The sequence below is a fragment of the Actinoplanes missouriensis 431 genome (genome assembly GCF_000284295.1).
Classification (GTDB): Bacteria; Actinomycetota; Actinomycetes; order Mycobacteriales; family Micromonosporaceae; genus Actinoplanes; species Actinoplanes missouriensis.
On record NC_017093.1, the window covers coordinates 570,959 to 627,521 of the forward strand.

53 protein-coding genes (2 of these 53 cut by a window edge) are annotated in these 56,563 nt (G+C 71.5%); 34 read left to right on the forward strand and 19 right to left on the reverse strand.

What is annotated here, in order from left to right:
• The 5 genes from AMIS_RS02660 to AMIS_RS02680 form a co-directional block, all read left to right on the forward strand.
• Positions 1-254, forward strand: the 3' end of a protein-coding gene (locus AMIS_RS02660; RefSeq protein ID WP_014440643.1) for a coiled-coil domain-containing protein. The gene continues 724 nt to the left of window position 1, outside the view; the window shows 254 of its 978 coding nt (coding positions 725-978); its start codon lies off the left edge, out of view; the stop codon is at positions 252-254.
• 96 nt (positions 255-350) lie between these two features.
• Positions 351-806 carry a deaminase gene (locus AMIS_RS02665; protein ID WP_014440644.1) on the forward strand — a complete coding sequence of 152 codons (456 nt, stop codon included), beginning with the start codon at positions 351-353 and terminating at the stop codon, positions 804-806.
• Positions 807-848: 42 nt separating this feature from the next.
• Positions 849-2,336 carry a fused MFS/spermidine synthase gene (locus AMIS_RS02670; RefSeq protein ID WP_014440645.1) on the forward strand — a complete coding sequence of 496 codons (1,488 nt, stop codon included), beginning with the start codon at positions 849-851 and terminating at the stop codon, positions 2,334-2,336.
• A gap of 67 nt (positions 2,337-2,403) precedes the next feature.
• Positions 2,404-4,218 (forward strand): serine/threonine-protein kinase, encoded by a 1,815-nt coding sequence (locus AMIS_RS02675; protein WP_014440646.1) that lies wholly within the window; start codon positions 2,404-2,406, stop codon positions 4,216-4,218.
• A gap of 10 nt (positions 4,219-4,228) precedes the next feature.
• Positions 4,229-4,954, forward strand: a complete 726-nt coding sequence (locus AMIS_RS02680) for an SDR family NAD(P)-dependent oxidoreductase (RefSeq protein ID WP_014440647.1) — start codon at positions 4,229-4,231, stop codon at positions 4,952-4,954.
• On the opposite strand, the gene AMIS_RS02685 is transcribed toward AMIS_RS02680, so the two are convergent.
• The gene (locus tag AMIS_RS02685) at positions 4,951-5,313 is read right to left on the reverse strand and encodes a hypothetical protein (RefSeq protein WP_014440648.1); all 363 of its coding nucleotides are present in this window, start codon (positions 5,311-5,313) and stop codon (positions 4,951-4,953) included. The genes AMIS_RS02680 and AMIS_RS02685 overlap by 4 nt on opposite strands.
• A gap of 1,195 nt (positions 5,314-6,508) precedes the next feature.
• Between AMIS_RS02685 and AMIS_RS02690 the strand changes: the two genes are divergently transcribed.
• A complete protein-coding gene (locus tag AMIS_RS02690; protein WP_014440649.1) occupies positions 6,509-7,270 on the forward strand; it encodes a helix-turn-helix domain-containing protein in 762 nt (253 codons plus the stop codon).
• Positions 7,271-7,506: 236 nt separating this feature from the next.
• Positions 7,507-9,639, forward strand: a complete 2,133-nt coding sequence (locus AMIS_RS02695) for a RecQ family ATP-dependent DNA helicase (RefSeq protein WP_014440650.1) — start codon at positions 7,507-7,509, stop codon at positions 9,637-9,639.
• Here AMIS_RS02695 and AMIS_RS02700 read toward each other — a convergent pair.
• Entirely contained in the window at positions 9,583-10,119 is a 537-nt protein-coding gene (locus AMIS_RS02700) for a GNAT family N-acetyltransferase (protein WP_014440651.1), read from the reverse strand. The genes AMIS_RS02695 and AMIS_RS02700 overlap by 57 nt on opposite strands.
• A gap of 163 nt (positions 10,120-10,282) precedes the next feature.
• Between AMIS_RS02700 and AMIS_RS02705 the strand changes: the two genes are divergently transcribed.
• Together AMIS_RS02705 and AMIS_RS02710 are read left to right on the forward strand one after the other, a co-directional pair.
• Entirely contained in the window at positions 10,283-10,495 is a 213-nt protein-coding gene (locus tag AMIS_RS02705) for a heavy-metal-associated domain-containing protein (protein ID WP_014440652.1), read from the forward strand.
• Positions 10,488-11,687, forward strand: coding sequence for a hypothetical protein (locus AMIS_RS02710; RefSeq protein WP_014440653.1), 1,200 nt, complete (start codon positions 10,488-10,490; stop codon positions 11,685-11,687). Before AMIS_RS02705 ends, AMIS_RS02710 begins: the two co-directional genes overlap by 8 nt.
• Here AMIS_RS02710 and AMIS_RS02715 read toward each other — a convergent pair.
• Positions 11,680-12,831 (reverse strand): class I SAM-dependent methyltransferase, encoded by a 1,152-nt coding sequence (locus AMIS_RS02715; RefSeq protein WP_041829526.1) that lies wholly within the window; start codon positions 12,829-12,831, stop codon positions 11,680-11,682. The two genes, AMIS_RS02710 and AMIS_RS02715, sit on opposite strands and share 8 nt — an antisense overlap.
• Positions 12,832-12,907: 76 nt before the next feature.
• Between AMIS_RS02715 and AMIS_RS02720 the strand changes: the two genes are divergently transcribed.
• Entirely contained in the window at positions 12,908-13,549 is a 642-nt protein-coding gene (locus tag AMIS_RS02720) for a biliverdin-producing heme oxygenase (RefSeq protein WP_014440655.1), read from the forward strand.
• Between the two features lie 45 nt (positions 13,550-13,594).
• Here the strand turns inward: AMIS_RS02720 and AMIS_RS02725 are convergent, their stop codons facing one another.
• From AMIS_RS02725 to AMIS_RS02735, 3 genes are all read right to left on the reverse strand, one after another.
• Positions 13,595-15,463: a DEAD/DEAH box helicase gene (locus tag AMIS_RS02725; RefSeq protein ID WP_014440656.1), complete on the reverse strand. Its 1,869-nt coding sequence runs from the start codon at positions 15,461-15,463 to the stop codon at positions 13,595-13,597.
• 270 nt (positions 15,464-15,733) lie between these two features.
• A complete protein-coding gene (locus tag AMIS_RS02730; protein WP_014440657.1) occupies positions 15,734-15,958 on the reverse strand; it encodes a DUF3107 domain-containing protein in 225 nt (74 codons plus the stop codon).
• A gap of 37 nt (positions 15,959-15,995) precedes the next feature.
• Positions 15,996-16,655: a TetR/AcrR family transcriptional regulator gene (locus AMIS_RS02735; RefSeq protein ID WP_014440658.1), complete on the reverse strand. Its 660-nt coding sequence runs from the start codon at positions 16,653-16,655 to the stop codon at positions 15,996-15,998.
• 420 nt (positions 16,656-17,075) lie between these two features.
• On the opposite strand from AMIS_RS02735, the gene AMIS_RS02740 reads away from it, so the two are divergent.
• The 6 genes from AMIS_RS02740 to AMIS_RS02770 all read left to right on the forward strand — a co-directional run bounded on the left by AMIS_RS02740 (position 17,076) and on the right by AMIS_RS02770 (position 25,919).
• The gene (locus tag AMIS_RS02740) at positions 17,076-18,794 is read left to right on the forward strand and encodes a hypothetical protein (protein WP_014440659.1); all 1,719 of its coding nucleotides are present in this window, start codon (positions 17,076-17,078) and stop codon (positions 18,792-18,794) included.
• Entirely contained in the window at positions 18,794-19,753 is a 960-nt protein-coding gene (locus tag AMIS_RS02745) for an alpha/beta fold hydrolase (protein ID WP_014440660.1), read from the forward strand. Before AMIS_RS02740 ends, AMIS_RS02745 begins: the two co-directional genes overlap by 1 nt.
• A 93-nt stretch (positions 19,754-19,846) precedes the next feature.
• Positions 19,847-20,815, forward strand: a complete 969-nt coding sequence (locus tag AMIS_RS02750) for a DUF3152 domain-containing protein (RefSeq protein WP_014440661.1) — start codon at positions 19,847-19,849, stop codon at positions 20,813-20,815.
• A 361-nt stretch (positions 20,816-21,176) separates the two neighbouring features.
• Positions 21,177-23,717 carry a DUF3152 domain-containing protein gene (locus AMIS_RS43870; protein ID WP_231859220.1) on the forward strand — a complete coding sequence of 847 codons (2,541 nt, stop codon included), beginning with the start codon at positions 21,177-21,179 and terminating at the stop codon, positions 23,715-23,717.
• Between the two features lie 119 nt (positions 23,718-23,836).
• Positions 23,837-25,018, forward strand: coding sequence for an adenylyltransferase/sulfurtransferase MoeZ (moeZ, locus tag AMIS_RS02765; protein ID WP_014440665.1), 1,182 nt, complete (start codon positions 23,837-23,839; stop codon positions 25,016-25,018).
• 97 nt (positions 25,019-25,115) lie between these two features.
• Positions 25,116-25,919, forward strand: a complete 804-nt coding sequence (locus AMIS_RS02770) for a prenyltransferase/squalene oxidase repeat-containing protein (RefSeq protein WP_014440666.1) — start codon at positions 25,116-25,118, stop codon at positions 25,917-25,919.
• 96 nt (positions 25,920-26,015) lie between these two features.
• On the opposite strand, the gene AMIS_RS02775 is transcribed toward AMIS_RS02770, so the two are convergent.
• Both AMIS_RS02775 and proB read right to left on the reverse strand, forming a co-directional pair.
• The gene (locus tag AMIS_RS02775) at positions 26,016-27,257 is read right to left on the reverse strand and encodes a glutamate-5-semialdehyde dehydrogenase (RefSeq protein WP_014440667.1); all 1,242 of its coding nucleotides are present in this window, start codon (positions 27,255-27,257) and stop codon (positions 26,016-26,018) included.
• A 44-nt stretch (positions 27,258-27,301) separates the two neighbouring features.
• The gene (gene proB, locus AMIS_RS02780; RefSeq protein ID WP_172666561.1) at positions 27,302-28,414 is read right to left on the reverse strand and encodes a glutamate 5-kinase; all 1,113 of its coding nucleotides are present in this window, start codon (positions 28,412-28,414) and stop codon (positions 27,302-27,304) included.
• A 62-nt stretch (positions 28,415-28,476) separates the two neighbouring features.
• Between proB and AMIS_RS02785 the strand changes: the two genes are divergently transcribed.
• Together AMIS_RS02785 and AMIS_RS02790 are read left to right on the forward strand one after the other, a co-directional pair.
• Positions 28,477-28,779 (forward strand): MGMT family protein, encoded by a 303-nt coding sequence (locus tag AMIS_RS02785; RefSeq protein ID WP_014440669.1) that lies wholly within the window; start codon positions 28,477-28,479, stop codon positions 28,777-28,779.
• Positions 28,780-28,824: 45 nt separating this feature from the next.
• Positions 28,825-29,688: a class I SAM-dependent methyltransferase gene (locus tag AMIS_RS02790; RefSeq protein WP_014440670.1), complete on the forward strand. Its 864-nt coding sequence runs from the start codon at positions 28,825-28,827 to the stop codon at positions 29,686-29,688.
• Here AMIS_RS02790 and AMIS_RS02795 read toward each other — a convergent pair.
• Entirely contained in the window at positions 29,649-30,329 is a 681-nt protein-coding gene (locus AMIS_RS02795; protein WP_014440671.1) for a TetR/AcrR family transcriptional regulator, read from the reverse strand. The genes AMIS_RS02790 and AMIS_RS02795 overlap by 40 nt on opposite strands.
• A gap of 101 nt (positions 30,330-30,430) precedes the next feature.
• Here AMIS_RS02795 and AMIS_RS02800 point away from each other — a divergent pair, with 101 nt between their 5' ends.
• On the forward strand, positions 30,431-31,360 hold the full coding sequence (locus AMIS_RS02800; protein ID WP_014440672.1) for an NAD-dependent epimerase/dehydratase family protein: 930 nt from the start codon (positions 30,431-30,433) through the stop codon (positions 31,358-31,360).
• Positions 31,361-31,381: 21 nt separating this feature from the next.
• On the opposite strand, the gene AMIS_RS02805 is transcribed toward AMIS_RS02800, so the two are convergent.
• Complete coding sequence (locus AMIS_RS02805; RefSeq protein ID WP_014440673.1) at positions 31,382-32,773, reverse strand: gamma-glutamyltransferase; 1,392 nt, start codon at positions 32,771-32,773, stop codon at positions 31,382-31,384.
• Between the two features lie 48 nt (positions 32,774-32,821).
• Between AMIS_RS02805 and AMIS_RS02810 the strand changes: the two genes are divergently transcribed.
• From AMIS_RS02810 to AMIS_RS02825, 4 genes are read left to right on the forward strand one after another with little or no spacing between them, the layout of a single operon-like run.
• Entirely contained in the window at positions 32,822-34,165 is a 1,344-nt protein-coding gene (locus AMIS_RS02810; protein ID WP_051041804.1) for an MFS transporter, read from the forward strand.
• Entirely contained in the window at positions 34,162-35,580 is a 1,419-nt protein-coding gene (locus AMIS_RS02815; RefSeq protein WP_014440675.1) for a pyridoxal phosphate-dependent decarboxylase family protein, read from the forward strand. Before AMIS_RS02810 ends, AMIS_RS02815 begins: the two co-directional genes overlap by 4 nt.
• A 29-nt stretch (positions 35,581-35,609) precedes the next feature.
• The gene (locus AMIS_RS02820) at positions 35,610-36,749 is read left to right on the forward strand and encodes a Fic family protein (protein WP_014440676.1); all 1,140 of its coding nucleotides are present in this window, start codon (positions 35,610-35,612) and stop codon (positions 36,747-36,749) included.
• 4 nt (positions 36,750-36,753) lie between these two features.
• Positions 36,754-37,284, forward strand: coding sequence for an NADH-quinone oxidoreductase subunit B (locus tag AMIS_RS02825; protein ID WP_014440677.1), 531 nt, complete (start codon positions 36,754-36,756; stop codon positions 37,282-37,284).
• 140 nt (positions 37,285-37,424) lie between these two features.
• Here AMIS_RS02825 and hemC read toward each other — a convergent pair whose 3' ends face one another.
• On the reverse strand, positions 37,425-38,354 hold the full coding sequence (gene hemC / locus AMIS_RS02830) for a hydroxymethylbilane synthase (RefSeq protein WP_014440678.1): 930 nt from the start codon (positions 38,352-38,354) through the stop codon (positions 37,425-37,427).
• A gap of 72 nt (positions 38,355-38,426) precedes the next feature.
• Between hemC and AMIS_RS02835 the strand changes: the two genes are divergently transcribed.
• On the forward strand, positions 38,427-39,728 hold the full coding sequence (locus AMIS_RS02835) for a DUF2252 domain-containing protein (RefSeq protein ID WP_014440679.1): 1,302 nt from the start codon (positions 38,427-38,429) through the stop codon (positions 39,726-39,728).
• A 3-nt stretch (positions 39,729-39,731) separates the two neighbouring features.
• On the opposite strand, the gene AMIS_RS02840 is transcribed toward AMIS_RS02835, so the two are convergent.
• Together AMIS_RS02840 and AMIS_RS02845 are read right to left on the reverse strand one after the other, a co-directional pair.
• Positions 39,732-40,658, reverse strand: coding sequence for a hypothetical protein (locus tag AMIS_RS02840; RefSeq protein WP_014440680.1), 927 nt, complete (start codon positions 40,656-40,658; stop codon positions 39,732-39,734).
• Positions 40,658-41,158 (reverse strand): RNA polymerase sigma factor, encoded by a 501-nt coding sequence (locus AMIS_RS02845; protein ID WP_331428999.1) that lies wholly within the window; start codon positions 41,156-41,158, stop codon positions 40,658-40,660. Before AMIS_RS02845 ends, AMIS_RS02840 begins: the two co-directional genes overlap by 1 nt.
• 333 nt (positions 41,159-41,491) lie before the next feature.
• On the opposite strand from AMIS_RS02845, the gene AMIS_RS02850 reads away from it, so the two are divergent.
• From AMIS_RS02850 to AMIS_RS02885, 8 genes are read left to right on the forward strand one after another with little or no spacing between them, the layout of a single operon-like run.
• Positions 41,492-42,112 (forward strand): NADH-quinone oxidoreductase subunit C, encoded by a 621-nt coding sequence (locus AMIS_RS02850; RefSeq protein ID WP_041829529.1) that lies wholly within the window; start codon positions 41,492-41,494, stop codon positions 42,110-42,112.
• Complete coding sequence (locus AMIS_RS02855; RefSeq protein WP_014440683.1) at positions 42,112-43,071, forward strand: complex I subunit 1/NuoH family protein; 960 nt, start codon at positions 42,112-42,114, stop codon at positions 43,069-43,071. Before AMIS_RS02850 ends, AMIS_RS02855 begins: the two co-directional genes overlap by 1 nt.
• A 60-nt stretch (positions 43,072-43,131) precedes the next feature.
• Positions 43,132-43,779 carry a NuoI/complex I 23 kDa subunit family protein gene (locus AMIS_RS02860; protein ID WP_014440684.1) on the forward strand — a complete coding sequence of 216 codons (648 nt, stop codon included), beginning with the start codon at positions 43,132-43,134 and terminating at the stop codon, positions 43,777-43,779.
• The gene (locus tag AMIS_RS02865) at positions 43,776-44,336 is read left to right on the forward strand and encodes an NADH-quinone oxidoreductase subunit J family protein (protein WP_014440685.1); all 561 of its coding nucleotides are present in this window, start codon (positions 43,776-43,778) and stop codon (positions 44,334-44,336) included. Before AMIS_RS02860 ends, AMIS_RS02865 begins: the two co-directional genes overlap by 4 nt.
• A complete protein-coding gene (gene nuoK / locus AMIS_RS02870) occupies positions 44,336-44,740 on the forward strand; it encodes an NADH-quinone oxidoreductase subunit NuoK (RefSeq protein WP_014440686.1) in 405 nt (134 codons plus the stop codon). The genes AMIS_RS02865 and nuoK overlap by 1 nt, the downstream gene beginning before the upstream one ends.
• The gene (locus AMIS_RS02875) at positions 44,737-46,647 is read left to right on the forward strand and encodes an NADH-quinone oxidoreductase subunit 5 family protein (protein WP_014440687.1); all 1,911 of its coding nucleotides are present in this window, start codon (positions 44,737-44,739) and stop codon (positions 46,645-46,647) included. The genes nuoK and AMIS_RS02875 overlap by 4 nt, the downstream gene beginning before the upstream one ends.
• Entirely contained in the window at positions 46,644-48,152 is a 1,509-nt protein-coding gene (locus AMIS_RS02880; RefSeq protein ID WP_014440688.1) for a complex I subunit 4 family protein, read from the forward strand. Before AMIS_RS02875 ends, AMIS_RS02880 begins: the two co-directional genes overlap by 4 nt.
• A 52-nt stretch (positions 48,153-48,204) precedes the next feature.
• Positions 48,205-49,662 (forward strand): NADH-quinone oxidoreductase subunit N, encoded by a 1,458-nt coding sequence (locus AMIS_RS02885; RefSeq protein ID WP_014440689.1) that lies wholly within the window; start codon positions 48,205-48,207, stop codon positions 49,660-49,662.
• 378 nt (positions 49,663-50,040) lie between these two features.
• Here AMIS_RS02885 and AMIS_RS02890 read toward each other — a convergent pair whose 3' ends face one another.
• From AMIS_RS02890 to htpX, 3 genes are all read right to left on the reverse strand, one after another.
• Positions 50,041-50,280, reverse strand: coding sequence for a hypothetical protein (locus tag AMIS_RS02890; protein ID WP_014440690.1), 240 nt, complete (start codon positions 50,278-50,280; stop codon positions 50,041-50,043).
• Between the two features lie 127 nt (positions 50,281-50,407).
• Positions 50,408-51,658 carry an MFS transporter gene (locus AMIS_RS02895; protein ID WP_014440691.1) on the reverse strand — a complete coding sequence of 417 codons (1,251 nt, stop codon included), beginning with the start codon at positions 51,656-51,658 and terminating at the stop codon, positions 50,408-50,410.
• A 98-nt stretch (positions 51,659-51,756) separates the two neighbouring features.
• Positions 51,757-52,623, reverse strand: a complete 867-nt coding sequence (htpX, locus tag AMIS_RS02900) for a zinc metalloprotease HtpX (RefSeq protein ID WP_014440692.1) — start codon at positions 52,621-52,623, stop codon at positions 51,757-51,759.
• Positions 52,624-52,746: 123 nt separating this feature from the next.
• Between htpX and AMIS_RS02905 the strand changes: the two genes are divergently transcribed.
• Positions 52,747-53,760, forward strand: coding sequence for an LLM class flavin-dependent oxidoreductase (locus AMIS_RS02905; RefSeq protein WP_014440693.1), 1,014 nt, complete (start codon positions 52,747-52,749; stop codon positions 53,758-53,760).
• A gap of 10 nt (positions 53,761-53,770) precedes the next feature.
• Positions 53,771-54,445 carry an MOSC domain-containing protein gene (locus tag AMIS_RS02910; protein WP_014440694.1) on the forward strand — a complete coding sequence of 225 codons (675 nt, stop codon included), beginning with the start codon at positions 53,771-53,773 and terminating at the stop codon, positions 54,443-54,445.
• Here the strand turns inward: AMIS_RS02910 and AMIS_RS02915 are convergent.
• From AMIS_RS02915 to AMIS_RS02925, 3 genes are all read right to left on the reverse strand, one after another.
• Positions 54,426-55,646 (reverse strand): hypothetical protein, encoded by a 1,221-nt coding sequence (locus tag AMIS_RS02915; protein WP_014440695.1) that lies wholly within the window; start codon positions 55,644-55,646, stop codon positions 54,426-54,428. The genes AMIS_RS02910 and AMIS_RS02915 overlap by 20 nt on opposite strands.
• Complete coding sequence (locus tag AMIS_RS02920) at positions 55,643-56,143, reverse strand: SigE family RNA polymerase sigma factor (RefSeq protein ID WP_014440696.1); 501 nt, start codon at positions 56,141-56,143, stop codon at positions 55,643-55,645. Before AMIS_RS02920 ends, AMIS_RS02915 begins: the two co-directional genes overlap by 4 nt.
• A gap of 349 nt (positions 56,144-56,492) precedes the next feature.
• A protein-coding gene (locus AMIS_RS02925) for a barstar family protein (protein WP_386934276.1) crosses the window boundary here: on the reverse strand, positions 56,493-56,563 show its end. The gene runs 322 nt beyond the window's last position; 71 of the gene's 393 nt are visible here — the last part of the coding sequence; the start codon falls outside the window, past its right edge; it ends in the stop codon at positions 56,493-56,495.

Sequence of the window (56,563 nt, forward strand, 5' to 3'; positions counted from 1 at the left end):
AGCACCCGAAGGGCCGGGCCTGCGACTTCTCCGCGGCGGCGAGCGGCTTCAAGAACGTGGCGGCCACCGGCGGGGACAAGAGCTACGGTGACCGGCTGGCCGCGTACTACGTGAAGAACGCGAGCAAGCTCGGGGTGATGTACGTGATCTGGTACCGGCAGATCTGGATGCCGAGCACCGGCTGGCGGGCGTACAGCGCGAGCGGCGGACCGGCCGCGGTGCACACCAACCACGTGCACCTGAGCATGCTCTGAGGTTTTCTTCGAGCCGGTTGTGCCAGGATTCGAAAGTGCGGCGCTAGCGTTCCGATGAGGTACGGGCCGTGACCCGTGACCGCAGACTGGAGCCGCATGGACCACCACCGGTGGATGAGCCGCGCTGTCGACCTGGCGCACCGCTGCCCCCGCTCGGAGACCGCGTTCGCGGTCGAGGCGGTCATCGTCGACGCGTCCGGCCGGGAGATCGCCTCGGGGTTCTCCCGGGACGACGACCCACGGGTGCACGCCGAGGAGTCGGCGCTGCTCAAGGCCGCCGGTGACGCGCGCCTGCGGGAGGCCACCATCTACAGCACGCTGGAGCCCTGCTCGGAGCGGGCCAGCCGGCCGCACGCCACCTGCACCAGCCTGATCATCGCGGCCGGCATCCCGCGCGTGGTGATCGCCTGGCGGGAGCCGGACGTCTTCGTGCACTGCGAGGGTGTGGCGCTGCTGCGCGCCGCCGGCGTGGAGGTGCTGGAGCTGCCGTCGTTCGCAGCCGGCGCCCAGGAGCCCAACCTGCACCTCGGAGTGTTGGCGGCCCGCCGATAGAGATCCAGGAGATTCGCAGCGGCCGCCGGTAGCATCCGCGCGGTGGAGACCCCGCCGCGCGCCCTGCCCTCCGCCCTCGCCTCGGCTCTCGCCTTCGGGTCCAGTGGCGCCGTCCTGGTCCTGGAGATCGTGGCGCTGCGCCTCGTCGGGCCGTATGTCGGCGTCACCCTCCAGGTGAGCAGCTCGGTGATCGGCGTCGCGCTCGCCGCCATCGCCTACGGCGCCTGGCTCGGCGGCCGGCTCGCCGACCGGTTCGACCCCCGCGCCCTGCTCGCCCCGGCCCTGATCCTCGGCGCGATCGGCACCGCGCTCACCCTGCCGCTGGTCCGCTGGGGCGGTGAGCTGCTCCGCGGCGGCGCCGCCCCAGCCGTGCTGATGCTCGCCGCGCTGGCGATCTTCCTGCCCGCGTTCGTGCTGTCCACGATCGCGCCGATGGTGGTGAAACTCCAGCTCGGCGACCTGCGGCGGGCCGGCAGCGTGGTCGGGCGGCTCTCCAGCATCGGCACCCTCGGGGCGATCACCGCGACCCTGGTGACCGGTTTCGTCTTCGTCGCCGCGATGCCCAGCAGCGCGATCGTGCTCAGCCTCGCCGTGCTGCTCGCCGTCAGCGGCCTGGTCCTCGGCTGGTGGCTTCGGCGCGACATGCCCGGATCACCCCGGATGCGCGCCGCCCTCGCCGCCGTCGGGCTGGTCGGCGCGGGGCTCGGCGCCACCTCGCCGACACCGTGCGACCTGGAGACCGCCTACCACTGCGCGCGGGTCGACGAGGATCCCGCACGGGACGGCGGGCGGACGCTGATCCTCAACTCGGCACGCCACTCGTACGTCGATCTGAACGATCCGCGGCACCTGGAATTCGAGTACGTCCAGTGGATCGGCGCGGTGCTCGACGACCTGCGGCCCGGGCCCGTGGACGCCCTGCACATCGGGGGCGGGGGATTCACCGTACCCAACTATCTGCGCACCACCAGGCCCGGCAGCGACCAGCTCGTGCTGGAGCTCGACGGCGGCCTGGTCGACCTCGACGAACAGAAGCTCGGCCTGGTCACCGGGCCCGACCTGCGGGTTCGGGTGGGGGACGCGCGGGTCGGGCTGGCCGCGCAGGCGACCTCGTCGTATGACGTCGTGGTCGGCGACGCCTTCGGTCACCTGGTGGTGCCGTGGCACCTGGCGACCCGGGAGATGGCCGCCGACGTGGCGCGGGTCCTGCGGGACGGCGGGATCTACGCGCAGAACGTCATCGACTATCCGCCGAACCGCTTCATCCGCGCCGAGGTGGCGACCGTGGCGGCGGCGTTCCCGCACATCGCGTTGATCGCCCCGCCGGAGGCGATCGCGGGCGGGCACGGGTCGAACTTCGTGATCCTGGCGTCGAAGAGCCCGCTGCCGGTGGAAACCGTACGGACCGGGCTGAGCGGTGTGAAACAGCCCGTGACGCTGCTGGCCGGGACGGAACTGGAGGATTTCGTCGCGGACGCCCGCATCCTGACCGACGACTATGCCCCGGTGGACCAGCTGCTGGCCGGCTGACCGAGGTTTAGCGACGGGTTTTCGGGTGCGGGTCCGGAGGGCTCGCTGCTCGGGCGAGAATCGGCGCATGGCGCGAACGGAGCGAAACGGTCAGGGCGGATCGCTTCGTATCGCCGGACGGTACCGGCTCGTCGAGAAGCTCGGCACCGGTGGGATGTCGGTGGTCTGGCGCGGCTACGACGAGACGCTCGGGCGCGACGTCGCGGTGAAGGTGCTGTCACCGCAGCTGGCCGAGGACCGTACCTTCCGGGACCGGCTGCGGCAGGAGGCGTTCGCCGCCGCCCGGCTCTGCCATCCGCACATCACCGGCATCCACGATTTCGGTGAGGCGCGGTTCTCCGACGAGCTGACCGTCCCGTTCGTGGTGATGGAGCTGAACGACGGGGAGTCGGTCGCCGCGCGGATCGCCCGGCAGGGCTCGCTGCCCTGGCGGGAAGCCGTGATCATCGCGGTCGAGGTGGCGTCGGCGCTGGCAACCGCGCATGCCCGGGGCGTCGTGCACCGCGACGTCACGCCGGCGAACGTGATGCTCACCGGTGCAGGCGCGAAGGTGGTCGACTTCGGGATCTCCGCGGTCGTCGGGCAGCGCGACGCCGCCCCGGACGGCAGCCTGCTGGGCACGCCCGCGTACCTGGCGCCGGAGCGGCTCGGCGGCGCGTCCGTCTCGCCGGCCACCGACGTGTACGCGCTCGGCCTGCTGCTCTACCGCGCGCTCACCGGCCGGATGCCGTGGCCCGCCGAGAACACCGCCGAGGCGCTCCGGGCGCACCTCTACTCCGACCCGGAACCGCTGCCCGAGGTGCCCGGCATGCCCGCCACGGTGGCCGCCATGTGCCTGCGCTGCCTCGCCAAGGATCCGGCCGGCCGGCCCGGCGCGGCCGATGTGGCACGGGCTCTCGCCGCGGCGGTCGGGGTTCGCGCGATCATCCCGCCGCTGCGGAGCGACGAGCGTCCGACCGTCCCGGCCGCCCGGGCCGTCGTGCCGATGCCCGCGGGCGGTGAACAGCCGGCGGCCGGACGGTTCCGCGGACTGCCCCGCCGCGACCCGGCCCAGGTGGCGAAGCTGCGTCTGCGGGCCGGAATGCGGATCGGCGCGGCTCTGCGGCTGCGTCACGTGCGCCCGCTGGGCGGCGGGCTCTTCCTCGGCGGCCCGAGTTTCAGCGCCCCCTTCGGCCGGCTGCGGGACACCGCCGAACACCGGCGCAACCGGATGTCCACGATCGCCGCGTTCGCCACGGTGCTGCTGCTCGGCTCGTCGGTCCTCAGCTGGTCGGCTCGCGAGGAGGCGGGCGAGAGTGGCACGACGCACACCGCGGCGGCGGGCGCGGCAGCCGGCAGCCTGAGCACCCCGCACGGGCGGTGCGCGGTGACCTACGAGGTGCGGCGCGACTCCGGCACCGATTTCGTGGCGCGGCTGACCGTGACGACGACCGCCGCGGCAAGCTCGCGCTGGCGGGTGGAGTTCCGTTACCCTGGCACGCAGCGACTGGCGTCGGCCTCCAAGGCGATCAGTCAGGAGGGCCGCCGCGTCGCGGTGAACGGCAGGGGACGAACGACATCGGTCCTGCTGCGCGGGGGGTACCGCGATCGGAACCCGCTGCCGTTGTCGTTCGCGGTGGACGGCCTGCCGTGCCGCGCGGAGGTACTGGGCAGCACCAGCCCCGGCGGCGTCAACAACAACTCGGTGCGGGCGGCGACCGGCGAGGAACCCCCGGCCAAGGCGGGCAAGCGCAAGCGGGTGCCGCCGCGCCGGGCCGGTGGGGTACGGGAGCCGGCCGTGCCGCAGACACCGCAGCGCCGGGATCCGGCGCCGGTCACGAAGCGCGGAGCCGGTTTCTCGCTGGCCATGCACTCCGGCCACCCGGTGAGGACGGGTCGATAGGCTCGACGCCATGACACGACTCGCAGTGGTCACCGGCGGCGGGACCGGCATCGGCAAGGCGACGGCGGGCATGCTCGCCGGTGAGGGCTACGACGTCATCATCGTCGGCCGGCGCGCCGAGGTGCTCGCCGACGCGGTGAAGTGGATCGGCCCGCAGGCGAGCGCGGTCACCGCCGACGTCGCGGACCCGGCCCAGGTGGCGCGGGTCGTCGAGGCGGTCGGTGACCGGGACCTGGACGTGCTGGTGAACAACGCGGGGGCGTTCGTCGCGCACGACGAGAGCACCCTGGCGGGCGTCGCCGAGCGCTGGCGGGCCAACCTCGACTCGAACGTGCTGAGCGCTGTCCTGATGACCACGGCGCTGCTGCCGAGGCTGCGCCGCCCCGGCGGCAAAATCATTCTGACCAGCTCGATCGCGGCTCAGCGTGGCGGCGGCGGGCCGTACTCCGCGGCCAAGGCCGCACTTCACGGGTACGGGTTGGATCTCGCCACCAGCCTCGGGCCGGAGGGGATCACCGCCAACGTGATCTCACCGGGATACATCACCGACAGCGAGTTCTTCGTCGGCCGGATGACCCCGGAGGGACATCAGGCCCGGATCGACGCCACCCTGGTCAAGCGGGCCGGTGTGCCGGGCGACATCGCCGAGACGGTGCGCTGGCTGGTCGGCCCGGGCGGCGGATTCGTCACCGGTCAGATCATCAACGTGAACGGCGGCTCGGTGCTGGGCCGCTAGCCGGGCTGGGTGACCTCGCACCGCAGCGCCGACCAGCGTTCGTCGATCACCACCTGGTCACAGGCGCGCATGTCGTAGTCCGCGACGATCGGGGAGAGGTCCAGGGCGGGGGCGCCATCCTTCTGGTACGCGATCCAGAACGCACCCGGCTTACCCAGGTCCGCTCGATGTTCGGCCAGCTGCTCCCGCGCGCCCGCCGCGTCCTCCACGAAGAGCACGGCGGTGCCCGCGGTGGCGAGCACACCGGTCTCGCGGACGCCCTCGGGCATCGGGGTGAGCAGCGGGAGCCGGGACGGCTCGTTGAGCCAGACAGTCGAGTTCGACTTGATCAGCAGCTTCTCGGCGATCGTCGTGGTCATGCGTCGAGACTTTCACCCCGGCCGCCGGACATCCGCCACTTTCGGCGAAGCCCGTCCCCGGCCGGGCGACCGCCTGAAGATCGACACGCCGCGGAATCTCTGACGAAAATCTGCGCAACTCAATACGCGAAGCCACTACGCCCATCACGCACGGTGAGTAGGGCATGTCTGAATTGTCGGTTAATGGGTAAATGCCCGATCGTCCCGCCCGACCATGATCGAGACGTTCGACATTCGAATCGGCGGCCGATGAGAAATCCTGCCGACAATGGCTCTCCGGGCAGAGATGTCATAAACAACGCGTTGTACGCCGTCGCCATCACCATTCGGATCGCCGGATCGCAATGGAAAAGGAAAAGGAATGCTCACAGTGAGTCTTTCTTCCTCCTTTGCTCCGGTGGCCCGGCATCCTCCGGAGAGACTGATCGACGGCACGATCGGATGATTCGGGTGATCTAATTGACTGACCTGGTTCCGGTCGCTGTGTAGATCAATTCCGATAGTCATTGTCGACGGCCCGAAACCGTACGATCATAATGTTTGGAAAGGTGCTGCTGAGGCCCTGCGATCCGGGTCGGGCGGTGGTGGGCCGGAGTGGCCCGCGGGTGTGGATCCCGGTTCCCGGAGAAGTCTTATCTCTCGCTTAACAGTGGGAACGATCTCGGTGCTCGCGGGCGGTGGCGGGTATGGTGGCGGGCGTGGGCGACGAAAGTGGTCCCGCCCGATGTTGTGTTCGGTTGGTCCCGGGCCGCTTCGGCTGAGCAATATCAGGAAGCGGCTATGGTGGCGATCTTCCTGGACGGTTGAGGGGCCGGTGCGCGATCAAGCGTGCACCGGCCCCTCAATCCATTTCCGGCCACCCGATCCATAGAGGTTCGTAAGATCTACTGGCCTGCCCGCCCGGCCGTCGCGTGCAACTTTCACGTTTCGCGGACGCAAGTGATCATTCGGTCCGCGCCGAATTCCGGGTTGGTGCACCGGCGCGGGTGAGTGCAGAATGTGTATCCAGCGGTGCGGACTTGTCCACCATCAAGCCCGATATCGCATTCTGATCTTCGGCTCGGGACCACCCAAATGCTCGAGACCTCCATGCTCGAGGCCAGCACAATGAAGGGGTGCCAGAAATGTCGCCGTCCGCAAGCAATAGCATTCCGGAGGAGAACTGTCCGGTCACTGTCGGTGATCGGAGCGTCCGATGACTCGGTACCGTGACGACGCCGACGACGTGGGCAAGCAATTCCACTACACGCCCGCGCCACGCCGCGGGGATCCCTACGCCGCCGGCCGTCACCGGGAGTCCGAGCCGGCGCCGAGCAACCGGGCCGGCGCGACGATCGGCGCCGCCAACCTGGTCCACGACCGGGAGTTCGCCCGGATGCGGGCTCGGTTCATCGACGGCACGAGCGCCTGGACCGAACTCGTCGACCGGCTCAACATCGCCCACCTGAGCAGCGGCAAGCCGTCGCTGGCCGTGCTCGCGGCGCGGGTGCGGTACAGCAAGGCCACGCTCAGCAAGGTGCTCGGCGGCAAGATGATGCCCTCCTGGAAACTCGTCGAGCTGCTCGGTGAGGCGCTGCACGTCCCGTCCGAGGTGGTCGTGAACGAGTGGTTCCGGCTCTGGACCGCCGCCGAGATGCACCGGGCCAAGCGGTGGGGCGCGATCCGGGGCACGGCCAAGGTCCCGGCCCCTGGCGGGCGGGCCGAGCCGCAGGACACGATCGACACCGTGACCGGGACGGCGTCCAGCCCGGCCGCCGCGATCGAGGACCCGGACGGCTACACCTGCCTGCGCTGCGGCAGCTGGGTGGTGGACACCACGGTCCACACCGACTGGCACATGCGCATGGAGCCGGCCGAGCCGGAGCCGCCGGCCGAGCCGATCACCGGTGCGGCCATCGCGGAGCGGGAGATCCGCTTGCTGCGCGCGGCGCTCGGCCAGGACGACACCCAGGCCTGACCAGCACCCGGGCGTGCGGCCGCGCCCGCACGCCCGGCGCGGCTGGAACGCTCGGCTCGCACGCCCGGCGCGGCTGGAACGCTCGGCTCGCACGCCCGGCGTGGCCGGAACGCTCGGCCCCGCTCGGCGGGGGCCGCTGGAGCGCGTTGGGGCAAGTCCCTCCTCCGGACCTGTGGACAACCGCCCGGCCTGTGGATGACTCCGGCCGCACCGCGCCGGGCTGATAGACATGCCGGGTGACTGACACGACGCAGGACCGAGCCGCCGTCCGTGAGCGCGCCGAAGCCGTGTTGCGCCGCCTGGCCGGAGAGCACGCGGTCCTCCGGGAGGACCAGTGGCGCGCCATCGAGGCGCTCACCGTCGACCGCCGGCGGGTGCTCTGCGTGCAGCGCACCGGCTGGGGCAAGTCGGCGGTCTACTTCGTGGCGACCGCCCTGCTGCGCGCGGACGCCCGGACCGGCCCCACGGTGATCGTCTCGCCGCTGCTGGCGCTGATGCGCAACCAGGTCGAGGCCGCTGCCCGGGCCGGCATCCGGGCGCGGACCATCAACTCGGCGAACCTGGACGAGTGGTCGCTGATCGAGGCCGAGGTGCGGGCCGGCGAGGTGGACGTGCTGCTGATCAGCCCGGAGCGCCTCAACAACCCGGACTTCCGGGACAATGTTCTCCCCGGCCTCGCGTCGAGCACCGGTCTGCTCGTGGTCGACGAGGCGCACTGCGTCTCCGACTGGGGACACGATTTCCGCCCCGACTACCGGCGGCTGCGGACGTTCCTGGCCGGGCTGCCCTCGCACACCCCGGTGCTCGCCACCACGGCGACCGCCAACGCGCGGGTCACCGCGGATGTCGCCGACCAGCTCGGCGAGGGCGAGACGCTGGTGCTGCGCGGCCCGCTGGACCGGGACTCGCTGCGCCTCGCCGTGCTGCGCCTGGACGACCCGGCGCACCGGCTGGCCTGGCTCGCCGATCATCTGGACCGGCTGCCGGGTTCCGGGATCGTCTACACGCTGACGGTCGCGGCGGCCACCGAGACCGCCGAGTTCCTCCGGTCACGCGGGTTCGCGGTGGCGTCGTACACCGGGCAGGTCGAGGACACCGAGCGCCGCGCCGCCGAGCAGGACCTGCTGGACAACAAGATCAAGGCGCTGGTCGCGACGTCCGCGCTGGGGATGGGCTTCGACAAGCCGGACCTGGGTTTCGTGGTGCACCTGGGCGCGCCGCCGTCGCCGATCGCCTACTACCAGCAGGTGGGCCGGGCCGGCCGGGCCGTCGAGCACGCCGAGGTGGTGCTGCTGCCGGGGCGTGAGGACGCCGCCATCTGGCGGTACTTCGCGTCGCTCGCCTTCCCGCCGGAGGACCAGGTGCGGTCGGTGCTGGCGCAGCTCTCCGCGGACCGGCCGCTCTCCACGCAGGCTCTGGAGCCCCTCGTCGACCTGCGCCGCACCCGTCTGGAGCTGATGCTCAAGGTCCTCGACGTGGACGGCGCGGTCCGTCGTACCCGCGGTGGGTGGCTCGCCACCGGCGAACCCTGGACCTATGACACCGTGCGACTGCGGCGGGTCGCCGAGGCGCGGGCCACAGAGCAACAAACCATGATCGGGTACGCGGACACGTCCGACTGCCGGATGGAGTTCCTCAGGCGCTGTCTGGACGACCCGGAAGCCGTACCGTGCGGGCGCTGCGACAACTGTGCCGGCCCTCTCTTCGACGCCGAGATCTCGTCGGCGTCGCTGGCCGCGGCGGACGCGTTCCTGGGCCGCCCCGGCGTGGTGATCGCGCCGAAGAAGATGTGGCCCACCGGTCTGGCCGCCGTCGGTGTCAGCCTGAAAGGCAAGATCCCGCCGTCCGAGCAGATCGAGCCGGGCCGGTCCGTCGGCCGTCTCTCCGATCTTGGCTGGGGCGGCCGGCTGCGCTCGGTGGTGAGCCCGGAGTCCGCGGACGCCTCGATCCCGGACGATCTGGCCGCCGCGGTGGTCGAGGTGCTCAAGTCCTGGGCGCACGGCGAGGACGCCTGGCAGCAGCGCCCGGCGGCCGTCGTGGCGGTCGGCTCACAGCGTCGTCCACAACTTGTCCACAGCCTCGCCGAGCACATCGCGAGGGTCGGGCGGCTGCCCCTTCTCGGTGCTCTGACCTCGGACGCGGCGGGGGAAACCACGGCGCGGGGCAACAGCGCCCAGAGGGTACGGGCATTGCACGACGCCTTCACCGTCCCGGCTGACGTGTCCGCCGCCCTGGCCGGGGTGACCGGTCCGATCCTCCTCGTCGACGACCTGGTCGACTCCGGCTGGACGATGACGCTGGCCGGGCGGGCGTTACGCCGGGCCGGCGCCGACGCCGTCCTCCCGCTGTCCCTGGCCGTCGCGGGCTGAGAGGTCGGCCAGGTGACCGAGGATCGCGTTGCGGGTGGGGCGGCGGTCGATCTCCATGAAGCGGTGGGCGCCGGCGAGCTGTTCGAAGCCCGACCGGCGGTACACCTCGTGGGCGTCCCGGGTGGCGAGCAGGAACCGCAGGATGCCCCGCTCGGCGAGGCTCTCCAGGATGCTGTCGACCAGCCAGGTGCCGAGCCCGTGACCGCGGTGGGCCGGGTTGATGAAGACGTCGCAGATCCAGGCGAACGTGGCGCCGTCGGTCACCGCCCGGGCGAACCCGACCTGCTCGTCCCCCAGGAGGATCGAGTACGGCAGCGAGCCCTCGATCGAGCGGGCGACGATGTCGCGTTCCCGTCCGGCGGCCCAGTACGACTCCTCGGAGAGCCACCGGTGCACCCGGTCCAGGTCGACGCGTTCCCGGTCCTCGGTGAGGACGTACTGCCCGTGCTTGCGATCGGTCACGGGCGGCAATCTACCCATCCGCCGGAATTCGCGGCCTGCGGATTCCTGATCGCTGGGAACCCCGGGCGGACCGGCCGCGACCAATTCACAGCGGCCCTCATCCCGGCGGCCGGAGAGAGATACGGGTGGGGGGTATAGTCGGTATGTCCGTTGGGACGCGAGTCCAAGGAGGGGTTCGACCATGGCGGTGACCAGCACCTACCAGGTGACGGGCATGACCTGCGCGCACTGCGTCCAGGCCGTGACCAAGGAGATCTCGGCGCTGTCCGGGGTCGCCGGCGTCCAGGTCGACCTGACCTCCGGCGCGGTGACCGTGACCAGCGACACGCCGCTCTCCGACGACGCCGTTCGTGAGGCGGTCGACGAGGCCGGCTACGAGCTCGCGGATGCCTGACCCGACCGCCGCAGCGCACCCGGCCCCCGAGCCCCGCACCGGCGCGGACGACACCCCGGCCGCGGCCGACTCCGCCGCGCCCACCCCAGCGGGGCCCGAGCCGGCCGAGCCCGCATCGGCGGGGCCCGAGCCGGCCGAGCCCGCATCGGCGGGGCCCGAGCCGGCCGAGCCCGCATCGGCGGGGCCCGAGCCGGCCGAGCCCGCGTCGGCGGGGACCGAGACCGACGAGCCACCGGTTCTGGGCTCCGCCGGGACGGCTCCCGCGATCCCGCCGAACGCCGGGTTCCGGCTGGCCGCCTTCGGCGCGTTGCTGATCGTCGTGCTCTTCGCCGGATACGGACTGGGCCGCCTCAACAACGGCACCGCCGCCACCTCGGCCCCGGCCGGGGTCGGCGCCACCCCGGCGCCCTCCTCGACGGTCGTCGACGAGAGCCAGCCGCACACCCACGGCGTGAGCGTCCCGGTACCCGGCGCCAACGCGGCCGGCGCGGCGGTCGGCGGCCTGTCCCTCAGCTCCAGCGGGCTCACCCTGACGCCGGTGACGACCACGTTCCCGGCCGGCCGCGCGCAGAAGCTCGAGTTCACCGTTCACGGGCCGGGTGGGGCGCCGGTCACCACGTACGCCGTGGTGCACGACAAGCCGCTGCACCTCATCGTGATCCGCCGTGACCTCACCGGTTTCCAGCACCTGCACCCGGTGATGGCGCCCGACGGCACCTGGAGCATCGACCTCACCCTCGCCGAGCCGGGCAGTTACCGCATGATCGCGGACTTCACGGCGCTGGTCGGCGGCGCCCAGATCGCCACCACGCTCGGCAGCGACCTGACGGTCGCCGGGAACTACACGCCGGTCACCCTGCCCGATCCGGCGCGGGCCACGACCACCGAGGGCTTCCAGGTGGGGTACGAGGGAACGCCCGGCACCGCGGCGACCCAGCCCCTGCTGATGACCGTCAAGGACGCCGCCGGCAAGCCGGTGACGGTCGAGCCCTACCTCGGCGCGTACGGCCACCTGGTCGTCCTACGGGAGAACGACCTGGCCTACGTCCACGTGCACCCGGAGACCCGCCTCATCGACGGCAAGATCAAGTTCTGGCTGTCGGCGCCCAGCCCCGGCACCTACCGGATGTTCCTCGACTTCCAGGTCGCCGGGAAGGTCTCCACGGCGGCCTGGACCGTCGTGGTCAGCTAGCCAGCATCTTCTCCAGCGCGGGCGTCACGCCCCACTGGCCGGTCAGCGCGGAGTACTCCGCCTGCTGCTCGGCGGTCGGCGCGGCGCCCGTGCGGCGGGACCGCAGCAGCAGGTTGCGCGGGGTGTGCGCCGAGTCGACGAACTCCACCACGTCCACCCGGTACCCGTTCAGTCGCAGCAGTGCGGCGCGCAGCGAATCCGTCAGCACGTCGGCGAACCTCTCCCGGAGGATCGCGTGACGTGTCGTCTCCCCGTACGGGAAAGGGGTCTTGAGGGTTTTCAGTTGCGCAGCGATGTCGTGGTGGCAGCAGGGAGCCGCCAGGACCCATTTCGCCTCCCAGCGCACCGCCCGGGCCAGCGCCTGGTCGGTGGCCGTGTCACAGGCGTGCAGCGCGAGGACCAGGTCCGGCGCGAACGGCAGCTGCGCGTCCTCGATCGTGCCGGCCACGAAGCTGACCTCATCGGCGCAGCCCAGGCGTTCCGCGACCGCCGTGTTGCGCACCCGCTGATCCTCGCGGACGTCGACGCCGACCACCTCGACCCGCGCGCCACGCATGTGCAGGTACCGGTAGGCGGCGAAGGTCAGGTACGCGTTTCCGCAGCCCAGGTCGACGACCCGTAACGGCTGAGGCAGCTCGTCGGGGAGCGTGGCGGCCAGCGCGCGCAGGAACGCGTCGATCTGACGGCGTTTCGCGGCGTTGCCCCCGATCACGTCGAAGAGCGGGTCTCCCGGGTCGAGCAGCCACTGTTTCTCCCGGTCGTGAGCCTGCTCGGCGGGTTTGGCGGCGGTGCCGGCGGACACGGCGGCCCGGTGGACCTGAGCGTCGCCCTTCTTGGTCACCCGCACCTGGACGGTGGTCGTCTCGGTCTCCACGTGCCAGTTGCCGAACGGCTCGGCGAGCAACTCGTCGAAGGCCGCGGCCGCCTCGGCGCCGGGCGCGACGTTACGGGTGAACGGCCGGGCGCCGTCGTCAGTGACGATCTGCAGTCGCTGCCCGGATTTGAGCGTGACCGGCCGCACCTGCGCCCGGGTGACCGACGGCACATGGCCGCGACGGCGGCCGGCCGCGACGGCCCGGGTCAGGCCCGGCGCGAGCAGCAGCTCCCGGACCTCGGCAAGAACTTGATCGAGCGGCTCTGGCATGTCTTCCATTCTGCCCACGGCCCGGAGGGCTGTGGATCTCGCGGCGGCGCGGTTAAGTTGATCAGCGGGCAAGGAGGTGTCGTTGATCGTCGGCCTGCTCTCCGACCGCTTGCGGGAGGTCACCCGGGAAGGGCGCGCCGTCGCGCAGCGCAGCCGGTTCGTCGACGGGCTCGCCACCGGGCGGCTGCCGCTCGCCGCCTACGCGGAGCTGGCCGCCCAGCACTGGTTCGTCTACGAGACGCTGGAGCTGGCCGCCGCCGCGATGACCGACGATCCGGTCGCCCGGCACTTCGTCTACCCGGAGCTGTTTCGGATCCCTGCGCTCGAAGCCGACCTGCGGTTCCTGTTCGGCGCGCGCTGGCAGAGCCGGATCTCCGCGCTGCCGGCCACGACCACGTACTGCACCCGGATCCGGTCCGCCGCGTTCGACCACGCCACCGGGTACGTGGCGCATCACTGCACGCGGTACCTCGGTGATCTGTCCGGCGGGCAGTGGCTCGGGCAGAAGCTCGTCGAGGCGTACCGGCTGGACCGGCAGGGGTATCGGTTCTTCGTCTTCGAGGGCGTCGACCCGCCGCTGTTCCGGGCCCGGTACCGCGACCAGCTCAACGCCGTGCCCTGGTCACGCGGGGAGCGCAACGCCTTCCTCGACGAGGTGTCGGCGGCGTACCGGCTCAACATCGGGCTGCTCGGCGAGCTCGAGGAGCGCTGGAGCTGAGCCGCACGGGACCGTCCGTGGTCCCGTGCTTCTCATTGTCGCCGGTCAGGCGTCGGCGGCCTCGGTGGCCGGGGCGGCCTGGGGCGTCTCGTCGGCGCGGGCGCGGCGGCGACGGCGACGCGGCGCTGCCGTCTCACCCTCGGCGGTCGCCGGCTTCGTCTCGGCCGGGGCTTCCGCTGTCACCGGCGATTCCGCTTTGACCGCTTTGGCCGCTTTAGGCGCTTCGGCCGGCGCTTCCGCCGGGGCTGCGTCGGTGGAGGCCGTGTCGGTGGAGGCCGCGTCGACCGGGGCCGTGGCGGGCGTGCGACGCCGGCGGGTGCGGGCCCGCGGTGCGGCGGGCGCCTCCTCGGTCGTCTCCGGGGACGCGGGTGCGTTCTCGGTCACTGCCGAAGGCGTACCCTCGGCGTCCTCGACCACCCGGCGGCGGCGTCGCTCGCGCTTGGGCCGCTCGGTCGACTCCGCCTCGGAGCCGGAGCCGGAGCCGGAGCCGGAACCGGGGCCGGAACCGGAGCTGTCGGACGGACCGGTGGAACCGCCGCGGGACCGGCCGCCGCGTCCACGATCGCGATCGCGGTCACGGCCGCGCCCGCCCTGGCGACGGCTGGCGGTGCCCAGGTCCTCCTCCACCTCGGCGGACAGCCCGGCTCGGCTGCGGTCCGCGGTCGGCAGGGTGCCCGAGACGTCGCTCGGGATGTCCAGGTCGGCGTAGAGCGCCGGGCTGGTGTGGTAGGTCTCCGGCGGCTGCGGCATGCCCAGGCCGAGCGACTTGTCGATCAGCACCCAGCGCGGCATGTCCTCCCAGTCCACGAACGTGATCGCGACACCGGTGGCACCCGCCCGGCCGGTGCGGCCGATGCGGTGGGTGTAGGTCTCCGGGTCTTCCGGGCAGTCGTAGTTGATCACGTGGGTGACGCCCGAGACGTCCAGACCGCGGGCGGCGACGTCGGTCGCGACCAGCACGTCGATCTTGCCGGTGCGGAACGCCCGCAGCGCGCGCTCCCGGGCGCCCTGGCCCAGGTCGCCGTGCACCGCCGCGACGGCGAAGCCCCGGAAGTCGAGGTCCTCGGCGACCCGGTCGGCGGCCCGCTTGGTGCGCGTGAAGATCATCGTGAGACCACGACCGCGGGCCTGCAGGATGCGGGCCACCATCTCCAGCTTGTTCATCGGGTGCGTGCGGTAGACGACCTGCTTGGTCAGCGGCGACGCCGCGCTCTCCGCGGTGTGGCCGGCGTGGATCGTCACCGGGTTGCGCAGGAACCGGCGGGACAGCGCCACGATCGGGTCCGGCATGGTGGCCGAGAAGAGCATCGTCTGACGCTGATCGGGCAGCATCGCGAGGATCTTCTCGACGTCGTCGAGGAAGCCGAGGTCGAGCATCCGGTCCGCCTCGTCCAGGACGAGCGCGCGGACCGAGCCGAGCTTCAGCTGCTTCTGCTTCGCCAGGTCGAGCAGGCGGCCGGGGGTGCCGACCAGGATCTCGACGCCCTTCTTCAGCGCGTCGACCTGCGGCTCGTACGCCACGCCGCCGTAGATCGGCAGGACGCGGACGCCGCGGGTGCTGCCCGCCGCCGCGAGGTCGCGGGCGACCTGCAGGCCGAGCTCGCGGGTGGGCACGACGATCAGGGCCTGCGGCTTGCCGTCGGCGCCCTCCGACGGCGCGGTGACGCGCTCGAGCAGGGGCAGGCCGAAGCCGAGGGTCTTGCCGGTGCCGGTGGGCGCCTGGCCGATCAGGTCGGTGCCGCGCAGCGCGATGGGCAGCGCGTACTCCTGGATGGCGAACGCGTGGGTGATGCCCGCCGCGGACAGCGCCTCGACAGTCTCGGCGCGAACGCCCAGCTCAGCGAAGGTGGGGCTGTCGGGGCGGACCGGTGCACGGCTGGTGACGGGTACTAGAGCTTGCTCATTGTCGGTCATGAAGTTTTACGGGTGCCCTCTCGTGGTGCGCCCGTCGAAGTCTGGGGCGCGGTCTTGTTGGGCGCGGGCCACACGCGGTTAAGCGGGCCGCACGCGCGTTCGCCGTGCTTCGCGGGGCCGGTTTGAACCGGACCCGGGGTCGATTTGACAAATCGACGAGGACGGCGACGGCGCAAGTCTACCCGACCTGGGGCCGGGCGCACCCGAGAGCAAGTTACGGGAGGGAACCCTGCGATCAGGGCGCCCTCCCGTTGTATAGCTATGTGTCGATTAGCGCGTCGTGAACCCGAACGGGCGGTGCGACGCCTCGGCGATCTCCACGTAGGCCACCTTGGCGACCGGGATGATCACCTTGCGGCCCTTCTCGTCCGTAAGCGTCAGGACGCCGTCCTTGGCCAGCGCCTCGGACACCGCCTGCTCGACCTCCGCCGGGGTCTGCGCGCTCTCCAGCACAAGCTCACGCGGCGACTGCTGCACGCCGATCTTGACCTCCACGGGGCCCTCCTCTGTCAACCGTCTACCGCTGATGAGGCTATCCGATTTCCGGCGGCGTTCCGGCTGATGAACCTCCCTGGAGCGGGAAGCTGGCTATCCCGCGCCAGATCAGCGCTGCTACGAGCGCTTCGGCTTCAGCTTTGGGCGTACGCCGGCCGTTCGCCAGCCAGAACTGCGCGGCCTGTCCGGCAGCTCCGGCCAGGCCGGACGCGAGGAGCTCGGCCTGATCCGGGCGGAGCCCGGTGTCCGAGATGATGGTGTCGGTCACAGCCGCGATGCAGCCCTGCTCGACCCGCTCGACCCGCTGGCGCACCTGTGGGTCGTTGCGCAGGTCCGACTCGAAGACGAGCCGGAACGCCTCACTCTCGTGGTCCATGAAGTCGAAGTACGCACGGACCGCGCCTTTGACACGTTCCTTGTTGTCGGGAGTGGCCAGCATGGCGCTCCGCACCTTGGCGATTATCGCGTCGCAGTGCGTGTCCAGCAGGGCCAGGTAAAGCTCCAGCTTGCCGGGGAAGTGCTGGTAGAGAACGGGCTTCGACACCCCCGCACGCTCCGCGATGTCGTCCATCGCCGCGGCGTGATAGCCGTGGGCGACGAAGACCTGCTGCGCCGCGGCCAGCAGCTGCTTGCGGCGCGCGGAACGTGGCAGACGGGTCGGTCGGGCGGTCTGTGCCCCGCCGGACGCAGCGGTCATTTCTTCAACCTCCAGGGGGTCGGTCCCCGCGGTACGTCGTCGTGGATTGCCCGGATCGGCGCTTGTCGCGGTCGTGCGGGCAATTGTCGCGACGCTGCAACTTATCGCCACTGCAACCACACGGTAGCCTCAGCAGGGGCGAGCGAGGAGCACGCGGTGGATGAAACAGGGCATTCGGGAGACACCGGGGCCGCAGGAAGCGGTAACGGTGCCGACTCGCGTGACCGCAGTCGAGTGAACGGGTGGGCGAACGCCGACAGTCCGTGGTCGAACGCGGGCGCGGCAGTGGAGCAGGACACCGACGTGCCGTCGTGGCGTCGCCCGTCGGATGGACGCCCGTCGGATGGACGCCCGTTCGGGCGTCAGCCGTTCCCGTCGTCAGCCGTTCCGGCCCCGAACCAGGTGGAGAACCCCCCTTCCGTGACAGCCGATCCGCCCGCGCCGTGGCCCGGCGAGCGCAGCCGCCTCGCCGAGATCCTCGGACACCGCCGTACGCCCGCCACGCCGACGCCGGTCAGCCCGGCCGTCGCGCCGCGCCCGGCCAGCGCCCCGCCGTACCCGTACGAGGGTGACCTCGACGACTCCTACCGGGACGGCCCGCCGCCGCGCGCAGCCGTGCCGATGAGCCGGCCGGACTGGGTGCCCGCCACCGATGCCGCCCCGGTCACGCCGGCTGCCCCGGCCGCTCCGGCCCCGGCCGAGCGGTCCCGGCACGCGCTCGTCACCGACACGCTGGCGCAGGGCCTGCCGCAGGTCGACCCGGCACCCGTGGGCGACCAGCGATCGGCGGACAACCCGGCCGCGCCGGCCCGCCCGGCGTACGATTCGGCAAGCTTCTCGCGCCGCTACGAGCCGGCGCCGGTCGCGTTCCCCCCAGCCACCGACCCACTCACCGACGACGCCAGCCCGTACCCCGCGCCGGCCCGTGCCGAGGAGCCGGACAGCGCGCTCGCCGCGGCCATGACCGAGCCGAGCGGCGCGCTGCCGCAGCGGGTGCCGGCCCAGCCTGACGTCCCCAGAGTTCCGGAGCCGCCCTCCGTGGAGCCATCGGCCGAGGCGCCTGCCCTGGCGCGCATCGCGACGCATCTGCGCCGCGGTGACGTCGTGCCTGCGCAGGAGCGGCAGGAGGGCTTCGACGTCCAGGACATCCTCGCCGCCGTGCGCGGCGTGACGGGTGTCCGCGACGCGTCGCTGCGGGCCACCCCGGCCGGCGCGCACAGCCTGCGGCTGGACCTCTCCGACGGCGCGGACCCGGCCGAGGTGAGCCGCCGCGTGGCCCGCCTCCTGCAGGACCGGATGGGTCTGGACGCGGCGATGCCCGCCGACGGCCCGGCCGCCCCGATCTCCGCGCCCCCGCGGGCGGCTGCGCCCATCTCGTCGCCTCCGCGCGCGGCCGCGCCGATCGTTCCCGGTCAGGCGCGTCCCGGCCGGGCCTCGGTTCCGGCCCCGGTCTCGGCTGCGCCCGTCTCCGCGGCTCCGACCTCGGCCCCACCGCGGCAGTTCTCGCCGGCGCCCGCCTCCGCGCCGCCGTTCTCACCGGCGCCCGCATCGGCGCCGCCGTTCCCGCCGGCGCCCGCATCGACGCCCTCGTTCTCGTCGTCGCCGGTTCCGGCCTCGGCTCCGGCTCCGGTTTCGGCGGCTCCGGCCCAGCGGACGCCGGTCGCCGAGCGCGCCTCGCTGGTTCCGGTCGACGCCAGCCGTCCCCGCCCGCTCGACCCGGGCGAGAGCCCCGGCCCCCGCGTGGTCATCGAGAACGTGCACGTCAACACGTTCGGCGCGGACGCCAGCGTCGAGGTCCGGCTGCGCGCCGGCGATCGCGCCGCGTCCGGCGTGGCGACCGGCCCGGCCGTCGACGGTTACCTGCTGCGCCTCTGCGCGACGGCCACCGCCGGTGCGGTCGACGAGCTGCTCTCGGAATCCCAGCACGAGCACGGCCCGGCCCGCTGCTTCGTCGAGCACGCCGCCGCCGTCTCGTTCGGCCAGATGCAGGTGGCGGTCGTCGTGCTGCTGCTCTCCTGCGACGGCGGGTGGGTGGAACAGCTGGCCGGTTCCGCCGTGGTGACCGGCGACGAGCGGCATGCCATGGTCCGCGCCACACTGGCGGCGGTCAACCGTCGTCTTGAGGCACTGTTGGCTTGATGAGAGGCGCGGTGCTGGCCGACGACAGCGAGCTGTTGTCGGCGGATGAGATCCCCTCGCCCTGGCCCGCTCGCCGGGTCACGGTCGGTGGTTCCATGCTGCACGTCCGGGACACGCCCGGGCAGCCCGGCGCCGAGCCGGCCGTCTACGTGCACGGCCTCGGCGGCTCCTCGCAGAACTTCACCGACCTGGCCGGCCTGCTCGCTCACCGCTTCGACGGGCAGGCCGTCGACCTGCCCGGATTCGGTTACAGCGACGCGATCCCGCGGTACTCCATCCCGGCCTTCGCGGCCACGCTCATCGATTATCTGGAGCACTCCGGCCGGGGCCCGGTCCACCTCGTCGGCAATTCGCTGGGTGGCTCGATCTCGGTGCGGGTCGCTGCCCTGCGGCCCGACCTGGTCCGCACGCTGACACTGGTCTCACCGGCCATGCCGTTCCTGAACCCGCGCCGCACCGCGCAGGGTCCGGTGCTGCCGCTGCTCGCCCTGCCCGGCGCCGAGCGACTGATGGCGTGGGCGCTGACCCGGGTGACCGCCGAGCAGATGGCCGAGCAGGTCCTCGCCGCCTGCTTCGGCGACACCACCAAGGTTCACCCGCAGCGCCGTGCCGAGGCGATGGAGGAGATCCAGCTGCGCTACACGGTGGCGCACTATCCGAAGGCATACCTGGGCACCCTGCGAGGGCTCGTCGGGAGCTTCCTCCGGGCGTACCTCCCGGGGGTGAATTCGCAGTGGCGGCTCGCCGCCCGCGTCGAAGCGCCGACGCTGGTGATCGGCGGCCTCAACGACAAGCTTGTCGATCCGCGGGTGCCGGCTCAGGTGGCGCGGGCGATTCCGGACAGCCGGCTGCTGGTGCTGCCCGGCGTCGGGCACGTCGCCCAGATGGAGGTGCCGAGGCTGGTCGGCAGGGGCATCGTGGGCATGCTCGACGACATTCGGCAAGCCGCTCCACACTGATTCCAAACCTTTCACCCGGCCCCTGTGTGCCACACCGCACTTGATCAACATTCGGTGGGCCCGATCGACAGCGTGTGCCAGTGTGAAAGACCCATGATCTCTTCAACGCCGCCTGCCGAGCCCCACAGCCCTGACCGCGCCGATCGGTGGCGGCTGTCCTGGTTGGTCATCCTCGCGCTCACGCTCGTCGTGCTGATCGCGGTGGTGGTCGGCAACCAGGTGACCGCTGATTCCGCGCCGGTGGCGGCCTCGTCGCCGTCGGCGTCGCTGGATCCCGCGTCCGGCTCCGGCGCCCTGCCGGGGGCCGCGTCGTCGGCCGGGGCCGGGGTCGTGCCGCCGGTCGCCGCGTCGCCGGGCGTCTCCAGGTCACCGCTCTCCGGCGATCCGGGCGCGCCGATCTTGGAATCGGCCTCGGCTTCGCCGTCGTCCGCCAAACCCTTCCCGGCGGCGGGCCTGCTGCGACTCTCCGGCAAGGTGCCCACGCATGGTTCGGGCCAATTCGTGTACGGGTCCAAGCGCAGTCCCGTCCTCGGCCACAAGGGGCAGTTGCGCCGTTTCCGGGTGGCCGTGGAGAAGGGCAGCAACGAGGACGCCGACACCTTCGCCGCGCAGGTCCAGTCGATCCTGGGTGACAAGCGGAGCTGGATCGGCAACGGCAACCTGCGCCTGCAGATGGTCAGCGGCACCGACAAGGCGGACTTCACGGTCTACCTGGCGACCCGGGACACCGCCGGTCAGATGTGTGCCCGGGGAGGCACGAACATCAGGGTGGGCGGTGTTCCGTACACATCCTGCCGAACCCCCGGCAAGGCGATCATCAACCTGGACCGCTGGCGGCTGTCGGCGACGCCCTATGTGAACGCCAAGGTCGAGCTGGCAACGTACCGGCGTTACGTGATCAACCACGAGGTGGGTCACGAGCTCGGCCATGGTCACCAGGGTTGCCCGAAGAAGGGTGGTCCGGCTCCGGTGATGGTCCAGCAGACGCTGACGCTGCGGGGCTGTGTGCCGTACGCCTGGCCTCGCCGAGACAATCGCAGCTTCTCGGGCCCCGCGATCTGACCCCGGGTCAGGGCCGGACGGCTTCAGCCCGCGTTTCGGGTCAGAGGGAGTCGCGAACGGGCTTCCCTGTGGCTGGCGAATCGGCGGGGCATGGGCTCATCGGTCGGACAAGGTGACCGTCTCGGATCTTCCGGACGGAAACGCGAAAGTCCTGTGACAAGCGGCGAGTCGTGGCACGCTGGCGATTGCTATGGCAAACGCGACAAATAGCCCCGCTGAGCCCGGTGCCTCCTCCGCCGGGCGTTCCGTCGAGCGTTCCCGAGCCGAGGCCGCGCTGATGGCCGGCCTGCCACCGGTACGGGTAGGAGCACACCGAGCCGCCGACCCGGAACCGGACGAGACGACGCCGCTGCATGCCGAGGTGAACGAGGCGTTCGGTCGCAGTCGGACGCTCGCAGCCACGTCACCATCAGGCCGCGCCGTGGTGACGGCGTCGGCCGGGTCCACACGCAGGGCGGGAAGGCACGCCGCCGAGCAGGACCCGGACGACGAGGCGACAGAGATCGCGCAGCCCGCCGAGTCGACGGCGAAGAAGTCAACAGCGATGAAGTCAACGGCCGCCAAGTCGACGGCCACCAAGTCGACGGCCACCAAGTCAACGGCCGCAAAGTCGACCGCTGCGAAGTCGACCACAAAAAAATCAACTGCAGTCAAGGCGAGTCCGGCTATCAAGTCGACTTCTGCCGTCAAGACGTCTGCGGTCAAGTCGACGTCGAGCCGTCCACCTGTTGATGAGTTGCCAATCGGCAAGACGTCCAGTCGAGCCGCGCGCAAGAGCACCTCCGCAACTCAACCTGAACCCACGCCGACGCCCGCGAAGAGCATGCGGCGCGCGTCAACGAACAGCGTCAAGGGCGGCGCGTCGAGCACTACTGCGGGATCAGTCGAGGCGGAGTCGAAGTCCACTACGCGAGCGAAGAAGCCAGCCGAGAGTACGAAAGCCGCTAATCGGGCAGCTCTTGCCGGCCGCGGTGCGGGGCCGGCGAAGGCTGTTCCGGAGAACCGGGCCACCCCGGCACGTGTGCGATCCGTGGAAGCGGCACTGGAAGCTCGGGCGGGCGCCTCCACGAAGACGAGCCGGCCCACCCGTGCGGCTGCGGGTTCACGTGCGTTGTCGAACCGGAAGGCCGCCGCGCTACCGGAAGACGCCCAGCCGGAGAACACTCAACTCGAGCGCACCCAGGCCGAGCGCACCAAGCCCGAGCGCACCCAGCCCGAGCGCACCCAGCCCGAGCGCACCCAGCCCGAGCGCACCCATGCCGAGCGCACCCATGCCGAGCGCTCCGAGTCTGAGCGTCCCGAGATGACGCGGGGGATTCTGGAGCTTGCTGCCGAGCGCCTGGCTGCTTCCCGTCCTAGCCAGCCGGCCATCGCCCGCCCACCCGAGACGCCGACGCCCTCACCCACATCGACCTCCACACCGCCGCCGGCGATGTCGACGAAGACGTCCATGCCCACGTCCGACGGGGACTATGAGCACGGCCGACCGGCGAGAGGGCTTCCGGCGAGCCTCCGGCTCCCGGCTGAACTGCCGGCGAACCTGTATGTCCCGCCAACTCGTGAGCAGATCGCCGCCCGCGAGGAGGCGTTCGCCCTCCACGAGACATCGGCCCACGCGGAGGCGCTCGCTCTCCACGAGGCACCGGCTCACGTGGAGTCCCTCACCCATCACGAGACACCGGCCCGCGTGGAGGCGCTCACCCAGCGCGAGACGCCGGAAGCGGCCGCGTGGGAAGGCACTCCCATCTGGGAAGAGGCGCCGACCCGCAACCACCCCGAAGCGACCCCGGCCCACGACGACCCGCAAACCCAGGACGACGCCTGGGCCTACCCCGTGGAAACCCAGGAGGACACGACAGCCGAGCGCTTGTACCTCCCGGCCGCAGAAACCGACTACCACGACCACGGCTTCCTCCCCGGCGCCTTCGCCCGCGACGAGCGCACCGACGACGAGCGCGCCTACGACGACCGCAATTACGCCGAACGCGGCTACGACGACCGGACCGACGACGAGCGCAAATACGACGCCCGCGCCTACGACCACCCCGCCTACGACGATGAACCCAGCCCCGACTCCACGGCTCGCCAGGCTGCGCCCGACCCCCGCACGCGACGGACCATCCGCCGGCGGCGGCGGGCGGTGCTCCTGGCGTACCTGATGGTGGTTGCCGGGGTTTTGATCGTGGGGCATGAGCTGCGCACCCAGGAGAAGCCGCTCCCACCCGAGCCGGCCGGGCTCGGGGAAGGCGTGCAGACTCCCGCCCCGGCGCCCACGCAGGGCATCGTGCCGAACGACGTGGGTGCGCAGGCGCCGGTCGAGGAGGAGACGGGCGAAGATCAGAAATCAGGCGAGTTCCGGTACGCGAAATCGCGCGGCCCGATGCTTGGGACAGCCGGGAAGCTGCACCGTTTCCGGGTGGCTGTGGAGGAGACCGTGGACGGCACGGCGCCTGCCGAGTTCGCCGAGGTGATCGATCGGACGCTCGGTGACGAGCGGAGCTGGGTCAGCGACGGGCGGCTGCGGCTGCGGCGGGTGACGAACGCCGGGAACGCGGATTTCACGATCTATCTGGCGTCGGCGGGCACGTCGGAGAAGATGTGCGCCACCGGCGGCCTGCATACCGAGGGTTTCACCTCGTGCCGTGTCCCCGGGCAGGTGATCATCAACGTCGATCGGTGGACGGACGCGATCCCGGAGTACGCCGAGCACGTCGACGAGTACCGCCGGTACGCGATAAACCACGAGGTCGGGCACGAGCTGGGCCACGGGCACGAGGCGTGCCCGGGCGAGGGGGAGAAGGCGCCGGTGATGATGCCGCAGACTTACGGCCTGAAGGGTTGCACCCGCAACGCCTGGCCCTATCTCGACGGCAAACGGTACGCGGGCGAGCCGGCCGCCTGATTATTCCGCGATCCCGCATGTCGGGCCCGTGTCCCTCGTCATGGGCGTGTTGCGTCCGGGCGAGCAACAATGGTCGGCGTTCCGTATCACCGAATCCACCGAACCCCGGGGAGTGAACTGTGGCTCTGCCCCCGCTCGTCGAGCCGGCCGCTGAGCTGAGCGTCGATGAGATCCGCCGCTATTCGCGACACCTGATCATCCCTGATGTCGGGATGGACGGGCAGAAGCGTCTGAAGAACGCGAAGGTCCTCGCGGTCGGCGCGGGCGGCCTCGGCTCGCCGGCGCTGCTCTACCTGGCCGCGGCCGGCGTGGGCACGCTCGGCATCATCGACTTTGACACGGTCGACGAGTCCAACCTCCAGCGTCAGGTGATCCACGGCGTCTCGGACGTCGGCACGCCCAAGGCGGAGTCGGCGGCGCGGAGCATCGCCGAGATCAACCCGCTGGTCAACGTGGTCATTCACAACACCGCGCTGGACCGGGACAACGTCAAAGAGATCTTCAGCCAGTACGACTTGATCGTCGACGGCACCGACAACTTCGCGACGCGTTACATGGTCAACGACGCCGCGGTGCTGCTCGGCAAGCCGTATGTCTGGGGTTCGATCTACCGTTTCGACGGCCAGGCCTCGGTCTTCTGGGAGGAGCACGGTCCCTGCTACCGCTGCCTCTACCCGGAGCCCCCGCCGCCCGGCATGGTTCCGAGCTGCGCCGAGGGCGGCGTGCTCGGTGTGCTCTGCGCGTCGATCGGCTCGATCCAGGTCAACGAGGCGATCAAGCTGATCACCGGCATCGGTGAGCCGCTGGTCGGCCGCCTGATGGTCTACGACGCCCTGGAGATGGAGTACCGCAAGATCAAGGTCCGGAAGGACCCGAACTGCGTGCTCTGCGGGGAGAACCCGACGCTCACCGACCTGATGGACGACTACGAGGACTTCTGCGGCGCGGTCTCGGTCGAGGCGCAGGAGGCCACGCTCAACGCCACCATCACGGCCCGCGAGCTCAAGGACTGGCAGGACTCCGGCAAGGACATCTTCCTGGTCGACGTGCGCGAGCCCGCCGAGTGGGAGATCAACCGGATCCCCGGCGCGGTCCTCATTCCCAAGGGCGAGATCCTTTCGGGTACGGCGTTGTCGCAGTTCCCGCAGGACAAGCAGATCGTGCTGCACTGCAAGTCCGGTGTCCGCTCGGCGGAGGCGCTCGCCGCGCTGAAGGCGGCCGGATTCAAGGACGCCGTGCACGTGCAGGGCGGCATCGTGTCCTGGGTGAACACGGTCGACCCGTCGCTGCCGGCGTACTGATGACTGTCACTCTAGGGGGTTGGCGTGGCAACTCCCTAGAGTCACTCACGCCCGTTGGGCACAGCGAAACACAGGATCGGACGGTAGCGTCACCACAGTGGTCGATATAGATGCCGCCATCGGGTACGTGGTCGCACACGGTGACCCGGTCGAGCGTGCCCGCCTGTCGTACCTCCGGACCGGTCAGCCGGCCCCGGAGGACGTCGTCGAGCGCATCGCGGCCGGGCAGATGCTGGAGGGCGGCTGGCCCGCGTCGGCTGAGGGCGGTGTCCCGTCGATCGACGCGACCTGTTTCCGGCTGGCCGAGCTGGACGACCTGGGCAGCCTGCGCGGCCCGGTGGTCGAGCGCGCGCTGAACTGGCTGGCCGTGGCCCAGCGCGGCGACGGCACCTGGCAGGAGCACGAGTCGCTGGCCGACCAGGCCCCGCCGTGGGCGTTGCCCGGTGATCCGGAGGCGACCCTCTACCTCACGTCGGTTGCCGGTTTCTGGTTGACCGCGGCAGCGGTGGAGGCCGACCCCTATCAGACCCGCTCGCCGTACGGTGACACGCTTGCCCGCGCGGCCGGCTGGGTGGTCTCGCAGCTCAACCCGGACGGCACCTGGCCGTCGTTCCTGGCTGCCGGCTGGCACGCCGCGGGGCTGCTGCACCAGCGGCAGTTCTACTACGAGTCGGCGCGGGTGCAGCAGGTGCTCGGCGAGCGGCTTCCGGAGATGGCCCCGGCGGACGTGGCGGCGATGGCGGCCGCGCTGCGCCGGGTCAACCTCGGTGACGACTGGCTGCTCCAGAGCGCGCGTAAGCGACTGGCCGAGACACAGCGCGTCGACGGCGGCTGGGACAGCAACGAGGGCCCGCTCTTCGACGTCAACATCACCCTGACGGCGCTGCGCGCCTGCCGCTGAAGCGGCCGGCCGCGGGCACTGACGGCGCTGCGCGCCTGCCGCTGACGCGGGCGGCCGGCCAGCCGCGGACACTGGCGGCCGGCCGCGACACGACGATCAGCGGGTGTGACCGTTGCCCGTCACGACGTACTTCGTCGAGGTCAGCTCGGGCAGGCCCATCGGACCGCGGGCGTGCAGTTTCTGCGTGCTGATGCCGATCTCCGCCCCGAAGCCGAACTCCCCGCCGTCGGTGAACCGGGTCGACGCGTTGACCATCACGGCCGCCGCGTCCACCCCGGCCACGAACCGCCGGGTCGCCGTGACCGACTCGCTCACGATCGCCTCGGTGTGGCCTGTCCCGTGCTGCCGGATGTGGTCGAGCGCGTCCTCCAGCGAGTCGACGACGCCGACCGAGATGTCCGCGGACAGGTACTCGGTGCCCCAGTCCTCCTCGGTCGCGGCAACCACGTCGTCGCTGTGACCGGCGACCCTCGCGTCACCGTGCACGGTCACGCCCTTGAGCGCGAACTCCTCCAGCACCAGCGGCAGGAACGAGTCGGCGATCTCCGCGTGCACCAGCAGGGACTCGGCGGTGTTACAGGTGGAGAGGCGCTGCGTCTTCGAGTTGACCGTGACGGCGAGCGCCTTCTCCAGGTCGGCGGCGGCGTCGACGTAGACGTGGCAGTTGCCCACCCCGGTCTCGATCACCGGAACCGTGGACTGCTCGACGACCGTCTTGATCAGTGAGGCGCCGCCGCGCGGGATGAGCACGTCGACCAGGCCACGGGCGCGCATCAGCTCCTTCACCGAGTCGCGGGTGGTGGCGTCCAGCAGCTGGATCGCGTTGGCCGGCAGGCCCGCGTCGGTGACCGCCTTGCGCAGCACGGAGACGATCGCGGCGTTCGAGGAGAAGGCCGAGCCGGAGCCGCGCAGCAGTGCCGCGTTGCCGGACTTGAGGCAGATGCCGGCCGCGTCGGCCGTCACGTTCGGCCGGCCCTCGTAGATCATCCCGACCACGCCGAACGGCACCCGGACCTGCCGCAGCTCCAGCCCGTTCGCCAGGGTGGAGCCGCGCACCACGTCACCGATCGGGTCGGGCAGCGCGGCGAGCTGGCGCAGCCCGTCGGCCATCGCGGCGACCCGGTCCGGCGTCAGCGTCAGCCGGTCGATCATCGCCTCGCCGATGCCGTTCTCCCGGCCGTTCGCGATGTCCACGGCGTTCGCCGCGACGATGTCGTCGGTGCGCTCCACCAGGCGGTCCGCCATCAGCAGCAGCGCCCGGTCCTTCTCGGCCCGGGTCGCCGCAGCGAGATCGATGGCCGCGACCCGGGCGGCGGCCGCCTGCTCCAGCACGCTCATGGCAAAAACTCCTCAAAGAGATCGAAGCAGAAGATCGAAGCTGGTTACAGCAGCACCAGGTCGTCGCGGTGCACGACCTCTCGTTCATAGCCCGGGCCGAGGGCCGCGGCCAACTCCGGAGTGGACCGCCCGAGCAGCGCCGGCAGTTCCACCGCGTCGTAGTTGACCAGGCCGCGCGCCACCGGGGTGCCGGAACCGGCGTCGACCAGGTCGACCGGGTCGCCGGCCGCGAACGAGCCGTCCACCGCGGTGATGCCGGCCGGCAGCAGCGACTTGCGGCGGGTCACCACCGCGGCGACCGCGCCGGCGTCGAGGTGCAGGCGCCCGCGCGGCGCGGTGGCGTGGGCGAGCCAGAACAGCCGCGCGGCCGGTCGTGAGGACGCGGCCTCGAACAGCGTGCCGACATCCGCACCGGCCACCGCCGGTCCGGCCAGCGGCGCGGCGGTGAGCACCACCGGGATGCCGAAGCCGGTGGCGATCCGGGCGGCCTCGACCTTCGTCACCATGCCGCCGGTGCCGACGCCGGAGCGGCCCGGCGTCGCGATGTCGATACCCGACAAATCCGTTTCGCTCGGGACGAGGGAGATCCGCCGCGAGGCCGGGTCCGACGGGTTACCGGTGTAGAGCGCGTCCACATCGGAGAGCAGCACCAGCAGGTCGGCGTCGGCGAGCGCGGCGACGAGCGCGGCCAGCCGGTCGTTGTCACCGAACCGGATCTCCTCGGTGGCGACCGTGTCGTTCTCGTTGACGATCGGCAGCGCGCCCAGGTCGAGCAGTTTCCGCAGGGTCCGGTACGCGTTGCGGTAGTGCGCCCGCCGGGTCACGTCGTCGACGGTGAGCAGCACCTGCCCGACGGTCAGCCCGTGCCGCCCGAAACCCGCGGTGTACCGCCCCATCAGCAGACCCTGGCCCACCGAGGCCGCCGCCTGCTGGGTGGCGAGGTCACGCGGTCGCCGGCGCAGCTGCAGCGGGGCCAGGCCGGCGGCGATCGCGCCGCTGGAGACCAGGACCACCTCACGGCCGGCCGTCGCCAGCCCGCCGAGGACGTCGACCAGGGCGTCCACCCGTTTGTCGTCGATGCCGCCCTCCGCCGTGGTCAGCGAGGACGACCCCACCTTCACCACGATCCGGCGCGCACCGGTCACCACATCCCGCACTCGGCCCATTCTGCAAGGCGGGCCGCTGTCGATCGCGGTCAGATCCCATATGGTGGCGATTGATGACACCCGAGGAGTACGTCGAACACGTTCTGACGATGGTGGAGACCATCCCGGAGGGGCGGGTCATGTCGTACGGCGCGATCGCCGACGCCCTGGCCGAGCGCTCCGGCCGCAACTCGCCGCGCCAGGTCGGCACGATCATGGCCCGGCACGGTGGCGGCGTGCCGTGGCACCGAGTGGTGAGCAGCAGCGGCCGGCTTCCCCCGGGGCACGAGCGGGAGGCCCGGGCCCGGTTGCTGGCCGAGGGCGTGCCGATGCGCGGCGATCGGGTGCAGATGACGAAGGCCGGGTGGATGCCGTGATGCGCGGCGATCACATGGAGATGACGAAAGCCGGGTGGGCGCCTGATGCGCAACGGTGAGCCGAGCCGGACGGCGTGGAGTGCCGCGCGCTATCGAGCCGCGCACCAGCTGCTCGAGGAGGGGTCGATCTTCCGGGACCCGCTGGCCGTACAAATCCTGAATGAACCGCAAGCGGATCTCCTGGCGGACGCACCGCGGTCGGGGATGCGGCTGTTCATCGCGGCGCGGACGCGTTTCGCCGAGGACGCGATCGCGGCGGCCGTCGCGCGGGGCGTGCGGGAGCTGGTGATCCTCGGGGCGGGACTCGACACGTTCGCCTACCGCAACCCGCATCCGCAGCTCCGGGTGACCGAAGTCGATCACCCGGACACGCAGGCCTGGAAGCGTGCGCGGCTGGCCGAGACCGGCATCGCGGTGCCGGGCGGCGTCCGCTACGCCGGCGTGGACTTCGAGCACGAGTCACTGAACGTGACCCTGGACGGTCCGGCGTTCTTCCTCTGGCTGGGTGTGGTGCCCTACCTGACCAGCGACGGCTTCGCCGAGACGCTCTCGTTCGTGGCGTCGGGCGAGGGCAACGAGGTGGTCTTCGACTACGCGCAGTCGCCGGAGCGGATGGCGCCCGGCCGGCGGGCCGCCCTGGAGGCACGGGCCGCGCGGGTGGCCAAGCTCGGCGAGCCGTGGCTGACCTACTTCGAGCCCGACGAGATCGACGCTGAGCTGCGCGGACATGGGTTCACCGAGATCGAAGACCTGGGTCCGTCGGCGCTCGCGGCGCGCTATTTCGGCCGTCCGGACGTGCCGCCGGAGACGCCCGGCGGTCACGTCCTGCACGCCCGGCGTCAGGCAAGCCCGGGTCAGGCAAGCCCGCGTCAGGCCAGCCCGGCCAGCGACGCCGCTGACCGCATCTGATACTCGAAGAACCCGCGCCTGTCGTTGTCGACCGACTTGTTGAGCTGGCCGAACAGCTCGGCGCTCACCGCGCCGCAGAGCTGGAAGAACGCGGCGATGGTGTCGGCGACGACGCGCGGCGGCATGCCCGGCATGAACGAGGACGCGATCGGCTCGAGCTCGCGGGCGAAACCTCCGGTCAGCGGTTCCCGATCTTCGACAAGACCGTTCTGGTACGCCTCCCCCAGCGTCACGCCGAGCAGCAGAAGGACCCGTGTCGCCGGCCCGACGGTGTCCTGCGGCGCCTGGTACCCGGGGACCGGGCTGCCGTAGATCAGCGCCCACTGGTGCGGGTTGGCGAGGGCCCAGTCCCGCACCGCGTGGCAGGCCGCGAGCCACTTGTCGAGGGGAGTCGCCGCGGCCGAGATGGCTCGCTCGGCGGCGTCGCCGACCTCGTTGTACGCGTCGATGATCAGTGCGGTGAGCAGCTCGTCGCGGCTGGCGAAGTAGCGGTAGACCGCCGACGAGGCCATCTGCAGGTCGCGAGCGACCGCCCGGAGTGACAGGTTCGCGCCGTCCGTGGCGAGGTGGCGGCGGGCCACCGTCTTGATCTCTTCGGTCATCTCGGCCCGAACCCGGGCCCGTAAGTTCGCGGCGCTCATAAGCTGAGTGTGCCACAACGAGAGCACTGCTCTTGCATTCGAGCGGCGCTCTATGAGACTGTCGTTCTTAACAGAGAGCACTGCTCACAAAGGAGATCGCAATGGCACAGCACGTCGTCGTGGGTTCCGGGCCGATCGGGTCTAAGGTCGCTTCGCTCCTCGCTGACCAGGGAGAAAGCGTCCGGGTCGTCACGCGGAGCGGTCGTGGCCCGGAGCATCCGCTGATCGAGCGGGTGGCCGCCGACGCCGCCGACGCCCGCCGGCTCACCGAGCTGACCGCCGGCGCCGAGGTCCTCTACAACTGTGCCAACCCGAAATACACCGAGTGGGAGAAACTCTGGTTCCCGATGAACAACGCGATGCTCGCCGCGGCCACGGCGGCCGGCGCGGTCTACGCGATCACCGGAAACCTGTACGGGTACGGCCCTCAGCCCGGTGGCCGGATGACCGAGAGCACCCCGCTCGCCGCGACCGGTCGCAAGGGCCGCATCCGCAACCGGATGTGGCAGGACGCCCTGACCAGCGGGGTGCGTACGGTCGAGGTCCGCGGCTCTGACTACGTCGGCGCGGGCACCGCCGGGGTCTTCTCCGCCGCCCTTTTGCCGGCCATCCAGAAGGGCCGCGCGGCCTGGGCCCCGGCGAACGTGGACCTGCCGCACAGCTTCACCTACACCGGCGACATGGCCCGGGCCCTGGTCACCCTCGCCCGCGACAACCGGTCGTACGGGAAGGGCTGGCACGTCCCCTCGCCCGCGCCGGTCACCATCCGGCAGATGGCCGCGCGCTACTGCGAGCTCACCGGCCAGCCCCAGCTCAAGATTCACATCGTGCCGAGGTTCGTGATGCGTACGGCCGGGCTGGTCGTCCCGATCGCCCGGGAGCTGGCCGAGATGGACTACCAGTTCTACGCGCCGTTCGTGATGGACAGCTCGCTCACCGAGCGCACCTTCGGTCTGACCGCGACCGATCTGGACGTGGCGTTGCGGGAGACCGCGGACGCCGCCGAGGAAACCGCGGCCCGGACGATGTGACGCCCAGCAGTGCCTGACTTTCTACAGAAGGATCCCCACCCCGCCCCGGCGCGGATCCCCGGCCGCGCCGGCCCGGCCCACCGCGGTCACCCCGCCGAAGTAGTGGTTCAGCTCCGGCCACTCGACCACCTGCCACCCCGCGTCGGTGAGCGCGGCCAGTTCCTCGGGCGGGCAGCCCGCCTCGGCGTGCACGGTCTCCTCCACCACGTGGTACCGCGGCCGGGCGATCGCCTCCGGCACGGTCAGGTCGTCGACGAGCAGGCCGAGCAGCGTGTCCACCAGGGCGGTACGGATCCGCGACGCCCCCGCCGACCCGGCCGCCACGGCCAGCCCGCCGTCCGGGGCGATCACCACGAGCGGGCACATGTACGACGCCATCCGCCGCCCCGGCACCAGCTCCTCGGTGAGCAGTTCGCCCTCGCCCAGCATCGAGTTCAGGTTGATGCCGAGCCCGGGCAGCCAGACCCCGGCGCCGAGCCCGAGCGTCGTGGTGATCACGCAGGCGTTCCCGTCGGCGTCGACCACTGACACGTTCGTGGTGTCGCCGAGCCGTTGCGTTCCCCGGTTGCGCAGCGCGGTGGCGACGGCCGGCGCCCGTTTCGGCCGGGACAGGTCGTCCGGCAGCGCCGCGATCGTGTCGATCGTCCGATTCAGGTCGTGCCGGGCGTAGACCCGGTGCCCGGCGAGCATGGCCCGGTCCACGTCGGTCGACACCACCCGGTAGCTCGCCAGATCGGCCGGGCCGAGCGAGCCGCCCGCGTCCCGCACCGCGCCGACCAGCACGTCCGCGTACTCCCCGGTGTAGAAGACGTCCGGTCCCTGCTCGCCGAGGGCGTCCATCGCGGTCGCCAGCCCGGGGTGGAAGAGCAGTTCGTCGCCCTGCAGCAGCCGCCCGCCCGGCTGGTAGAGCTCCGCACCCGCGCCGTACGCCAGCGCCGGGGCGCACGACTCCAGCGTGCGGGCGTGCGCGGCCGGGAGCAGCACACCGGTCCGCGCCAGACCGGCGGCCGGCGCCACCACCTCGGCCCAGGGCAGCCGCCCCCAGCGCCGGTGCACCTCACCGAGACCGGCCGGGACTCCGGGCACGGCGACGCTCGCCCCGCCGATCGAGTAGGTCTGTGGTAGCCCGCCGAAGAACACGTCGACCGAGACCATCGGCTCGGCCTTGCGGTCCCCGTCGAGGCCGGGGACCGAGACGAAGAAGTCGAGACAGGTGACCTCGCCGGTGTCCGCCTCGAAGTAGGTGGCGAACCCGCCGCCACCCAGTCCCGTGTAGACCGTCTCCGCGACGCAGCACGCCAGGACGGCCCCCACCGCGGCGTCCGCCGCACTGCCTCCGGCCTGCAGGATCCGCACCCCGGTGCGCGCCGTCGCCGGGTGGCTGGCGGCCACGCCGGCCGCAACGCTTGTCATGCGGCGAGCGTAGGCGGCGAGGCCGGATCATGGTTACGATGCGCGTCGATGACGACACCTGGTCCCTCTCCCGTGTTACCACGGACGGGCGTATTACCTCGTGGAGTTTTGGCTGGATATGCGCTGGGTTCGTTGGTCACCGGCGCGTTCGGCACGGTGCCCGGTTTGCTTCTTCTGCCTTATCTGACCGACACCCTGGGTGTGGCGGCCGGCGCCGCGGGCCTGCTCGTGCTGCTGCCGAAGGCGTGGGACGTGGTGGTCAATCCGATGGCCGGGCGGATCTCCGACCGGGCCGGCTCCCGGCGCCCGTTCCTCCTGGTCGCCGGCCTGCTCCTGGGCGTGCTTTTCGCGGCGATCTTCGGAGCGCCGTTCGCCGGGAGCGCGGCCTCCGGCGCCTACGTGGCCGTCGCGTTCCTGGCCGCCGCCACGGCGTACGCCTTCTTCCAGGTGCCCTACGTCGCCATGCCGGCCGAGCTGACCGACGGTTACGCCGAACGCACCCGCCTGATGACCTGGCGGGTCGCGGTCCTGGCGCTGGCGATCCTGGCGTCCGGCGCGCTCGCACCGCTTGTCGTCGAGCTCACCGGCGGCGGCCGGGAAGGACACCGGTGGTCCGGCGCCTTCGTCGGCGCCCTCATCGTCGTGGGCACGCTCGCCACCTTCCTGGGTACGCGTAAAGCAGACTCCCGTACCGCCGCGGAATCCGAGCCGAGCCTGCGAGCGCAACTGCGCGTGGCATCCGGCAACCGGCCGTTCCGCGCGCTGCTGATCTGCTTCGTGGTCCAGGCCGCGGGCATCGGCACCATGCTGGCCGGCGTCCAGTACTTCGCCGACCACGTGCTCTTCCAGTCCTCCGGCGCGACGTTCCTGTTCGCCGCGTTCGTCGGGCCGGCGCTGCTCGTCATGCCGCTCTGGAGCGCCGCCGGCCGCCGCTGGGGCAAGCTCCGCTCACTGATCGTGTCCTCGCTGCTGTTCACCGCCGGCGCCCTGCTCCTGCTCGCCGCCCCGGTCCTGCCGCCGGCCGTGGTCTACGGCATCGTCGCGGTGATCGGCGCCGGATACGCCGGCCAGCAGGTGTTCGCCATGTCGATGCTGCCGGACTGCATCGCCTACGACACCGAGCGCACCGGCCGCCGCCAGGCCGGCGTCTTCACCGGCCTGTGGACCGCGGGGGAGACCTTCGGCCTGGCGCTCGGCCCCGGCATCTTCGCGGCCATGCTGCAGATCTTCGGGTATGCGTCGTCGGCCACCGGAGAGGCCGCGGCCCAGAGCGACGACGCCCGTCTCGGCGTGCTGCTCGGTTTCACCGTCGTCCCCGCGGTGCTGGTCGGCGCCGCGCTCGTGGTGCTCCGCGGGTACCGCGAGCTGACCCGAACGGAGGTCCCGTCATGATCGATGCGCTGCCGGAGAAGGGCGTGCCCGGCGACCAGGTCCTGGCCGAGCTGCGGGAGCTGCGTGGCGCCGATCTGCCGACGCACGGCGGGCAACTCTTCGCGTACGTCTACGACCCGGCCCGCCCCGGCCTGGACGCCCTGGCCGTCGCCGCGCACGCGCTCTCGTACCAGGTGAACGGCCTCGACCCGACGGCGTTCCCGTCCCTGCTCGCGATGGAGAACGCCCTGGTCGCGGCGGCCGCCCGGCTGCTCGGCGGCGGTGCGGAGACGGTCGGCAGCGTGACCAGCGGGGGCACCGAGTCGCTGATCCTCGCGGTGAAGGCGGCGCGGGACGCCCACCCCGAGATCGAGCAGCCGCGCCTGGTCGTCCCGTCCACCGCGCACGCGGCGTTCGCCAAGGCCGCGCACTATCTGCGGGTGGAACTCGACGTCGTACCGGTGAAGGGGTTGGCGGCGGACCCGGAAGCGATGGCCGCGGCAATCAGCCGAGACACCGTCCTGGTCGCGGCCTCCGCGCCCAGTTACGCACATGGCGTCATCGACCCCATCCCGGAGCTCGCCGCCGCGGCTGCCGGCCAAGGGGTCCGGTTCCACGTCGACGCCTGCTTCGGCGGCTGGATCCTGCCCTACCTGCGACGGCTCGGCGCGGACCTGCCACCCTTCGACCTGTCCGTTCCCGGCGTCACCAGCATCTCGGTCGACCTGCACAAATACGCCTACGCCCCGAAGGGCGTCGCGGTGCTGCTGCACGCGACGGAGGAGCTGCGCCGGCCGCAGTACTTCGCCTACGCGGACTGGCCCGGCTACACCATGGTCAACCCGGTGATCTCGTCCACCCGGTCGGGCGGCCCGATCGCCGCGGCATTCGCCACTTTGCGCAACATCGGCGACGCCGGCTATCTCGACCTGGCCGCGCGCACCCGCGAGGCGGTCACGATCCTGGCCGCCGCGGTCACCGCCACCGACGGCGTCCGGCTCTACGCCCCGGCCTCGACGAGCGTGGTCTGCCTGGCGTCCGACGGCGCCGACCTGTTCGTCCTCGCCGACGAGCTGGCCGCGCGAGGCTGGCACACCCAGCCCCAGATGGCGTACGCGGACTTCCCCGCGACCCTGCACCTGACCGTGACGGCCGCGGTCCGCGAGACCGCCGAGGCGTTCGGACCCGACCTGGAGGCAGCGGTGGCGGCCGCGAAGGCCAGGGGCCCGGTCCCGGTGCCGGAGTTGCCCCCGCTGACCCCCGAGATGATCACCCCGGAGCTGATCGCCGGGCTGGCCGAGGGCCTGGGCCTGGGTGGCGGCGACTTCTCCCGGATGGCGATGGTCAACACGGTCCTGAACGCCTCCCCGCCGGCCGTGCGGGAGGCCCTGCTGGCCGGCTTCCTCAGCCACCTCCAGCGCCCGGTAATCCAATGACGCAATGATTACGTCGTAGGCTTGGACCCGTGCTGTACCCGACGCCTGTGCTGACCGATGCCGACCAAGCCGTACTGGCCGGCATTGAAGAGATGCGCCAGAACCTGCGTCATCAGATCCAGGGCAGCCCCGCCAAGTGGACTCTCGGGCTGCGGAAGTACCTGACGGCCGACGCGGTGGCCCGTTCGAACTCGATCGAGGGATTCCGTGTCTCCACCGTCGACGTCCAGGACTTGATGGATGGCGAACGGGACGTCGACGTCTCCGAGGAGAATCGCGAGGAGACGCTCGCCTATCAGCGCATGATGACCTACGTGCAGACCTTGCACGACGTCGCGGACTTCGAATACAGCAAGGGTCTGCTCAACGCTTTGCACTGGGTGCTGCAGGGGCATCGCCACTCCGCACGGAGGCCGGCCGGGCAGTGGCGTCCCGGGGCCGTCTACGTCACCGACCCGGACGACCCGAGACTTGCCGCCTATACGGCTCCCGCCGCTGACGAGGTTGCCGGTCTGATCGGTGAACTGGTGGCATGGCTCAACACCGACGATGGAAGTCATCCTCTGGTCCGTGCCGCCATGTCGCACCTGCACCTCGTCTCCATCCACCCCTGGGCCGATGGCAACGGGCGTATGTCGCGGTCACTCCAGACGCTGATGATTGCGCGGGAATGTGTGCTCGCTCCCGAGTTCTCCTCGATCGAGGCATGGCTCGGGCGTCGCCAGAACACCTGGGCCTACTACGCAGAGTTGAAGCGCCGCGGATCCACCTTCGTCCCCGACCAGGACGTCTCCAGTTGGATCCGATTCAATCTGACTGCCTACCACGAGCAGGCGCAGGCCGTCCAAGGTCGCGTGGACAGGTCCGCAGCCGTCTGGAGCATGCTGCTGGAGTTCGCCGCGGAGACCGGTCTGGATGAGCGGACTGTCTCCGCGTTGCACGACGTCGCCGTGATCGGTCGGATCCGCCGTCACCGCTACGAGCAGGCGGAGGGTCTCACCCTGCAGCAAGCTCAGCGGGACCTCCGGGATCTCACTGCCGCCGGTTTGCTCGAGCCTGTCGGCCGGACGCGGGCCCGCTACTACACCGAGGGGCCACACTTTCCGGAACGGGTTCTGGAGGTCGCCCGCACACCGATGACCCTGACCGCGCCCTACGAGGTAGGTTGACCGGATGGCGCTTCCTGGAGTTCTCGGTGAACCCATCCGGTTCGTGTTGAACTGGGGACGCCGCTATTCGCTGTGGGTGTTCAACTTCGGTCTGGCGTGCTGTGCCATCGAGTTCATCGCGTCCAGCATGAGCCGGCACGACTTCATGCGTCTCGGCGTCATTCCGTTCGCGCACGGGCCGCGCCAAGCCGACCTCATGGTCGTCTCCGGCACGGTCACCGACAAGATGGCGCCGGCGATCAAGCGGCTCTACGACCAGATGCCCGAGCCCAAGTACGTGATCTCCTTCGGCTCCTGCTCGAACTGCGGCGGACCGTACTGGGATTCATATTCGGTCACCAAGGGCGTCGACCAGATCATCCCGGTTGACGTCTACGTGCCCGGCTGCCCGCCCCGGCCGGAGGCGCTGCTGCACGGCATCCTGCGTCTCCAGGAGAAGATCGCCGCCGAGCAGTCCGGCGTGGGCGGCGTCTCCCGCCCGGACGCGCTGTCCCTGACGGCTCCCCTGGTCCGCCCGCCGATTCAGGCCGACTAGCTGGTCCGGCCGGCGATCCAGGCCGACTAGCTGGTCCGGCCGGCGATCCAGGCCGACTAGCTGGTCCGGCCGGCGATCCAGGCCGACTAGCTGGTCTGGCCGCCGGTCCAGGCCGGCGGGCGCGGTCCGGTCGGGCCCGGCTAGCGGGTGGCTTCGTCGAGGATGTCGCGGGCGCCCTGGCGGAGCAGCGCCGCCGCCACCGAAGTGCCCAGCACGATCGGGTCGGTGGCCCACTCGTGGACGTCCAGCACGGTCTTGCCGTCGATGCTGATCACCCGGGCGCGCAGGCCGATCCGGCCGTCCGGCTCGGTGCGGGCGTAACCGGCGATCGGCGAGTGGCAGCTTCCCTGGAGGATGTGCAGCATCCACCGCTCGGCCTCGGTCTCCTGCCGGGTCCGCCGGTCGCCGAGTGATTCGGCCAGCTCAACCGCGACGGTGTCGTCGTCGCGGCATTGCAGGACCAGCGTGCCGGAGCCGACCGCGGGCACGAACGTGTCGACGTCGATCGGGTGCGTCATCCGCTGTTCCTGGCCGATGCGGTGCAGGCCGGAGACGGCGAGCAGCAGCGCGTCGTAGTCGCCGGCGTCGAGTTTCGCGAGGCGGGAGTTGGCGTTGCCGCGGATCGGCACGGCCGTCAGGTGCGGATAGTGCAGGGCGAGCTGGGCGATCCGGCGCACCGCCGACGTGCCCACCCGGGACCCGGCCGGGAGCTGGTCGATCCGCCTGCCGCCGGGGTGGATCAGGCAGTCCCGTACGTCGTCGCGGGCCAGGTAGGCGGCGAGCACCGTGCCGGCCGGCGCAGGACGGTCGCCCGGCACGTCCTTGACGCAGTGCACGGCCAGGTCGACCCGGCCGTCCAGCAGGGCCTGGTCGACCTCTTTCGTGAAGGCGCCCTTGCCGCCGAGATCGGCGAGCGACCCCTGCCACCTGTCGCCGCTGGTGGAGAGCGGTAGCACCTCGACCGTGACGTCGGGGTGCCGCTCGGCCAGCATCAGGCGGACGCGTTCCACCTGGGCGAGGGCCATCGGCGAGGACCGTGTTCCGATACGCAGCAAGCGTGAAGCGGACATAGCGGAAAGGGTAGCGGTTTCAATCCGCGCGGACGTGCCCCTCCCGGGCGACGGCTGAGTAGCGTGATCAACATGGGTTCTCAGTCTCGTGCCGACTTCATCGTCGACGTGCTGACGCGCGAGTTCGGCGCGCTGATGGCGATCGACCCCGCCGCGTTCCGCCGCAAGTTCCGGAAGATGGCGGCGTCCCCGTTCGCGTTCTACCGGGGCAGCGCCTCGCTCTTCTACGCCGACCTCACCGGCGGTTACCGCGACGACAGCTATCTGGACGAGCGGACCAACCGGGTGTGGATCCACGGTGACCTGCATGCGGAGAACTTCGGCACCTACATGAACTCGTCGGGCCACCTGGTCTTCAACGTCAACGACTTCGACGAGGCGTACGTCGGCCCGTTCAGCTGGGACCTGAAGCGGTTCTCGGCGAGCGTCGCGCTGATCGGGTATTCGAAGGCGCTCTCCGACGACAACATCACCGAGCTCGTCACCCGGTTCGCCCGGTCGTACCTCACCGAGCTGCGGGCGATCGCGCACGGCGGGGACGACGCGATCGGCTCGATCACGCTGGAGAACGCGGACGGCGTACTCCGCAGGGTCTTGCAGGAGGCGAGACTGAACACCCGGGTGGACCTGCTCGCCGCGCAGACCACCATCGACGACTACGAGCGCCGGTTCTCGCTCGGCGACGGCGTCTACGACGTCGACGGACCGACCGAGGTGGCGGTGCGCGCCGCCTTCGACACCTACCTGAGGACGCTGCCGGACCGGTCCCGGCCGGTCTCCACCAATATCAAGGACATCAAGCTGCGCAAGGGCGTCGGCATCGGCTCGGCCGGCCTCCCGTCGTACAACCTGCTGCTGGAGGGGCACACCGAGGCGCTGGAGAACGACGTCGTCATCTACATGAAGCAGGCGCAGATGCCGGCCGTGGCGCGCTGGATCGACGACGAGCGGGTCCGGTCGTACTTCACGCATCAGGGCCATCGGACCGCCGAGTCGCAGCGGGCACTGCAGGCGCACGCCGACCCGTGGCTGGGCTTCACCGAGCTGGACGGTGTGGGTCAGCTGGTGGCCGAGGTCTCCCCGTACGCGGCGGACCTGGATTGGTCCGATGTGAACGAGCCGGAGGAGCTGACCGGTGTGATCGCCGACCTGGGCCGGGCGGTGGCCCGGATGCACTCGGTCGCCGACGACGAGTCCAGCCACGACCTGGTGGATTTCTCCACCGAGGAGGCGATCGTGGCGGTGGTCGACGCCGACGAGGCCGGTTTCGTCCGGCACCTGGTGGAGTTCGCCCACCGGTACGGCGACCAGGCCCGCGAGGACCACCAGGACTTCGTCGACGTCTTCCGCAACGGCCGCCTCCCGGGCCTCTGAGGCCTAGGCCTTCTCCACCAGGATCGCGCCGGCGCTGCGGCCGAGTGCCTCCGTGTCCGGGCTCAGCTCGATCGAGAGCCCGCCGCTTGTGAGGTCGTAGGTCAGGGACTTCGTCGTTCCGCAGCGCACCGGCACCGATTTCGGCCCGAAGGTCACCCCGTCGTTCATCCGGGCGACGGTGAGGGTCGCGCTGCCGTGCCCGGCGCAGGCGGCCCGGATCCGGTACCGGCCGGCTTCCGTGGCCCAATCCACACTCTTGTTGTGGTGGTCCAGGAAGAAGTTCTCCGCGGCGACGCTGCGCTGCTGGTCGAACTCGGGGAGCATCGCCTCCGCGGCCTGCAGGTACGGGGTCCGGTCGGCCACCGAGAGCACCGGCAGGTACCCGAAGAAGGCCTTACCCCGGCCGGCCACGTGCGGGCGGATCGTGATCGGCACGGTGGCGCCCGGCTTCGCGACGGTGAACGGCACGGTCAGCACGGTCGACTGGCCGGTGTCACATCCGACGGAGGCCTCCGTGCTCCCCACCGTGACGTCGATGGTCCCGGCGCCGAAGCAGACCATCTTCATGTCGTACCGGCCGCCGAGCAGGTCACGCGTCGTGCTGATCAGGCCGTCGCCGGGGTCGAAGACGGCGAGGGCGCCGGGATCCGGGCTGTCCGGGTCGATGCCGAGCGCCGTCGCCACGTCCTCGGAGTCCTCGGTGACCGGCGCCGCGCTGATCGCGGGGGCCGCCGCCGGTGTCGCGGTGTCGCCCGGCCGGATCACCGCGACCAGCCCGGACACGGCGAGCACCGCGACCGCCGCCGCGGCCGACAGGGCGGCCCGGCGACGCCGTGCGGCCCGCCGCAGCGGCCCGGTGCCCGGCGGCATGACCGTGGGCAGCGTCTCGGCGCGCAGATCCGCGAAGAGTTCCTCGATCCGGTCGGGCATCACGCACCTCCAGCGCTGTCGGAAAGATCGGAGATTTCGAGCTGGGCGGCGAGCGCGGCCCGTCCTCGGTGCAGCCAGGACTTCACGGTTCCGGCCGCCACCCGCTCCCGCTGGGCGATCTCGGACACCGGCATGTCGGCCAGGTAGTGCAGGACCAGGGCGCGGCGCTGGCTGTCCGGCAGCGTGGTGAGCGCGGCGACGAGCGCGACCCGTTCCGGGCCTGGGCCCTCCGACTGCGGTTCGGCCCGTCGCTGCCGGCCGAGGAAGCTGAGCGCCGTCCGGGCCCGGCGCCAGCGGCTCACGGCCAGGTTCCAGGCGACCCGCCGGATCCAGGCGACCGGATCGTCGTAGGAGGAAATGCTGTTCCACCGGACGAGCGCGCGGTAGAACGCCTCCTGGACCACGTCCTGCGCCTCTTGCCGGTCCCCGAAGTACGCGTAGAGCTGCACCGTCAGGTCGGCGTAGTGGGCGGCGTAAACCTCGTCGAAGGATGGGCGCACGGCGATCCGCGTCTCCGATCCACTTCTGGCGATGGTTGTCACGGCCACTACACGCCGCGGCCCGGCGACCGGTTGCACCCCGGCCGCCGGCAATCCTCAGCGGATCGGCAGCAGGTACCCGATCTCGGCACGCTCCGCCGGATCCGCCTGGTACCGGTCCCAGAATTCCACGTTCTTCCCGAGCAGCTCCGGGGTTTGAATTCCTTGCGGACCGGCGGCCAGGAGCAGGCGAAGCTGTGCTCGGCCAGCACCTTGCTGGCGTCGCCGCGAGGAATACACGCGCGTGCACGGGGGAACGTTGCGACGACCTCCGGCGACCATAGGATGTGGCGCATGACGCCAGAAGAGGTCGGCGACCGCATGGTCACCCTGCTGGCGACCGACCAGCTTCCGCTCAACGCGACGGCGGGGGTCTCCGGCGGCGGTCCCGGGCACGCCCGCGCGGTGATCGACGTGCCGGTGGGCCGCTGGTGGTTCGCCGCGGAGATGGCCCGGGACCCCGGCGCGGTCGGCTGCGACTTCTTCGACTGGCTGTCCGCGGTCGACGAGCTGGACGAGGGCTTCACGGTGGTCGCCCACCTCTGGTCGGTGCGGCGCCGGCACGGCATGCTGCTGCGGACCCGGATCACCCGGGACGAGCCGGAGATCGAGTCGCTGGTGGACCTCTATCCGGGCGCGGACTGGCACGAGCGGGAGACGCACGAGATGTTCGGCATCGCGTTCGCCCGTCATCCCGGGCTGCGCCCGCTGCTGCTGCCCCCGGAGTTCGAGGGGCATCCGCTGCGCAAGGAGTTCGTGCTGGCCGCGCGGGTGGCGAAGCCGTGGCCGGGCGCGAAGGAGCCGGGTGAGTCGGAAGGCGGCACGGCGAAGCGTGCCCCGATGCGGCCGCCGGGCGTCCCCGACCCGAACGAGTGGGGCCCGAAGCGGAGCCGCCCGGAACGAGGGGCGAGCTGATGCCGCTCTGGCTGGACCTGCTGATCCGGGTGGTCGCCGTGATGGCGGCCTTCCTGGTGCTCCCGCTCGTGGTCGGACAGGCCGAGCACAAGGTGATGGCGCACATGCAGGGCCGGGTCGGCCCGATGTACGCGGGCGCCTTCCACGGCTGGGCCCAGCTGGTCGCCGACGGCGTGAAGTTCGTGCAGAAGGAGGACGTCACACCCCGCGAGGCTGATCGTGCGGTCTTCCGGCTCGCCCCGATCGTGGCGCTCTTCCCGTACCTGATCGTGCTCCTGACCGTGCCGCTCGGACCCGGCGGCCTGGTCGCCCAGAGCTTGGACATCGGGTTGTTCCTGGTCCTGGCGGTGCTCGGGATCGGCGTGGTGGCCGTGCTGATGTCGGCGTGGAGCTCGGCGAACAAGTACAGCCTGCTCGGCGGCGTGCGCGGCGCGGCCCAGCTGCTGGGCTACGAGCTTCCGCTGGTCCTCGCGGCGGCGAGTGTCGCGATGGCGGCCGGCACGCTGAGCCTGCCCGGCATCGTCGAGGCGTGGCGCCCGTGGTGGCTGATCTGGCAGGCGCCGGCCGCGTTCGTCTTCTTCATCGCCGGCCTCGCCGAGATCCGCCGCCCGCCGTTCGACATGCCGATCGCCGACTCGGAGCTGGTCTTCGGTTACATGACCGAGTACACCGGTCTGCGCTTCGCGTTCTTCCTGCTCGCCGAGTACGTGGGCATCGTCGTGATCGCGGCCCTGACCACGGTGTTGTTCCTCGGCGGCTGGCACGGCCCGTTCGCCGATCAGCTCGGCTGGCTCTGGACCCTGCTGAAGATCTTCGCCCTGTCCTTCGTGATCATCTGGCTGCGGGTGAGTTATCCGCGCCTGCGCGAGGACCAGCTACAACGCCTCTGCTGGCTGATCCTGGTCCCGGTCTCACTGGCCCAGCTGGTCCTGACCGTCGCCGTGAAGGCCCTGACCTAGCGGAATTATCGGGCGGGCCGAGGTCGCGTCGCCCGCCCGGACCGGGCAGGATATGCCCTTGTGAGTGATAACGGCGGCCGCGACGTGCCCGGCAAGGGCCTGCTCGACGGGCTCGCGGTCACCTTCAAGACGATGACCAAGCGGTCCACCACCCAGCAGTACCCGGACGTCGAGCCCGACCTGCCCCCACGTTCCCGCGGCGTGATCGCCCTGTCCGAGGAGAACTGCACCGTCTGCATGCTCTGCGCACGCGAGTGCCCGGACTGGTGCATCTACATCGACTCGCACAAGGAGGAGGTCGTCGTCCCGGGCGCCGCACGCGCCCGTCAGCGCAACGTGCTGGACCGCTTCGACATCGACTTCTCCCTCTGCATGTACTGCGGCATCTGCATCGAGGTCTGCCCCTTCGACGCGCTGCACTGGACGCCCGAGTTCGAATACGCCGAGACCGACGTGCTCTCCCTGCTGCACGACAAGGACCGGCTGGGGGAGTGGATGCGCACCGTGCCTCCGCCGCCGGCACACGACGTGCTCGGCGAGCCGAGCAAGGAGGAGGCCACGGCGGCGCGCAAGGCCGCGGGCCCCGGCGCGGCGACTGCCGCCAAGACCGCAAGACCTTCTTCGGTACGGGCGGCGCCCCCGGCAACCGCAGCGCGAGCCGTCCCGAAGCCACCCGGTGACGCCGCCTCCCCGGAGCAGGCCCCGTGACCGTCTCCGACGTGCTGCTGCTGGCGCTCGGCGCGCTCGCGGTCGGTTCCGGCGCGCTCGTGGTGACCAGCAGCCACCTGGTCCGGTCCGGCCTCTACCTGGTGGTGAGCCTCGGCGCGATCGCCGGCCTCTACCTGGTCCTCGGCGCGGAGCTGGTCGCCTGGGTGCAGGTCCTGGTCTACGTCGGCGCGGTGGTCGTGCTGCTGCTGTTCGCGGTGATGCTGACCCGCGCGCCGATCGGCCCCTCGGCCGACCTGGACCGCCCGGCCTTCCCGGCGATCCTGATCGGCGGCGGGACCGGCCTCGGGCTGGCCGCCCTGTTCGCCGACGCGTTCCACTGGGTGCGTTACCCGGAGCCCGAGCCGGGCACCGCCGAGCGGGTCGGCGAGCAGATCTTCGGCGCCTGGGTGCTGCCGTTCGAGGTGCTCTCGATCCTGCTGCTCTCGGCGCTGGTCGGCGCGATCATCCTGTCCCGCCCGGATGTGGGCGCCCGCACGAGCCTGCCCGGCGAGGGGCCGGTCGGGGAGGGGCCGGTCGAGGAGGGGGTGGACGCCTGATGCACGTCGTCATCCCGTACGTGGTGGGCGCCCTGCTCTTCGGCCTCGGCGTCTACGGCGTGCTGCGCCGGCGCAACGCGATCCTGGTCCTGATGGCCGTCGAGCTGATGCTCAACGCGGTGAACCTGATCCTGGTGACCGCGGACGTCTCGCTGCGGTCCGCGCTGACCGGCGTCGCGATCGAGTCGTGGGCCCGGCCCGGCGCGGCCACCCCCGGCACGGGCGGTGTCTTCGCCCTGTTCGTGATCGTGCTGGCGGCCGCCGAGGTGGGTGTCGGCCTCGCGATCGTCCTGCAGTACTACCGGATGCGGAAAGCTGTGATCACCGACGAGGTGCGGCTGGACACCGAGCTCTCCGGGGACGGCACACTCTCCGGGGACGACGAGGAACGGGTGGCCGGGTGAGCGTCGACGTCGCCGGGCCGCTGCTTCCCCTCGTACCCCTGCTCTGTGGTCTTCTCGGACTCCTGCTGCCGGCCGGCGACGGCGCGGGACCACGCAGGCGGATCGCCGCCGGTCTCGGCATCGCCGGGGCGGCGGCCGCGCTGCTCCTCGCGATCAGGCTGCTCGTCGCGGGCAGCGAACCGTTCGAGACCGGGCTGGAGATCGCGCGGTTCGGCGACTTCGCGGTCAGTTTCGGGGTCGCGATCAGCCCGGCCGTGGTCTACGTCGCGCTGGCGGTGAGCCTCGTCGCGCTGCTCGTGCAGGTCTACTCGGTCACCTACCTGCACGACGACCCCCGGTACGCGCCCTACGCCGCCCAGGTCAGCCTCTTCACCGGCGCGATGCTGCTGGTCGTCACGTCGCACGATCTGATCGTCCTGCTGGTCGGCTGGGAGGTGATGGGCGCCTGCTCCTACCTGCTGATCGGCCACGACCGGCGGCTGCCGGAAGCGCCCGCCGCCGCGGGGAAGGCGTTCCTGGTCACCCGGGTCGGTGACGTCGGGTTCCTGCTCGGCATCGCCGTGCTGATCACGCAGGCCGGCAGCACCCGGCTCGACCAGGTGACCACCTATCCGTACGACGCCGGCACGCTGACCGCCGCGCTGCTGCTGATCCTGGCCGGGGTGGCCGGCAAGAGCGCCCAGTTCCCGCTGCACACGTGGCTGCCGGACGCGATGGCCGGCCCGACCCCGATCTCCGCGCTGATCCACGCCGCGACGATGGTCGCGGCCGGCGTCTACGTGGTGTTCCGGCTCTACCCGCTCTACGAGCAGTCACCGGCCGCACTCGCCGTCCTCGGCCTGATGGCCGCGATCACGATCCTGCTCGGCGCGCTCGCCGCCACCGCGCAGGACGACCTGAAACGGGTGCTGGCCTGGTCGACGGTCTCCCAGATCGGCTACATGACCGCCGCGCTCGCGGTCGGCTCGCCCGCCGCCGCGCTGTTCCACCTGCTCACCCACGCCGCCTTCAAGGCGCTGCTCTTCCTCGCGGCCGGCGCGGTGATCCACGCGGTCGGCTCCGGGCTGCTGTCCCGGATGGGTGGTCTGCGCACGTCGATGCCCGTGACGTTCTGGTCGTTCGTGATCGGGCTGGGCGCGCTGGCCGGCGTGCCGCCGCTGGCCGGCTTCTGGTCGAAGGAGACGGTGCTGACCGCGGCCGCGCACGCCACCGAGGGGACCGAGCCGATCCCGGTCTGGGCCGGGTGGGTGGTCTGGCTGGCCGCGCTGCTCGCGGTCGGGATCACCGCCTGGTACGCGACGAGACTCCTGCTCCGGGCGTTCTTCGGGGTGTCCCGGGAGCACGGTCCGGAGGGGCCGGACTGGGAGATCGGCTTCGACGACGCCCGCTACCAGGTCCCGCGCACCCCGCATGACCCGCCGTGGCCGATGCGCGGGCCGCTGCTGGTGTTGCTGGTCCCGTCCGCGCTGCTCGGGCTCGCCGCCTACGCCCCCGGTTTCCGCACCTCGCTGGAGCTGGAGGACCCGCACCTCGGCGTCGCTGTCGCGCTGCCGATGCTGCTGCTCGTCGCGGGCGCCGGCGTGGCCTGGTGGATCTGGTGGGCGGTTCCGGGCGCGGACCCGGCGCTCGCCCTCGGCCGGGCCCGCCCGCTGTTCGCCGACGGCTTCCATCTGGACGCCGTCCAGCACCGGTACGTCGTGGTCCCGGTGCGCTACCTCGCCAGGTGGGTGACGACCGGTGACGAGAAGATCGTGGACGCCGCCGTGATGGGGGCGGGCGCCCGAACCCGCGGTCTCGGCGGCCTTTTCGCCGAGGTGCACCGGATCGCCCTGCCGGGCGCCGCGCTGCTGGTCCTGCTGGGCGGCCTGGTCCTCGGCATCGTTGCCTGGCTGGGGGCGCTCGCATGACGCTGACCACCGACTCCTGGTCGTTCCTGCTCGTCGCGATGCTCGCCGTCCCGGCCGCCGGCGCCGCCGTGGTCGCGCTGCTCCCGGCCGCCCGCGACCGGCAGGCCCGGATCGTCGCGACCGTCTTCGCGGCCGTCACGTTCCTGCTGACGCTCGCCGTGCCGGTGGTCGTCCCGGACGAGTTCGGCTGGTTCTCCGTCGACGGTGTGCCGGGTCTGGTGCCCTGGCTGAACCTCGACGTGCCCTGGGTGCCGGCCCTCGGGCTGGAGTTCCACCTCGGCGTGGACGCGATCTCGTACCCGCTGGTGGTTCTCACCGGATTGCTGACGCTGCTCTGCTGCGCGTACACGATCAAGACCGGGGCCCGCGCCCTGGCCGCCCTCCTCCTGGTCCTGGAGGTGGGGGTGCTCGGCACGTTCCTGGCCCTGGACCTGATCCTCTTCTTCATCTTCTTCGAAGTGGTCCTGCTCCCGATGTACGCCGTGATCGCCGGCTGGGGCGGGCCGGACCGGCGGCGGGCGGCCCGCAAGTTCGTCCTCTACACGCTGGCCGGCTCGGTGCTGCTGCTGATCGGCGTGGTGACGGTGGTGTCGCAGACCGGCACCGGCGACCTGACCGGTACCTTCCCGCTGAGCCGGAACACGCAGTGGCTGGTCTTCGCCCTGTTCGCGGTGGCGTTCGCGATCAAGGCGCCGCTCTGGCCGCTGCACACCTGGCTGCCCGACGCGCACACCGAGGCGCCCACGGTCGGCTCGGTGATCCTGGCCGGCGTGCTGCTGAAGATGGGCACGTACGGCCTGATCCGGGTCGGCGTCGGCGTGGCGCCGGACGGGGCGGCCTGGGCGGCGCCGGTGCTCGCGGTGCTGGCCGTCGTGGCGATCCTCGCCGGTTCGCTGATCTGCCTGCGGCAGCGCGAACTGAAACGGCTGATCGCCTACTCCAGCGTCGGGCACATGGGTTTCGTGCTGCTCGGCATCGCCACCCTCACGGTCACCGGGATCCAGGCCGCGCTGATCGGCAACGTCGCGCACGGCCTGATCACCGGGCTGCTGTTCTTCCTGGTCGGGACGATCAAGGACCGTACCGGGACCGGCACGCTCGACCAGCTCAGCGGCCTGCGCGAACGCTCGCCCCGGCTGGCCGGCCTGCTCGGCTTCGCCGCGATCGCGTCGCTCGGCCTGCCGGGTCTGGCCGGTTTCTGGGGCGAGGCGTTCGCGGTGGTCGCGGCGGTGCAGCGGGGCCACCCGTTCTGGGTGGCCTGCGGCGTCGTGGCGGCCGTCGGCGGCGCGCTGACGGCCGCGTACTTCCTGCGCCTGCTGCGGCGGGTCACGCACGGTCCGGCAACCCCGGCGGTACGGTCGTCGCGCTCGGCGATCAGCGCGGGGGAGTGGGTCGCGTGGGCGCCGCTGGTGCTGCTCACCCTGGTCGTCGGCGTGGCCCCGGCCCTGATCCTCTCCGGAACCGACCTGCCGATCGTCTCTCTCCTCGGAGGTGGCCGCCCGTGAGCAGCGCCGCCCGTCCCAGCGCGCCGCGTGCCGCTTCCCTCGGAGCCCGCCCATGAGTAGTCAGGCCGTCGGTCATTTCGCCCTTATCCCGCTTTATATGGCCGCGGGTACCGCGATTCTGGCTCTGCTTGCCGACCTCTTCACCGGCCGCCGTGCCGTGACCGCCGGCGTCACCCTGCTCGGCACGCTCGCCACCGCGGCCGGCGCCCTGCTGACGAACGGCGCCGACCCCACGTTCTGCGCCGCCGGCGGCTGCTCCTGGATACCCTCCGGCGCCGCGGCCACCACCGCGGTGCTCTTCGCCGGCCTGACCGCCGGGGTGCTGGCGTTCTCGCTGCCCGCCCTGCGGCTCGGCGTCGCGCCGGCCGGCGAGTTCTGCTTCCTGCTGGCCTGCTCGATGACCGGCGGCGTGACCGTCGCCTACGCCGGTGACCTGATCACCCTGATCGTCGGCCTCGAGACGCTCACCCTGCCGCTCTACGTGCTCGTCGGCCTGCGCCGCTTCGCACCCGGCGAACGCGTCAGCACCGCCCCGGCCGCCGCCTCGGTCACGTTCTTCCTGATCAGCGTCGTCTCCACGGCGATCGCCCTGCTCGGGGTGGCGCTCAACTACGCGGCGACCGGCGCCGTACACCTGGCCCTGCTCGGTCCCGCCCCGGCCCCGTTCGCCCCGATCGCCGGAGTGGGCGCCGCCCTGCTGGTGATCGGCCTCGCCTTCAAGGTCGCCGCGGTCCCGTTGCACGCCTGGGCGCCGGCCACCTACGACGGCGCCCCGGTGCCGGTGGCCGCCTACCTGTCGACCGCCTCCAAACTCGGCGGCGTCCTCGCCCTGGCCGCAGTCGTGTCCCGCCTCGACACCCGCGCCGTCGTCATCCTGCTCGCCATCCTGACCATGACGATCGGCAACCTGGTCGCGCTCCGGCAGTCCCGCATGGTGCGCCTGCTCGCCTGGTCCTCGATCGCCCAGGCCGGCTACATCCTGGCCGCCCTGGCGCTCGGCGAACCCGGTGTGGTGGCCGCCCTCGCGTACGCCGCCTTCTTCGTCGTCCTCGAACTGATCGCCTTCGGCGTGGTGGTGTCCCTGCGCCGCCCGGGCGCCGACGGCGGTGCGATCGACGATTACCGGGGCGCCGCCCGTCGCCGTCCCTGGCTCGGCGCCGCACTGGTCCTGGCCCTGGCCGGCCTGGCCGGTCTGCCACCCGGGCTGGCAGGCTTGTTCGCGAAGCTCTCCGTGGTGGACGCCCTGGTCGACGCGAACTGGACCTGGCTGGCCGGCATCGTGGTACTGAACGCGGTGATCGCCCTGGCGTACTACGTCCGCGTCTCCGCCGCCCTCTACACGGTTCCGGCCCGGGTGGGCCTGTCCGTGGCTGACCCGGCCCTCGTGAACGCGGCGGTGAACCCCCGGCTACCGGTCCCGCGCCCGGTGGCGGTGACGCTGGTGGCGGCGGTCGCGGTAGCGGTGGCGCTGGGGTTCGCGCCCCAGCTCCTCTTCGACGCCCTCTCCTGATCTCGCATCTCCGCGTGTGCAGTTCAGGCGCGCTCCGCACCCGAACTACACATGCCGGACCAGCACTGAGCGCCGGCCGGTCCGGCCGGTCCGGCCGGTCCGGCTGGTGGTGAGTGTTGTTGCGCTGGGTGCCGGCTGGTCCGGCTGGTGCACAGTGCTGTTGGATCGTCCGGTGACAGCGCTGGGAGCCAGCTCACGCCGGCCGGCTGGCTTTCAGTGCTGTCACAGGCCGGTTGGACGACGCTGAGCGCCAGCGGGCACGCGAGGTTCCACGATCCACGGCCCGCCGGCCCAGCCCGACCGCCCGGCCCAGCCCGACCGCCCGGCCCGCCGGCAGCCGCCGGCAGCCGCCGAGGACGGCGTATGGAGCGCCCGGGACTACAGCGCCTCCCGCACGAGGCCCGCCAGGCCGGCCAGCGCGATCGACCACACGATGATCAGGGCGGATATCTTGAACACCCTCCGGCCGATCCGGGCCATCCGGCTCATGCCGGTGCCCTCGACGATGCCGCCCATCATGTCGGTCTGTGAGGAGAAGGAGAACGGGTTGGAGTTCGTCTCGACGTAGGAGCGCTTCAGCCACTCCCGGTCCGGGTTCGGATCCTGGATCGTTCCCATGACCACCAGTGTGCGCGGGAGCGCAAGGGCCCAGCCGTGCAGCGGTAGCGAAACTCGCCGGACGGCCTGGGGCCGGGCGCGTGGTCGCGCGGACTCTCGGGGACAGTTCGGGTGCTGTCGGGGACGGCTAGGACCGTACCCCTGAAGTCGCCCACTGCTCGGCGGCGAGCCGATCTGCTCGCGCCATCGAGCCCTGCGGCAGGGCCGCGACCGCCGCCGCGGCCAGGACCACCGCTCCGGCGAAGGCGAAGGACCAGGGCAGGCCGTCGGGCTGGTCGACGATCACGCCGGCGATGGCTCCGCCGGCGGCGCTGCCGGAGACCGAGACGGTGACCATCCACGTGTAGGCCTCGTTCAGCATTCCGGCCGGGACGAGGCGGCCGACCAGGTTGTTCTCCACGGTGAGCGCGGGTGCGAGGGTGGCGCCGCCGATCACCAGGGCGGCGCCGAGCCAGATCGGGCTGGGCATGAGCGCGAGGATCAGGAAGCTGGTGCCGACCGCGGCCAGCAGCCAGGCGAACTGGTGGGTGAGCGCCATCGCGGGGCGGCGGGTGCCGAACCAGATGCCGCCGATCGCGCTGCCCACGCCCCAGACGCCGAGGAGGACGCCGCCCATGCTGTCGCCGCCGCCGTGCTGGCCGGCATAGGCGGGGACGATGACGCCGGCCGCCCCGAACGCCACGCCGAGGGCGGTGACGCAGATCAGCAGGTGCGGGAAGCCGTCGGCGCGCAGCGGGCCGAGGCCTTTCGCGGCGTGGTCGGCGCCGTGGCCGGCCCGGTGGCGCATCACGGGGAGACGGGCGATCCAGAGGGTGCCGACGAGGGTGGCGACGGCCGCGCTGAGCAGGGCCGAGGCCGGGTCGCCGCTGATCACCATGAAGGCGGCGACGAGCATCGGGCCGAGGACGAAGACCAGCTCGAACAGGGAGGTCTCGGCGGCGAGGGCGGCCTGCCGGAGACCGTTGGCGCCGGTCATGTCGGTCCAGGCGCGGCGGATCGCCGCGGTCAGCGGAGGGTACGTCGCCCCGGCCACCGCCGTCGCCAGGAAGATCCACGGCAGATTGCCGGCGCCGCCGCGGCTGGCGAGGACCAGGGCGCCCAGCGCCAGCGGGTGCAGCACGGCCGTCGCCAGCAGGATGGGCGCCGCCCCGATCCGGTCGGCGAGCCGTCCCGCGATCGGGCTCAGCGCGGCGCCGGCCAGGGCGTAGACGCCACCGGCGAGACCGGCCGCCGCGTACCGCCCGGTGGTCTGCTCGACCAGGAGCAACAGGGCCAGCGGTGTCATGCCGATACCGAGCCGGGCGAGGATCCCGACCACCAGCAGAACCCGTCCGCCCGGTAGTTGCCACACGCCAAGGTACTGACGCAACGCGGTCACGGGCAGGCCTCCGGAATCAGCTTCGGTAACGGGTGAAACGCGTTTCGAGGCTAACGCCGGAGGCCTGGTTAACAGAACTGAAATAACCCAGTGGTGCCCTACCTCACCAAGGACGCCTGCACGTGCAGGCGGCGGATCCGCTCCTCCATCGGCGGGTGCGTGGAGAACAGCCCGGCGATCCCGCCGCCCCGGAGCGGGTTGGCGATCATCAGGTGGGCGCTGGAGGTGAGCTGGCCCTCGGCCGGCAGCGGCATCCTCTGCGTGCCGTAGTGGATCTTCTCCAGGGCGCTGGCGAGGGCGAGCGGGTCACGGGTCATCGTGGCGCCGGACGCGTCCGCCTGGAACTCCCGGTTCCGGCTGATCGCCAGCTGGATGATCGACGCGGCCAGCGGGCCGAGGATCATCATGAGCAGCAGGCCGGCCGGGTTCGGGCTGTCCTCGTCGTCGGAGCTGGTGAACGGCAGGAAGAACGCCAGCTGGGCGAGCATCGTGACGATGCCGGCGAGGCCGGCCGCCACGCTGGAGATGAGGATGTCGCGGTTGTAGACGTGCGACAGCTCGTGGCCGATCACACCGCGCAGCTCGCGCAGGGTCAGCAGGCGGGTGATGCCGACCGTCACCGCGACCGCAGCGTGCTGCGGATCACGCCCGGTGGCGAACGCGTTCGGCTGCATCGCCGGGGACACGTAGAGCCGTGGCATCGGCTGACCCGCCTCGGTCGCGAGCTCGCGGACCATCGTGTAGAGCTCGGGGAACTCGGCCTCGCTCACCGGCCGCGCGCCCATCGATCGCAGAGCGATCTTGTCTGAGTAGAAGTAGCTGAAAGCATTCGTGGCCAGCGAAATGATCACGGCGACGACCAGGCCGCCGCTGCCACCCAGCCAGTAGCCCACGGTCAGGATGAGACCCGTGAGCACACCCAGCAGAGCCGCTGTCTTGAGGCCATTGTGATGGCTGGACAACATCCACTCCTTAGGCTTGCGGGCTTGTGGCCCGCACTCCAGACAACATCGGTGACCTGCGGTTTCATCCCCGTCTAACTGTGAGTTGGCTGGGTTTGCACTGAGTGCCGGCCGCGCTATGTTCGAGTGGTGCCAGAACGCCGCGTCCCGCTTTCCGTCCTAGATCTCGCCACTGTCCGTGAAGGGCACGGCAGCGCCGACGCCCTGCGCGGCACCATCGAGATCGCCAGAACCGCGGACGAACTGGGCTATGCCCGGTTCTGGGTCGCCGAGCATCACAACATGCCGGCCGTCGCCTCCACCGCGCCGCCGGTCCTGATCGGAGCCGTCGCCGCGAACACCCGGAACATCCGGGTCGGCTCCGGCGGCGTGATGCTGCCCAACCACATGCCGTTCGTGGTGGCCGAGCAGTTCGCCCTGTTGGAGGCGCTCTACCCGGACCGGATCGACCTCGGCATCGGCCGGGCGCCCGGCACCGACCAGGCCACCGCGGCCGCGCTGCGGGGCGTGTCGCCCTACCTGACCGTGGAGCAGTTCCCGGAGCACCTGCAGACCGTGATGTCGCTGCTCGGTGACGCCCGGGCCACCGCGCCGGCCCGGCTGTCGGCGACCCCGGCGGCGGAGAGTTACCCGGAGGTCTGGGTGCTCGGGTCCTCCACCTACGGCGCGCAGCTCGCCGCCGCGCTCGGCCTGCCGTTCTGTTACGCGTACCACTTCGCGATGAGCTCCGACGTGGACACCGCCGCCCGGCTCTACCGGGAGGGCTTCCAGCCGTCGCCGCGCTGGTCCGAGCCGCACCTCATGGTCAGCGCCTCGGTCCTGGCCGCGGAGACCACCGAGGAGGCCGACTACCTCGCCGGTCCCAGCCGGATCATGGCGTTGAGCCTGCGGACCGGCCGGCTCGGCCCGATGGTCTCGCCGGAGACCGCGGCCACCCGGGAGCTGACCGACCTGGACCGGGCGGTGCTCGGCTCACTGCCCGGCACGCAGTTCGCCGGGACCGCCGAGGAGGTCGTCGCCGGGCTGGACGCGCTCGTCGAGCGGACCGGCGCGAGCGAGCTGATCCTGGCCGGTTCGGTCTACGACCCGGCGACCCGGCAGGACAGCTTGATCCGGATCGCGAAGGCGTGGGGCCTCTAGTCTTGCTTCCATGAGCATCGTTCTCTCGGTCAACGTCGGATCGTCCGAACCCAACCCGGCGAAGGGCGTCGGTGTCACAGGCATCGGCAAGCGGCCGATCGACGGCCCGATCGCGGTGCGCCCGCCCGGCCCGAAACACGTGGGGCTGCACAGCGGGGTGGTCGGCGACTTCATCGGCGACACCCAGCACCACGGCGGTGACGACCAGGCCGTTTATGCGTACGGGCGGGAGGACTACGCCTGGTGGGAAGCCGAGCTCGGCCGTGAGCTGCCGAACGGCATCTTCGGCGAGAACCTGACCACCGAGGGGATCGACCTGCTCGGCGCGGTGATCGGCGAGCAGTGGCACTTCCCGTCCGGTGTGGTGCTGCAGCCCACGTTCGGCCGGATCCCGTGCGCGACGTTCCAGCACCGGATGGAGGAGCCGCGCTGGGTGAAGCGGTTCGCCCAGGCCAACCGGACCGGGACGTACCTGCGGATCCTCGAACCCGGCGAGATCCGGGCCGGCGACCGGGTGGAGATCCGCGAACGCCCCGGCCACGGGCTGACCGTGGCCGAGGCGTTCGGCATCTACATGCACGACCAGGACCGGCTGGCCCGCCTGCTGGTCGCGGACTCCCTGCCCCCGTCGATGCGCAGGGAGGTCGAGGAGCGACTGTCCCGGACTACCGGCAGCGCCAGATGATCGGCTGAACAGGGCGTTCCGCGGCGACGCCGCTCAGGTTGGAACCGGCGGCGATCCGGGCGTTCTCGCTGATGAAGGCCACCCCGAACGAGTCGTCCGGGTACTTCTCCAGCCGCGGCAGGGACATCACCTCCTTGCCGACGTAGACCGCCGGCTCGCCCTGGATGAACCAGTCCGCCTTCCGGTGCGGCCCGGGTATCTGCGCGGCCGTCACCTCGTCGAGCAGCTTCTCCCAGGTCCGGCTGCTCGGGTCGTACCGGAACATGCGCGGGTTGAGGGCGGCCGGTGACTGCCGCGCGCTCGGTTCGAGCAGCATCCGCACCTCGGCGTAGATCCAGCCGTAGTGGTAGGCGCGCGGCTCGACGTACACCTTCTCGTCGCCCTTCTCCGGCTGCGGTGAGCGGACCGCCTCGACAGTGCCGTCCTGGTGCCAGAGGAACATGCCGTTCAGGTCACCCCCGTACAGCGAGGTGATGATCGTGCCGTCCTCGGTGACGTCCCAGGCGGTGCCGGCGGTGTAGCCCGGCGGCATCGGCATCGCCTCGGGTTCCGCGGTCCACGACGCCCAGCGCTGCGGGACGCCCTCACCCTGGTTGGTCTCGGCGTCCCCGGCGATCAGCCCGGCCTCGTTGATGGCGGCCGCGTTGCCGGCGCCCTTCAACCGGGTCACCGTGCCGTCGTGCAGCACGTAGGGCATCACGGTCCCCTCGGTGGTGGCGCCCACCGCGATCCCGGCGGTGTTGATGTCACCCATCGACACCCGGGGCCCGGTGTACGTGACGTGTTCGGCCAGCTTCCCGTCCCGCCACACCAGCACGTCACCGTCCCCGCCGGCGACCGGCTCGGTCTCCCCGACCAGCACACTCCCGGTCGGGTCACCGCCGTTCACCGCCGCCGACGTCGCGGTGCCGAGCGGCAGCTCCGCGGCGGTGCAGGCGGCCGGCACCCCGGGATCCGCCGGGAGCGGCGGTGGCAGCGACGCCGGATGCGGGCGCAGCACCAGGATCCCGCTCGTCACCGCGACGGCCAGGCCGGTCGTGACGGCGGCGCCGGTGGACCAGGTCCGCACCCGCCGGGCCCGCAGACCGTTCCGCATGGCCTTCGCCACGTCGATCCGCGCGGTGGCGTCCGGCTCGGCGTCCAGCGGCCGCATCAGCAGCGTTCCGTACTCGTCCTCGTTCATGCCGCTCTCCTCCTTCACCGGGTCTCCTGCAGCGCCGGCCCGTTGTCGCCGAGAATCCGGCGCAGAGCGGCGAGCCCGTGCGACGTCTGGCTCTTCACCGTCCCCTCCGAGCAGCCGAGGATCTGCGCCACGTCGGTCACCGACCTGTCACACAGGAACCGCAGCACCAGCACCGCCTGCTGCCGCGCCGGCACTTTCGCCAGCGCCGCCCGCAGCACGGTGCGCTGCTCCACACCCGGCGCCCCACTCGACTCCACCCGCTCCGGCGCCGACGCGAACAACCCCACCCGCCACCACCCGCGCCGCCTCTCGTCCAGGAACGTCCGCACGATCATCGTGTGCACATAGGCGTCCACGTTCTCCGCACGCGACACCTTCGGCCAGCGGGCATACAGCTTGGTGATCGTCTCCTGCACCAGGTCATCGGCCTGATCCCGGTTGCCGCTGAGCAGATAGGCAAGCCGGCGCAGCGCCGGGAGCCGCCCGTTCACATACGCCAGATAGTCCTCGTCCATCCCGCTCCCCGTTCTGCCGTCACTTAGATAGACGCCAGTCCGGAAGGCAGGGTTGTATCAATCTTTTCGGGTACGGCCAGAGCACTCCCCAAACGCGGCTACCACGCCCGTGGCAGCCGCGCGGCCAGTTGCCCACTCCAGGCCGCCCGGCGACCGCCGGCGACGGGTGCATGGCCGAGCAGCACCCCGTCCCACGCATAGCCGGGCCGCCACGCGCGGCATCACCGCGCCGTGCACCCATCGGGTGAAAGCTGCGCGCCCGGAAACGCGCGGATACCAGCGGTCCCACAGGATGCCGCAAAAGCAGAAACGCTCCAGTGTCGGTTTCGGCGCTGCCGTTCCGACTCGTCTACTCCAGAGCGAGCCGACCGGGGATCTCCTCGTTGAAGATCTCGATGAGCCAGCCGAACGCCGTCTCGC

Excerpts from the sequence above, each read along its gene's own strand:
- nuoK (WP_014440686.1), top strand. The coding sequence starts at position 44,336 with ATGCACGTCGTCATCCCGTACGTGGTGGGCGCCCTGCTCTTCGGCCTC.
- AMIS_RS02810 (WP_051041804.1), top strand. The coding sequence starts at position 32,822 with ATGACGACACCTGGTCCCTCTCCCGTGTTACCACGGACGGGCGTATTA.
- AMIS_RS02665 (WP_014440644.1), top strand. The coding sequence starts at position 351 with ATGGACCACCACCGGTGGATGAGCCGCGCTGTCGACCTGGCGCACCGC.
- AMIS_RS02690 (WP_014440649.1), top strand. The coding sequence starts at position 6,509 with ATGACTCGGTACCGTGACGACGCCGACGACGTGGGCAAGCAATTCCAC.
- AMIS_RS02735 (WP_014440658.1), bottom strand. The coding sequence starts at position 16,655 with ATGACCGCTGCGTCCGGCGGGGCACAGACCGCCCGACCGACCCGTCTG.
- AMIS_RS02675 (WP_014440646.1), top strand. The coding sequence starts at position 2,404 with ATGGCGCGAACGGAGCGAAACGGTCAGGGCGGATCGCTTCGTATCGCC.
- AMIS_RS02700 (WP_014440651.1), bottom strand. The coding sequence starts at position 10,119 with ATGGGTAGATTGCCGCCCGTGACCGATCGCAAGCACGGGCAGTACGTC.
- AMIS_RS02850 (WP_041829529.1), top strand. The coding sequence starts at position 41,492 with ATGACGCCAGAAGAGGTCGGCGACCGCATGGTCACCCTGCTGGCGACC.
- AMIS_RS02840 (WP_014440680.1), bottom strand. The coding sequence starts at position 40,658 with ATGCCCGACCGGATCGAGGAACTCTTCGCGGATCTGCGCGCCGAGACG.
- AMIS_RS02750 (WP_014440661.1), top strand. The coding sequence starts at position 19,847 with ATGATCTCTTCAACGCCGCCTGCCGAGCCCCACAGCCCTGACCGCGCC.
- AMIS_RS02910 (WP_014440694.1), top strand. The coding sequence starts at position 53,771 with ATGAGCATCGTTCTCTCGGTCAACGTCGGATCGTCCGAACCCAACCCG.
- AMIS_RS02920 (WP_014440696.1), bottom strand. The coding sequence starts at position 56,143 with ATGGACGAGGACTATCTGGCGTATGTGAACGGGCGGCTCCCGGCGCTG.
- AMIS_RS02790 (WP_014440670.1), top strand. The coding sequence starts at position 28,825 with ATGCGCAACGGTGAGCCGAGCCGGACGGCGTGGAGTGCCGCGCGCTAT.
- AMIS_RS02835 (WP_014440679.1), top strand. The coding sequence starts at position 38,427 with ATGGGTTCTCAGTCTCGTGCCGACTTCATCGTCGACGTGCTGACGCGC.
- AMIS_RS02890 (WP_014440690.1), bottom strand. The coding sequence starts at position 50,280 with ATGGGAACGATCCAGGATCCGAACCCGGACCGGGAGTGGCTGAAGCGC.
- AMIS_RS02705 (WP_014440652.1), top strand. The coding sequence starts at position 10,283 with ATGGCGGTGACCAGCACCTACCAGGTGACGGGCATGACCTGCGCGCAC.
- AMIS_RS02785 (WP_014440669.1), top strand. The coding sequence starts at position 28,477 with ATGACACCCGAGGAGTACGTCGAACACGTTCTGACGATGGTGGAGACC.
- AMIS_RS02880 (WP_014440688.1), top strand. The coding sequence starts at position 46,644 with ATGACGCTGACCACCGACTCCTGGTCGTTCCTGCTCGTCGCGATGCTC.
- AMIS_RS02815 (WP_014440675.1), top strand. The coding sequence starts at position 34,162 with ATGATCGATGCGCTGCCGGAGAAGGGCGTGCCCGGCGACCAGGTCCTG.
- AMIS_RS02685 (WP_014440648.1), bottom strand. The coding sequence starts at position 5,313 with ATGACCACGACGATCGCCGAGAAGCTGCTGATCAAGTCGAACTCGACT.
- AMIS_RS02725 (WP_014440656.1), bottom strand. The coding sequence starts at position 15,463 with ATGACCGACAATGAGCAAGCTCTAGTACCCGTCACCAGCCGTGCACCG.
- AMIS_RS02805 (WP_014440673.1), bottom strand. The coding sequence starts at position 32,773 with ATGACAAGCGTTGCGGCCGGCGTGGCCGCCAGCCACCCGGCGACGGCG.
- AMIS_RS02825 (WP_014440677.1), top strand. The coding sequence starts at position 36,754 with ATGGCGCTTCCTGGAGTTCTCGGTGAACCCATCCGGTTCGTGTTGAAC.
- AMIS_RS02800 (WP_014440672.1), top strand. The coding sequence starts at position 30,431 with ATGGCACAGCACGTCGTCGTGGGTTCCGGGCCGATCGGGTCTAAGGTC.
- AMIS_RS02775 (WP_014440667.1), bottom strand. The coding sequence starts at position 27,257 with ATGAGCGTGCTGGAGCAGGCGGCCGCCGCCCGGGTCGCGGCCATCGAT.
- hemC (WP_014440678.1), bottom strand. The coding sequence starts at position 38,354 with ATGTCCGCTTCACGCTTGCTGCGTATCGGAACACGGTCCTCGCCGATG.
- AMIS_RS02710 (WP_014440653.1), top strand. The coding sequence starts at position 10,488 with ATGCCTGACCCGACCGCCGCAGCGCACCCGGCCCCCGAGCCCCGCACC.
- AMIS_RS02855 (WP_014440683.1), top strand. The coding sequence starts at position 42,112 with ATGCCGCTCTGGCTGGACCTGCTGATCCGGGTGGTCGCCGTGATGGCG.
- htpX (WP_014440692.1), bottom strand. The coding sequence starts at position 52,623 with ATGTTGTCCAGCCATCACAATGGCCTCAAGACAGCGGCTCTGCTGGGT.
- AMIS_RS02745 (WP_014440660.1), top strand. The coding sequence starts at position 18,794 with ATGAGAGGCGCGGTGCTGGCCGACGACAGCGAGCTGTTGTCGGCGGAT.
- AMIS_RS02715 (WP_041829526.1), bottom strand. The coding sequence starts at position 12,831 with ATGCCAGAGCCGCTCGATCAAGTTCTTGCCGAGGTCCGGGAGCTGCTG.
- AMIS_RS02795 (WP_014440671.1), bottom strand. The coding sequence starts at position 30,329 with ATGAGCGCCGCGAACTTACGGGCCCGGGTTCGGGCCGAGATGACCGAA.
- AMIS_RS02885 (WP_014440689.1), top strand. The coding sequence starts at position 48,205 with ATGAGTAGTCAGGCCGTCGGTCATTTCGCCCTTATCCCGCTTTATATG.
- AMIS_RS02680 (WP_014440647.1), top strand. The coding sequence starts at position 4,229 with ATGACACGACTCGCAGTGGTCACCGGCGGCGGGACCGGCATCGGCAAG.